Source organism: Lysobacter sp. Soil_N_23, assembly GCF_057656135.1.
Genome location: NZ_JBDGKY010000001.1, coordinates 56599 through 112457, shown reverse-complemented (window position 1 = coordinate 112457; position 55859 = coordinate 56599). Strand labels below are relative to the sequence as shown.

Genomic DNA, 55859 nt, shown 5'->3' with positions numbered 1-55859 from the left:
GCATTAGACGCGATCACGCGTTTCCCCGGTCTACCCACGCCAGAGTGCCGCCTACGGAACAGGCGCATCTCGACGAATCGACATCTTCGCTGTGAGCTCGTGCGCACAGTTCAGTTGCGTCTGTGCCTGTCGCGGCTGGACGCGTCGTGGGGCGACCCTCCCCGCACGAAGAGGAATCTCCCCATGCCCAAGATCGAGAAAGTCCTGTTCACAGGCAAAACCCACACCGCCGCCAGCGCGCGCGATGGCGCGTCGCGCGGCGGACACGGCCGCATCGACATCACGACGTCGGCGACGGGCTCGGGCACGAACCAGGAGCAGGCGTTCGAAGCTGTGCTGCCGCACCCCACGGCCGAGCAGTTGTTCGCAGGTGCCTGGTCGGCCTGTTACCACTCCGCGATCGGGGTGGCCGCACAGGAAAAGAAGCTCAAGCTCCCCGATGGCCTGGCCGTGGAGATCGAGATCGACCTGGGACAGACCGGCGACGCCTACTTCATCCAGGCCCGGTTCAACGTCATCCTGCCGGGCATGACGCACGCGGAGGCGGAGTCTCTGGCGCACAGGGGGCACGAGATATGCCCCTACTCGAAGGCCACCCACGGCAACATCGACGTGGCCGTCAACGTCACTGTCTGAGCGCGGCATCCGCTTCGCGTACGAGTGCGCTTGTGGCCCCGATTTGAAGCAGGCAGCATGGACGCTGTCCGTTCGACCCCGGGGCCACGATGTCGCATCCGCTGATCCTGCCAATGGCGGCGCACGTTTCGCTGGCCGCCTTTCTGTACGTGCTGCTCACCGTTGCGCGTGCGCCCGCGATCTGGGGTATTGGCCGTCGCCCCGATGGCAGCAATCCGTGGGCACGGATCGAACCGCGCATCGGCGCCAATCTCTCGAACCAGTTCGAATGGCCGCTGTTGTTCTACGCTGCCTGCATCGTACTACTGCAATCAGACACGGCCGGCTACGCGTTGGTGCTGGCATGGATCTTCGTCGGCGGGCGGGTGTTGCACAGCCTCGTCCAGATTCTGACCAGCAACATCCGCCTCAGAGGCGCTGTCTTCACCATCAACTTCCTTGCCGTCATCGGCCTTTGGGCGATGGTGGTGCTGGGAATCACGTAGCGTCGCTCTGCCACCTGTCGCGATGACGGCCTGACAAGTTTCAGGCCAACCAGGCTTGAGCGCGCCGACGTCAGCTGCCGAAAAAGCAAGCGCGCAAAGGGGCTTGCGGACGCAATGGCCGCGGCGTAGAACTAGTTGCGGCAGACACGCAGAAGGCGGTCACCTGGCAACCGCAACGGTTGCATCGGACAGGGTGAGCCGCACAGCTTCCAGGGTCTTGCGCCCACGTGTCGCGTACGGAGTACGCGCGCCTCGATGGACGAAATGCATCTGCGAGCAGGACGCTTGCGGAGGGCCGGTGTGTTGCCGTTTGGCCACAGCCGCATTGAAGCGGGAAATTCCGAGTCCTGAGACTTCGCGTGGAGCCTGCTCCACGTGGCGGGAAACTGCACGCCGAAGGAGGCTGCATGCAAGACACCGAAAGTTCGACTTTCCAAACGAGACGCAGATTGTGCGTTGCCACGGCGACGACGCTTGCTGCTGCGCCATTGGGTCTGATCGGTTGTTCAGAAAGGAAAGAAGCCATGAACGAAGTTGCAGAGAAGAAGGCGGCGACGAGCACCGGTTCGTCCGAGCTGCGCCCATTCACCTACAAGGCATCCGACGCCGACCTGGCCGACCTGCGCAGGCGCATCGAGGCAACCCGGTGGCCGGACAGCGAGACGGTCAAGGATTCCAGACAGGGTGTCCAGCTGGCGACGATCCAGAAACTCGCGCAGCACTGGGCGACCAAGCACGACTGGCGAAAGGTCGAAGAGCGGATCAACGCCGTTCCCAACTTCATCACCAACATCGATGGATTGGACTTCCACTTCATGCACATCCGCTCCAGGCATGAGAACGCGTTCCCGCTGCTGCTGGCGCATGGCTGGCCCGGCTCGGTGATCGAACAGATGAAGGTCATCGGCCCGCTCACCGATCCCACGGCGCACGGCGGAACCGAGGCGGACGCGTTCCATCTGGTGATCCCGTCGATGCCCGGTTACGGGTTCTCCGCCAGGCCAACCACGACCGGCTGGGATCCGCCTCGCATCGCCGGGGCGTACAACGCGCTGATGAAGCGCCTTGGCTACACGAAGTGGGGCGCCGCCGGTGGCGACTGGGGTGCGATCGTGGTTGAACAGATGGCATTGAAGACGCCGCCCGGCCTGGTCGGCATCCACACCAACATGGCGAACGTCGTTCCGCCGGACCTCGACAAGAAGCTCTTCATCGGCGAGCCGGTGCCGGCGGACCTGACCGGCGACGAGAAGCAGGCCGCCGACCAGCTCTTCGCCTTCTACCGGCACATCGGCTATGCCGTGCTCATGGGCGACCGGCCGCAGACGCTGACGGGCCTGACCGATTCGCCGGTCGGCCTGGCCGCCTTCATGATCGATCACGACCCGGTGAGCTACGACATGATTGCGCGCTCGATCAACGGCACGCCGGAAGGGCTGACACCGGACGACGTGCTCGACAACGTCACCCTGTTCTGGCTGACCAACACGGCGATCTCTGCCGGGCGCTTGTACTGGGAGAACAAGGTTCCGTTCTTCGCGGTCAAGGGCGTGACGATTCCGGTAGCCGTCAGCGCTTTCCCCGACGAGCTGTTCCAGGTGCCGAAGAGCTGGGCCGAGAAGGCGTACCCGAAGCTGGTGCACTACAACCGGCTTCCCAAGGGCGGGCACTTTGCCGCCTGGGAGCAGCCGAAGTTCTACTCCGAAGAGGTGCGCGCCGGATTCAAGACCCTGCGCTGATGCGACGCTCCCCGCGGGTTCCTGCCTGGACCCGCGGGGCCCTCGCTCGAGGAAAGGCGCCATGAACCAGATCGCGAGCACGACCTCTGCCGGGATCCGTCCGTTCCGGTTCACCGCAACGGATGCGGAGCTGGCCGAGCTTCGCAGGCGAATCGACGGCTGCAGATGGCCGGATCGCGAGACGGTCAACGACTCCAGCCAGGGCGCGAAGCTTGCCACGATGCAGAAGCTCGCGCGGCATTGGGCGAGCAGGTACGACTGGCGCAGGATCGAGGCGCGGATCAATGCCGTTCCGAACTTCCAAACCACCATCGACGCACTGGACTTCCATTTCATCCATGTCCGCTCCAGGCATGACGACGCGCTGCCATTGCTGCTGGCGCACGGGTGGCCGGGCACGATCATGGAGCGGATGAAGGTGGTCGCGCCGCTGACCGATCCAACGGCGCACGGCGCGGATGCTTCCGATGCCTTCCATCTGGTGATTCCGTCGATGCCGGGCTACGGCTTCTCGGCCAGGCCTGTTACCACAGGCTGGAATCCGCCGCGCATCGCCGACGCCTACAGCGAACTGATGGTCAGGCTCGGCTACGGCCGGTGGGTCGCTTCGGGCACCGACTGGGGCGCGATCGTCGTCGACCTGATGGCGGCGAAGACGCCGCCGGGACTGGCCGGCATCCACACCAACATGGCGGGCGCGGTGCCGGCGGACATAGATGCGGCGGCCGCGCGTGGCGAGCCGCCGCCGACCGGGCTGTCCGAAGAGGAATCGCGCGCGTTCGATCAGCTCGCCTTCGCCTACCGGCACATCGGCTACGCGCGGATGAACGGTGACCGGCCGCAGACGATGACCTGCCTCGCCGATTCGCCGATCGGACTGGCGGCCTACCTGATCGATCTGTACCCGAAGAGCTACGAGATGATCGCGCGTTCCATCGACGGCCACCCCGAAGGGCTGACGCCGGACGATGTGCTCGACAGCATCACCCTGTTCTGGCTGACCGGCACCGTCATTTCCGCGGCGCGTCTGTACTGGGAGAACAGGACCGCGTACTTCAGCGTGAAGGGCGTGCCCCTGCCGGTGGCGGTCAGTGCCTTTCCGGACGAGCTCTACCAGGCACCCGGGAGCTGGTGCGAGAAGGCCTATCCGATGCTGGTGCACTACAACAGGCCTGCCAGGGGCGGCCACTTTCCGTCATGGGAACAGCCGGAACTGTTCTGCCAGGAAGTCCGCACCGGCTTCAGGAGCTTGCGGTGAGTCGCGGCTATTCGTCGCGCTCGGTGGCGTCCAGCACGCTGTTGCGGAGCGTGACGATTTCCTTCTGCAGCCGGTTGAAATCCTTTGCGGTCAGGCCGGTCGCATGGCCGAGGTCGACGTCGGCCCGGTCGCGCAGGCGCTGGCCGGCGCGGGTCACGCGCACCCGGACCTGGCGCTCGTCGGCGGGATCGCGCGCGCGCTCGACGTAGCCCATCGCTTCGAGCTTTTTCAGGATGGGCGTGAGCGTGTTGGACTCGAGGAACAGCTTCTCGCCCAGCCCGCTGACGGTCTGGTCGTCCTGCTCCCACAGCGCCACCAGCGTGACGTACTGGGTGTAGGTGAGGCCGAGTGCGTCGAGGATGGGCCGGTAGGCCTTGCCGAAGGCGAGGTTGGCCGAGTAGATGGCAAAGCACAGGAACTCGGACAGCTTCCGGTCCGGGGCCCGTTCGTTCTGTTTGGCTTTCATGGGTGCCTCCGAATTGACGCCTGGAGCGTAGCACGTATGCGATGCAATCGCTAGCGTGGTATATTCTACGCCGGAGCCGGCTCCACGCCTGGCATCGCCTGGGCCGCCATTGAATTCGACCGGACCGGCTCCATCTTGTAGATCGCGTCCGATCAACACGCATGCGATTAACATGGATTGAACACACTGGAGAGTACCGATATGACCACTGCAACCGAGACCGCCATCCTGGCCGGCGGCTGCTTCTGGGGAATGCAGGACCTGCTGCGTCGCTACCCCGGCATCGTGTCCACGCGGGTTGGCTACAGCGGAGGCGATGTCGCCAATGCCACCTATCGCAACCACGGCACCCACGCCGAGGCCATCGAGCTGGTGTTCGACCCCGCGGTGATCAGCTATCGCAAGATCCTGGAACTGTTCTTCCAGATCCACGATCCGACCACGAAAAACCGCCAGGGCAACGATGTCGGCCTGAGCTACCGCTCGGCCATCTTCTACACGAGCGAAGAGCAGAAGAAGACGGCGGAGAACACGATCGCCGACGTCGATGCCTCCCGACTGTGGCCGGGCAAGGCCGTCACCGAAGTCGCCCCGGCCGGTCCCTTCTGGGAAGCGGAACCGGAGCACCAGGACTACCTGGAGCGTTACCCCGAAGGCTACACCTGCCATTTCATCCGGCCGGACTGGAAGCTGCCGGAACGGGCGTGACGCGTCCTGATCCATGACGCAGCCGGGGTGCCTCACCCCGGCTGGTGACACCGGATGCGCGCGCCCGCCCTCGGCGACGGCGGCGCTATTGGAAAAACTCCCTGTTGCCCGCGCGGCGCCGCAGCCCTTAGGCTTGCTCCGTCCTGCGCATGTGGAACATCGGCGGGACCGGGCGGTGGGGGCCGCCTGGCACGTACGAACCACACCAACCAGGGGACGAAGGAATCATGCGGAAGCATTTGTTTTCCGTGCTGGCGGCGATCGCGCTCACGCTGGCACTCGGGCTCATGCCTGCAATGGCGCAGGAATCGGGCGGCGAATCGGGTGGTGAATCGGATATTTCCAGCCTGCCGTGGCAGGTTGGCCCGGCCAAGGGCGTGATCGCCGACAAGGCCGTGATCGATGTGCCAGAGGGCTACGCCTTCCTCGGCGCGGCAGGCACGCGCAAGCTCAACGAAATGATGCACAACCCGTCCGGCGAAGGCGACGAGTACACGCTGGCGCCAAAGGACCTGAGCTGGTTCTCGTTCTTCAACTTCGACGACGTCGGTTACGTGAAAGATGACGAGAAGCTCGAACCCGACGACATCCTCGCTTCGATCAAGGAAGGCACCGCGGCGTCCAACGTCGAGCGTTGCCAGCGTGGCTGGGAAACTATGCATATCGAGGGCTGGAGCTTCAAGCCGCAGTACGACAAGAACCTGCAACTGCTGGAATGGGCGATCCTTGCCGAAGTGCAGCCGTCGCGGCACAAGGTGGTCAACTACAACACGCGCCTGCTCGGTCGCCACGGCGTGATGGAAGTGGTGCTGGTCGCCGATCCGGAAGGGCTCGACGCCGCCATTGCCGACTTCAAGGGCCTGGTGCCCGGCTACTCGTTCAACGCCGGCGAGAAGTACGCCGAGTTCCAGGCCGGCGATCATGTCGCCGAGTATGGGCTGGCCGCGCTGATCACCGGCGGTGCAGCGGCGGTGGCTTCCAAGAAGGGTTTCTTCGCGGCGATCGCGGTGTTCCTGGCCAAGGCGTGGAAGCTGGTGCTGCTGGGCGTGGCCGGTGGCTGGGCCGCTTTGCGCAAGTTCCTGGGCAAGAAGGACGGCGCGGCGAAATGAACCTGCCGATGGAGTTCCTGCTGGTGGTCGGCGTCCTCGCGCTCTACCTGCAGGACTCCATGCTGCTGCTGCACTACGACGAAGTGGTGCTCGAACGGTCGGGCCGGCGCTGGCGGGCTTCGACCGGTTCGGGGTTCGAACTGGCCGGTCGACGCCTGTACCTGCCCAATCCGTGGCGTCCGACCGATGCGACGTTCCGCCTGACCTGGCTCAACGATGACGCCGATGCGCGGCCGGAGCACTGGGCCGGGCTGAATCATTTCGTGGCCGGGCTGGCAGCGTTGAAGGGTGGATGCCGGTTGCTGTGGCTGTTGTTGTTGCTGGTCCTGCCGTTGCTGCTGTGGCGTTTTCCGCATCCGCTGGCGCTGCTGGCACTGACCGCGACGGTGTATGCAACGTGCGCCTGGCTGGTCGTGCAGCTGTGGCGGTATCGGCGTGTGTTCGGGCTGAGCGACGGTGAGGTCCGCTCGGTCGGTTTTGAGGCGCTGTGTTGCCCGCCGCACGCGATCAACCTGATTCGACGCCTGTCGCTGCGTCGGGGGTTGCGTGGGAATGCCATCGACGTGGCCAGCCATGTGCTGCAGGGTGAGGATGCCGTGCAGACCGGTCGCGCCATTGGCGAGCGCATGGCATTGGCTCTGGATTTCGCCGAAGACGACGCGCGGCTGCTGAAGGCGAAGCAGCGACTGGAGGTGTTGCGATGACGACGACCGAGTTGATGGTGATCGTGGGTGCAGGCGCGCTCGGCTACTGGCTGGTGGCGGTGATGTGGCCCAACCTGCGCCAGGGTGGCCGTGCGGCACCGCCACCGGTCCCGCAGGGGCAGGTGCTGATGTGGCACGAGGAACTGGGCGTGCCTGCCGATGCCAGCCGTGAACAGATCGACGCTGCCTACCGGGCGAGGAAGGCAGAGTACGATCCGGCGCGGGTGGCGCACCTGGCGGCGGATATTCGCGAGATGAGCCGGTACCGCAGCGAACAGCTCGACCTTGCCTACGATGCGGCACTGCGCGACCTGGAGTGGCTGCGGCCGCGTGGTCGCGAGTTCTAAGGGCTTGCGTCTGCGGCGCGTCGGACGACGCTTCGGCAATTCGTTGCGCGGTCTTCGGTGGCCCTCACCCCAACCCCTCTCCCGCAAGCGGGAGAGGGGCTCCCACCGTCATTGGAAGACCGTCATTCCCGCGAAGGCGGGAACCCAGCGACGTTGCTCCAATGCCGTCATTCCCGCGAAGGCGGGAACCCATGGACGTTGCTCCTACTTCCAGGCCACCGCCGCGCTAGCCGGACCGCCCAGCGCAATCACTTCGGTACGCTCGAATCCCGCTTCCCGGCACCAGCCGTCGAAATCGCGCGCAGTGAAGTCGAACGCGTCGCCGAACTCGATCAGCATGTTCAGCGACATCATCAGGCCGAAGGCGTTCTCGCGGCGGGCATCGTCGATCAGGTTCTCGATGACCACGAACGCGCCGCCCTTGCGCAGCGACTCGTAGGCGGCGCGGACCAGATGACGTTTACCCTCCAGGTTCCAGTCGTGCAGGATCATGCCCATCGTGATGATGTCGGCGCTGGGCAATGGCTGGGTGAGGAAATCCAGCGACTGCGCGCGCACCTGATCCGACAATCCGGCCCTGGCGATCTCGCGCTCGGCGATGGGCGTCACCACCGGCAGGTCGGCGCTGATGCAGCGCATGTGCGGGTGGCGTCGGGCCACCGCCATCGACAGCTGACCGGTGGCGCCGCCGACGTCGCACAGCGTGGTGCAGCGCGAGAAGTCGAAGGCCTCGGCGAAGGCGCGGAAGTTACCCGCGGAGATGCCCGCCATCGCACCCATGAACTGTTCCAGCCGCGCCGGATCGCGGTACAGCGCCTCGAACATCGAGGCGCCGGTGCGCTTGATTTCGTTCTGCGGCTGCCCGCTGCGCAGTGCTTCGCTCAGGTCGCCCCAGAACGGGTAGAGGCGGTCGTTGGCCATCGACAGGAAACCGCCGATGTAGCCCTCGCTGGCGCGGTCGAGGAACAGCGCGGTCTCGGCCGTATTCCTGTAACGCGCCTGCGGGCCGTCGCCGTCGCGCTCGAGGAAGCCCAGCGCCAGCAGGGTGTCGAAGAAGTCGGGGTTGGCGCGTGGGCTCAGCCCCAGCGCGGCCTGCAGCTCGGCGCCGGTCATCGCGGCCGAGCCCAGGCGCGTGAACAGGTCCAGGTCCACCGCCGAGAGCAACGTCTTGGCCGGCCAGAAGCCCATGCCGACTTCGATGATCCGGGCAGGAGTCAGCTCGTCATTCATGCGGCACCTCGGCAATCCGGAGTCTGCTGGACAACGCGGCCGGGCAAGGCGCACGGCCAGTCGAGTGCCAACCGGCGATGTAGGAGCGAGCTTGCTCGCGATCATCCCTTCCGGCGACGGATCCGCTGGTCGCGAGCAAGCTCGCTCCTACGAGGGTGGCGTCCGCGGTCGCCGTGCAGCGTGATCAGCGACTGCATCGGCTGCTCGTCGCTGCTGGAACACACGGGAAAGGAAAGTGCGGCGCCGGTTCTCCCCCGGCGCCGCACTGGCAGGTTCTGGTCTGCGCCTACTGCGCCTGGGCGATCGGCGCGCCCGGCGGGAACGTCGCGAACATCTTGTCTACGCTGGCGAGCATGTTGTTGGTCTGGCGCTGCGGATTGGACGGTACCGTGCCCTGCGCAATGCCGCGCCAGATCGCGCGCTTGCTCTGCGCATCGAACATGTCCAGCACCAGCGTGCCGTAGGTGTAGGCGCGGGTCGTGGTAGAGCCATAGCTGGCGCCCCAGCCCCAACCGCCGCAGCAACCCCAACCGCCGCCCCAGCCCCAGCCGCCCCACATCGGGCCGCTGTAGAAACTGTCGAGGCTGTAGCGCGTCTCGGTGGCGACGTTGGCGACGATGTCGATCTGCGCTTCGGTGGACTGCGTCCAGCCGCGCTCGCGCAGCTTGGCGTCGACGGCCGCGACCAGGCGCTGCTGCTCGAGCGGCGAATAGCCTTCCGGCTTCTGCGCCCAGCGGTAGGTCCGGTACTGGCCGAAGCTCACGCCCGGGTCGTAGTCGGTAAACACGGCAGGCGTGGTGGCGCAGCCGGAAAGCATCGCGATGCCCATCGCGACGATAAGAATGAGTGAACGTTTCATGGCCGGCTCCCAGGTGGCGGCATCATCAGCATACGCCTGCCGCCGTCAGGCGAGCGAGGGGTAGCGGGGGACTTTCTGAAGCATTCAGCCAGTCGGGCTGGCGATTCAAGGCGATGTCAACCCGGGCGCCAGTGGCCAATGGGCTTTCGGGAGGGGCGGTCGCGCGGCGGGATCCGACTGCTTTCGGAGTGGGGGCAAGTCATGCCTCCTGGCATCTCCGCAGGTCCTGCCACGTCCAAGGCAACATGGATTTCCCTACCTTTGCCTTCTAAAAAGCGGGCTGTAGTCGTAGCGGCGAAGTGTCCGGGCCGTAATGCCGAAGTCAGCGGCCAGTCCGCCGTGGACAAGGACGATACTTTCTTCGGGGACAATCACGGATGGCACTTCCAGTAGCGCGAAATTTCGTTCGATGTACCAGGCAGATCCTACCTGGAGGGAGGCGTTGGCGGAGGGAATTGCATCCCAGCCGCCTGGAAGTTCCGAAGGTGCGTATGTGCGCCGAGATCCTTGCCACACCTCGTCAGGCATCTCGATCTCAACGATGAATCGATTGAGGGGCAGCCCGTCCGTATCAATGTGAGCAGCAGTCTCAAGCACAGCCATTGCTATGGTCGATGCGGCATAAACGACGTGCTGACCCTTTGCGTTCCAGCGCCCCGGATCCTTCGCGGCCCCTGCGCCCGACAAATCCTCGGCGCGGTAGTTCCTGGTGGTGGACCCCAGTCGCCACAGCCTCATAAGTAAGCGCCGCTCGCGGCCGCGCCTAGAAGTCGCATCACTTCCTCCCGCCCGGAAGGAGTGTCAATGAGCTCGGATGGCGACCTGCCGCCCAAGGCGGCCTGGGGCCTGTATATCCACTCTCCCACCCACTGCTCGGTATTGAAGTTCCTTGTATCCGGATTTTCTGGATCCAGGATCTCCTCCACCTTGTTGATCAGGTCCAGCATTCCGACAACGGACTGTCCAGCCGTTCCGCTGAACGTCTTCTTCTCCGCAACCTTTTTCTTGTACGTTGCGGATGGAATGCCGAAAAGGTGTTGAGCATCCGTGGCTGAGGCGCCTATCGCTTTGCTCAGGTCGAGGACAACAAGGTAAGGCACTCCTTTCCTTTCGATGCACACACGCTCTTCCAGACCCGCATCACGCAGTCCTCTCCTGAAATCGCTAAGCCTGACTTTGTACTTGATCGAAGGGGTCTCCTCATAGCTGCAAAGCAAATGAATGAGACTGGATTGATCTTCGACGAATGCATCACCAGCGCTTCTGCCGACGCCGCGGCGTCGAGCGGATCTTTCACTCTTGTCGTCGCTTGATCTGACGTGTCCAGCTGGGCTCGGTTCTTTTTGGACGAGCGCACCTGGCCTCCGCGCGGCCTTGCGTGAGTGATGGCTGGACTTGTCGCTCGCACTCATTGGACACCTCGGCTACTTTTGGCCACTGATATAGCCATAAATAGCCTATCAAAAATGACGCTTGCGAAGCTGAAAGCCCCTTGTTTGAGGCGATCGTCGGCCGAGCGAGTGCCCTCGTCCGACTTATCCCAAGCCGGGCGTGGCCGCTACCGTTCGTCGGAACCTCCTCCAGAGTCGCTTGCGGAGGTTTCATGTAAGTTCTACGCTAGATTACATGAAAGGTCCTCGTCCCAAGTCGTCGACTGAGTACGTCCGCGAGTTCCGCGAGCGGATGCGCGGCGAGGGCTATGTGAAGAAGGACGTCTGGATCCTGCCCGAGCACGCCCAGGAACTGGCCGCCGTCGAGCGCCGCCTGCGCAAGACCCCGGAGGAAATGGGCGTCCGCAGCGACAGCGGCGAGACCGGCGGCTGGACCGTGCGCTCCCTGCATACCGCCCTGGCCGAGACAGCGCCGGTGCAATCGGGCAGCGTCGGGCTCGAGGTAGTCGAGGGCACCGAGCCGAGCCTGCACCTGGTGATGCACGAGCACGGCGACCTGCCGGTGTTCATCGCCGTCAGCGGCGCACAGATCATCGTCGAGTCGCTGATGTGGCCGGTCGAGGATGTCATCGACCCGCCCACCTTCAACCTGCACGTGCTGCGCACGCACAAGGTGCTGCCACTGTCGACGATGGGCATCGAAGTCATCGGCGGCGTCGCCTGCTACATCATGTTCGGCCTGCTCGACACGCATTCGAGCCTGGCCAACGTGGTGTTCGAGATCGAGACGCTGGCCGAGAACGTGCTCAGCGCGGCCGAGGCCTACCGGCCTTACCTGCGGCCGGCGGCGTTCGCCGGGCAGGTGCCTGGATGAAGGCTTTCACACGCATCTTCGGCCAGGTCCGCGAACAGCTGGCCGAGCTCGGCGAAACCATAGCCGGCCACCAGGCCCAGCGCGACCTCGACGAGGAAATCCGCGACACCGATGCCCATCTGCACGAGTGGCGCGCCAGCCTGGCCGGCTTCCAGGCCAAGCGGCTGACCGCGCAGGAGCGCATCGACAGCACCACGGCCGCGATCACCCAGCGTGAAGCGCAGGCGCTGGCCGCGCTGCAGGCCGGCAAGACCGCGCTGGCGCGTGAAGTGGCTGCGGCGGTCGTGCAGTTGGAGGAAGCGCGCGACGACGAGCACGCCTTCGTAGCACGGCTGGAAGAGTGGATGGCGCAGATGCGCCATCTGATCGACCAGGGCGAAAGCAGCCTGCGGCGCCTGCAGCACCAGCTCGATGCGTTGCGTGCGGCCGAAACATTGCAGCGCGCCCAGGAAACCGTGGCTGGACGCCAGGCCGGCGCGGCGACGCTCCCGCAGACCGCGATCGAGTCGCTGCTGCGCGCCCGTCGCCAGAACGACGTCGTGGCGGTGCAGGACGGCGAACGCAATGAACCGGTCGCTGCCAATCCCGAGCTGGACGCAAAGCTGGAAGCGGCCGGCATCAACGAGCGCGACGCACGCACGCAGCTCGTGCTCGACCGGATTGGCAAACGCCTGTCCGAGCCGGGCCTGGTCGAGCCGGGCCTGGCCGAGCAGGCACCTCCTACGCGCAGCGGCGCACGCCGTGGCCGCGGTTCCGACGACTCCACCAAGGGCAAGCGATGAATGCCTTCCTGCAGACCTGCCTGACCTTTCCGACACTGCTGTACAGCATCGTCCTCGCCGTGTGCGTGGCGTACTGGGTGCTGGCCGCGACCGGACTGGTCGATGCCGATGGTCCGGACGGCCTGTTGGGCGGCGACGGCGACAGCGACGGCGAAGCGGCCGGTGTCGCCGCGATGCTGGCCAAGCTCGGCCTGGCCGGCGTACCGGTGATGCTGGTCGCCACCGTGCTCAGCTTCATTGGCTGGCTCGGCACCTATTTCGTCCAGCTGCTGGTGCTGCAACACCTGCCCGGTGCGTTGCGCATCGTGGTCGGCATCGCCGTGGCCGTGGCCATGCTGGTGCCCGGGCTGTTCGCGACCTCGCTGCTGCTGCGCCCGCTCAGCCGGCTGCTGCTGAAGCTGCGGCCGCCGGCCGATCCCTCGATCCTCGGCCGCATCGCGACCGTCAGCACGCCTTCGGTCGATGCCGGCTACGGCCAGGCCACGGTCGACGACGGCGGTGCCGGACTGGTGCTGCAGGTCCGCCATCACGAATCCGGACGTTACAAGCGCGGTGACCGGGTCGTGCTCATCGAGTACCTCGATGCGCAACATGCCTATCGCGTGATTTCCGAACAACAGTTCAACACCCTGTAGAGATACGGATCCAACAAGGAGAAGTTGCAATGAGCGTGTCCCTGGTCCTCCCGTTCCTGGTCGGGGCTGGCATCTTGCTGGTCGTGATGCTTGGCATCTTCGGCCTGTTCAAGGCCTTCTACATCAAGGTCGACCAGGGCACCGCCCTGATCGTCAACGACATGAGCTCGATGCCGAAGGTGCGCTTCACCGGCGGCCTGATCATCCCGGTGCTGTACCGCGCCGAATACATGCGCATCAGCCTGATCACCCTGCAGATCGACCGCCGCGGCAAGGAAGGCCTGATCTGCCGCGACAACATGCGCGCCGACATCACGGTCGCCTTCTACCTGCGCGTCAACGAGACCCAGGCCGACGTGCTGCGCGTGGCCAAGGCCATCGGTGCCGATCGTGCCTCCGACAAGAATGCGGTCGACGAACTGTTCAACGCCAAGTTCTCAGAGGCGCTCAAGACGGTCGGCAAGAAGTTCCAGTTCACCGAGCTGTTCGAGCAGCGCCAGGAGTTCCGTGACGAGATCATCAAGATCATCGGCAACGACCTCAATGGCTACGTGCTCGAGGACGTCGCGATCGACTACCTGGAGCAGACGCCGAAGAACCTGCTCGACCAGAACAACATCCTCGACGCGGAGGGCATCCGCAAGATCACCGAGCTGACCGCCACCCAGAACGTGATCACCAACGAGCTCGAGCAGAACGAGAAGCTCGCCATCACCAAGAAGAACGTCGAGGCGCGTGAAGCCACCCTGGCGCTGGAGCGCCAGCAGGCAGAGGCCGAGGCCCGCCAGCAGCGCGAGGTCGAGACGATTCGTGCCCGCGAGGAAGCCGAGACGCTGCGCGTCAAGGAAGAGCAGCGCCTGATCTCCGAGCAGGCCCGCCTGCAGTCCGACGAGCAGATCCAGATCCGCGACCAGAACCGCCAGCGCGAAGTGGAAGTGGCCGAGCAGAACCGCCAGCGCGCCGTCGCCATCGAGGCCGAGCGCGTCGAGCGTGCGCGCAAGCTTGAGCAGGTCACCACCGATCGCGAGGTGCAGCTGCAGGGCGTGGAGCGCGACAAGGTCGTGGAGACCGGCAAGATGGACGTCGCCAACATCACCCGCGAGCGCATCGCCATCGACAAGACCGTGGCGCAGGAAGAGGAGCGGATCAAGGAAGTGCGCGTGGTCTCGCTGGCCGAGCGCGACCGCCAGGCCAAGGTGATCGCGGCCGAGGCCGAGGCGCAGGAGAACCTGGTGCGCACCGTCAAGGAGGCCGAGGCCTCCGAGACCGCGGCCAGGCACAAGGCCGTGGAGATCACGACCCTGGCGCAGGCCGAGTTGGAAGCGGCGTCGAAGGATTCCGAGGCCAAGAAGCTGATCGCCGAAGGCGTCAAGGCCGAAACCGCCGCACCGGGCCTGGCGGAAAACCAGGTGCGCGAGGCGACCGCAGCGGCCATCGAGAAGGTCGGCATCGCCGAGGCACGCGTGATCGAGGCGAAGGCCGAAGCCAGCTACAAGCAGGGCAGCAGCGACGCCCGCGTGCTGGCCGAGAACCTGGCCGCGCAGGCCGAGGGCGAGGAGAAGATGGGCCGCGCCAAGGCGACCGCAGTCGAGTCGGTCGGCATCGCCGAAGCCAACGTCACCGTGAAGAAGCTCACCGCCGAAGCCGAAGGCCTCACCGCCAAGTTCGAGGCGATCGATTCGCTCAGCGACACCGCGCGCAGCCACGAAGAGTTCCGCATGACCCTGGAAACCCACCTCCAGCAGGCCATGGCCGCGATCGAGGCCGGACGCGAAGTGTCGAAGGAGAACGCGGAAGTCATCGCCTCGGCGCTGCGCAACGCCAACATCGACCTGGTCGGTGGCGACGGTGGATTGTTCGAGAGCTTCTCCAAGGCGCTGTCGCTGGGCAAGTCGATCGAAGGCTTCGCCGGCAAGAGCCCGATCGTGCAGGACCTGATGGAGCGATTCCTCGGCGTGGCCAAACCCGATCCGCGCGAGCGCGTGATCGATTCGGCCGCCGCGGTCGTGCCGATCAGCGCTGCCGACAAGAGCAAGCATGAGCCGGTCGGCGCCTGACGCCGGCCGAAGCCTGATATTCCACCCTTACCGAACGAGACCCGAGACATGAGCAAAGAGAATCGCGACTTCCTCGAGATGGCCTTCCAGTCCGTGCAGTGCTTCGGCAACGACGGCCGCCTGGATGCGACCGAGCTGGCCAAGATCATCGCCATCGCCGAGCGCGACGGCGTGACCGACCCGAACGAGCTGCGCGTGCTGGGCAACATCATCGCCCGCATCCGCCCGGACGAGATCGATGCGGCAATGAAGGCGCAGCTGGCCGGTATCGCCAGCAAGTACGGCATCAAGATGCCCGAGACGGCCTGATCGCCTGCAACGGCCGGCGCCTGCGCATGCAGGTCGCCGGCCGGCGCGGTTGAACCCACGCAGTCACCCTCCAAGCGCCCCGGATCGGGCGAGGTAGAACGATGTCGCAGGCCATCACAGCCAATCAGGAAGGCACCGCCGCCGCAGCCGGCCCGGTCGATACGGCCGTCGCCGAGGGTGGCGCCTACGAAGTGCTCAGCCGCCGCCTTGCCGAACAGGGCGAACGACTGCGACAGACCGCCGATGGACTCAACCGGCGTCGCCTGCAGGAGTTCGGCGACAGCGCGCTGGAAGTGATCGGCCGCCTGCGCATCCGCACCGAGAACAACTGCATCGGCCGCGACATCGTCCCGGTCGGCGACCAACTGCTGTTCGGCTACAACGTCTTCATCGGCCTCAAGACCACGACCCGGGTCGAGGACGTGTTCGGGCTGTACCGGCTGGTCGAGAGCGCGGACGGCTTCGACGTCGTCGCGGTCGAACACGCCAGCAGCTTCCTCGGCGATGCCGCGTTCGTGCGCGACTTCAACGAGCTCTATGCCTATTACAAGAACGCCCGCCTGCTGCAGCTGGACGTGGCAGGCAGCAAGCTGCTGGCCTCGTTCCAGATCGGCGAGCGCAGCACCGACGTGCGGGTGTTCCGCTGGGCGATCTCCAACCAGGGCGAGCTGACCTACATCGATGCGCGCGGCGAGCGCGACCTGGTGCTGCCACCGCCGTTCGACTTCGAGTGGACCCGCGCCACGCGCGAGCACATGGTCAACGGCCGCTTCGTCCACCTCAACATCCTCGACACCCTCTTCGTCGAGACCACCGGCGGCGACCTCACGCTCAAGGTGGAGAACAACACCGAGACCGGGCAGGGAATCTTCTCCGAGCCGGTCGACGACAAGACCCAGTCGCTCGACGACGCCACCTTCGATTTCGCCAGGGTCGGCTCGCTGATCCTGCTCAAGGTGCTGCCGTACCGCGAGACCACCTGGCGTGGCCTGGTCTACAACACCCTGACCGGCAAGGTGATCCGCAACGACGCCATCGTCCAGGCGTGCGTCCAGTTGCCCGAGGACCACGGCATCATCTTCCCGGGCGGCTATTACCTGCGCAGCGGCGAGCACAAGTCGTTCGACGCCAGCATGGACGGCATGCAGTTCCAGCGCGCCATTCGCTCGCCCAACGGCGAGGACGTGATGTACGCGTTCTACGAGCACGAACAGGGCCGCTCGGCGCTGTTCGTCTACAACATGATCCAGCGCAAACTGCAGAACCCGCTGTTCGGCCACGGCCACGCGGTACTGCCCGACGGCCGGATGGTGCTGTTCAACGCCGAGGGCGACGGCGCCACCCGCATCCACCCGATGCAGGTCTGGCGCACGCCATTCGTCAGCGAGGAGTTCGCCGCGCAGCGCCCGCCGGGCACCAGCTTCATGGGCCGCATCGGCAATGCCGAGCTGGTCCGCGGCATCTCCAACCTCTTTCACCTTGGCCGGGAGATCGAGAGCCAGGAGGTGTCGGTGCAGCGCTACCAGCTGCTGACCGACAACGCCAGACGCCTGTTCGACGCCCACCACTGGCTCGACGACTGCAACTGCGACGGCGTGGCCAGCCTGCTGCGCGAGATCACCGCCACCGGCGAGTCGGTGCTCGGCGAGTTCGAGAAGGTCGAGAGCATCCGTCGCCAGTCCGATGCGGCGATGGCCAAGGCGCGCGCAGAGCACAAGGCGCTGCTGGCGCGGCTGTTGCCGGAGAACTGGACGCAGGTGCAGGAGTTCGTCGATGCGCTCGGCGAGATCGGCCGCCTGCGCGGTCACCTGCTGACCATCCGCGAAAACCGCTATATCGACACCGCCACCATCGACGCGATGGGCGTGGATCTGCAGGCCGCGCACGAACGTGTCGGTGCCGCCACGGGTGAATTCCTGGGCAGCGACAAGTCGCTGCAGCCCTATGCGGCGCGTGTGGCCGAGCTCGACGCGGCGGCGCAGAAGTCCTCGACCGCGCGCGAGCTGGCGACGCAGCTGCAAGCACTGCAGGCGATTTCGACCGACCTGGACATGCTGTCGGAGCTGATGGCGGGCCTGAAGGTCGACGATGCCAGCCAGCGCACGCGCGTGGTCGAATCGATCTCGACCATCTACGCCCGGCTCAACCAGGCACGTGCCCGCGCCGAGCAGCGCCGCAAGACCCTGGGCTCGGCCGAGGCCGTGGCCCAGTTCGGCGCACAGTTCACTTTGTTCGGCCAGTCGATCACCAGCGCGCTCGGACTGGCCGGCGATCCGGAGAAGGCCGACGAGCAGCTTTCGCGCCTGATGGTCCAGCTGGAGGAGCTGGAGAGCCAGTTCGGCGAGCATGAGCAGTTCCTCGGCGACATCCTCGCCAAGCGCGAGGAGCTGCTGGACACCTTCGAGGCGCACAAGCAGTCGTTGCTCGACGACCGGCAGCGCAAGGCGCAGTCGGTGCTCGATGCCGCCAACCGCATCCTCGAAGGCCTGGGCCGGCGCGCGGAAAAGTTCACCAGTGCCGACCAGCTCAATGCCTTCTTCGCCGGCGATCCGCTGATCCTCAAGATCCGCGAACTGGCGCAGCGCCTGCGCGGCTACAGGGACAGCGTCAAGGCCGACGATGTCGAAGCGCGGCTCAAGGCCGCGCGCGACCAGGCCGTGCGCGCGCTGCGCGACCGCAGCGACCTGTTTGAAGACGGCGGCAATGTCATCAAGCTTGGGCGCCACCGCTTCAGCGTCAACGGCCAGCCGCTCGACCTGACCCTGCTGCCGCGCGGCGACGAACTAGCGCTGCATCTCACCGGCACCGACTTCATGGAGCCGCTGCGCAGCGAGGAGCTGAACTCGTTCCGCGAATTCTGGAACACCGGCCTGGAGTCGGAATCGCCTTCGCTGTACCGCGGCGAGTATCTGGCCGGGCAGGTGCTGGAGGCCACCGATGCCGGGAGCGAAGGTCTGACGTTCGACCTGCTGCAGCGCCAACTGGGCGATATCGAAGCGCTGTCGCGCACGGTGCGCGACTTCGCCGCACCGCGCTACCGCGACGGCTACGAGCGCGGCATCCACGACCACGATGCCGTGCTGATCCTGCGGACGATGCTCGGCCAGCGCGCCGCAGCGGGAACGCTGATTCACGCTCCGCTGCCACGTGCGCTGGCGGCGATGTTCTGGGCCGCGCACGGCAGGGACGCAGTGGCAGGCGAGTGGTCCGAGCGCATCGCCAGTGCCCGGGCAATCGCCGCGATGTTCGGAACCCGTACCGGGCTGGACGCGTTGCAGGCGGAGATTGCGGGCGAGATCGCCGCCTACCTGCAGCAGACCGCGCTGGCATTCGACGCGGCACGCGTGCCGGAAGCCGCCGATTACCTGATGGACGAGCTGGCCGCGCCCGGGGCAGGACTGGTGCTGTCGCGCCATGCCCGCGAGTTGCTGTCCGCGCTCGAAGGCCGCATCAGCGTCGCCGGCATGCAGGACGCGTTCAAGCGTTCCATGGCCCAGCTCGAGGGTCGTCCGGCCGTGCGCTGGCTGCACGCGATGCATTGGCTCGAAGGCCTGTGCGCCGATCCCGCCTTTGCCGCGCTGGCATCCTACGCAGCCGAAGCCGCGGCGTTCCTGGCCACCGAAGGGCAGCTGCAGCGACGCGACAGCGATGCGGTGCTGCACGCGACGGTCGAGGGCTTGCTGGGGGAACACCCGCGCATCGTCGGTGGCCGCATGACACTGGCCATCGACGAGCTGATGTCGCGACTGCGTGGCCATCACCGCGAAGTACTGCCGCGTTTCCGCCGCTACCAGGCACTGCGCCACGAGATCGTCACGCGCGAGCGCGAGGCGCTGCGCCTAGGCGAGTTCCAGCCGCGCCCGCTGACCTCGTTCGTGCGCAACCGCCTGATCAACGACGTCTACCTGCCCGTCATCGGCGACAACCTCGCCAAGCAGATGGGTTCGGTCGGCGAGAACAAGCGCAGCGACCTGATGGGCCTGCTGATGATGATCTCGCCGCCGGGCTACGGTAAGACGACGCTGATGGAGTACGTCGCCCATCGTCTTGGCCTGATCTTCATGAAGATCAACGGTCCTGCGCTCGGCCACGAGGTCCGCAGCATCGATCCGGCACAGGCGCCGGACGCGACCTCGCGGCAGGAGCTGGAGAAGGTCAATCTGGCGCTGGAGATGGGCAACAACGTGATGCTGTATGTCGACGACATCCAGCACACCCATCCGGAGTTCCTGCAGAAGTTCATTTCGCTGTGCGACGGCACGCGCCGCATCGAGGGCGTGTGGAAGGGCCAGGCCCGGACCTACGACCTGCGCGGCAAGAAGTTCTGCGTGGTCATGGCCGGCAACCCGTACACCGAATCCGGCGAGGTCTTCAAGATCCCGGACATGCTCGCCAACCGCGCCGACATCTACAACCTTGGTGACGTGCTGGGTGGCATGGAGGATTCGTTCACGCTGAGCTACATCGAGAACAGCCTGACTTCCAATCCGGTGCTGGCGCCGCTGGCCACGCGCGAGATGGCGGACCTGTATCTGCTGGTCGACAAGGCCCGCGGCAAGGAGGTCTCGCTCAATGGCCTGTCCCATGCCTACAGCGGCGCCGAGGTCAACGAGATCGTCGGCACGCTGCAGCGCCTGATGCAGGTCCGCGACGTGGTCTACCGCGTCAACCAGCAATACATCGCCAGCGCCGCGCAGTCCGACAAGTACCGCACCGAGCCGCCATTCAAGCTGCAGGGCAGCTATCGCAACATGAACAAGCTGGCCGAGAAGATCTCGCCGGTGATGAACGAGGCCGAGCTGCAACAACTCATCGGCGACCACTACCTGGGCGAAGCGCAGCTGCTGACCACCGGCGCCGAGGAGAACCTGTTGCGTCTGGCGGAACTTCGCGGCGCGATGAGTGCCGACGATGCCGCACGCTGGGCGCAGATCAAGCGCGATTTCCTGCGCAACAAGGCGATGGGCTCCGACGATGCCGATGTCGGTGGCCGCGTGGTCGCGCAGCTGGCCGACATCGCCGGCGGATTGCAGGCGATGGGTCAGGCCAAAGAGGTCGCGCCACCGCCTGCGCCGGCAAGCGAGCCGGCGCCATGGCACGAAGTGCTCGCATTGCTGCAGCGCGTGGCCGAACAGCGCCGTGCGCCTGACACCGCGCCGCGGGCATCGTCATTGCCCGACGCACTGCCGGAGGCGATGCGGGAGGCGATCGCGCCGTTGCTGGAGGCGATCCGCTCCAGCCACGACCAGCAGGAGAAGATCAACGCCGCGGTACTGCATCTGGCCAACGTCTTCCGCGAGGACATCGTGACGCGGACCAAACCCGCGGCGACCGGTCGAAAGCAGCATCGGCCGACGCCGGTCGAGAAGCCGCTCGACGAGGCGCTGCAGAACCTCGGCGACAACGGCCAGGGCGTCTGGCCGCCGCGATGACATCCCGCCAGGCCGGCAGCGATTCCAGCCCGGAGCCGCGCGAGGTCGCGGACGGCGGTCCGTTTGCCGTCCAGGGCCTGGGCGCGGCGCTCGTCGCGCAGGCTGACCTGGATGCGATCACCACGCTGATCCAGGGCCTGCCGACCGCGTCGCTGCTGGAACAGCTCGATGCCGTGGTCGCTGCGCTGGACAGCACCGATCCGGCACGCACGCGTCGTCGCGCCGGCTGGCTGGGGCTGCTGATTGGTCGCGATCTCGTCGCGCAGGCGCAGGTTGACCCGGTCGAGCAGCGGGTGCGCGTCGCACTGTCGTCCGCGCAGGTGCTTGCCGTCGAGCTGGCAGCACAGCTGGCGAAACTGCAGGCCGCAGCCGACGGTCTGCAGCGTCAGCTGGGACTGCTGGATGCGACCGTCAACGATGCCCGCGCTTCCGCGCCTGTGGATGACCGGTCGCTGCGCCGACTCGTTCACCTGGACCTGATCGCCGCCTCCTGGACGGCCACGCTCGCGCACGTGGCCATGGTGCGCGATCACGCCCGTCGCCTGATCGACCGCCATGAGCAGGTGAGCGACGTGCTCGTGCCGCTCTGGCGGCAGCACGCGGCGGCCAGCGCGGCCGGCACCCAGTTACGCTCCGATGCAGGGCCCGATCGCTTCAGTCAGTTGCAGCGCGAGCTGCGCGTCGGGCTGGCGTCACTGCATCAATCCACTGAAGCGCTTCCGCCGCAACACACCGAAACCGCTGCCGCACCCAAGGAGCCTTTGCCATGAACACGTCCGCCACGGAAGTCGTGACTTCACCACCTGCGCTCGACGAGGCCGCTCTGCTGGCCCTGGGCCTGACCTCGGCCGACAACGGCCGCATCGCCGAGATCGGCAAGTCGCTGCAGGATGTCGCACCTGCCGGCCTGCAGGGTTTTGGCAGCGAGGCGGCGACGCGGACCACGCAGTTCTCCAGCCAGTTGCTCGACCAGGTCCGCAATCGCGACCTCGACGCGACCGGCAGCAAGCTCGGCGAAGTGGTGCGCATTGCCCGCACGCTGAACCTGCAGAAGCTTGGCCGGCGCTCGAAGCTGCCCTTCGTCGGCCCGCTGATCGATCGTCTGCGCTCGTCCAAGGGTGAGCTGGTGCAGAAGTTCAGCAACACCAACCAGCAGATCGAACAGCTGATGGGCGATGTCTCGCGCCAGCAGGACGACCTCGCCGCGCGGGTCCGTGACTTCGACCGCATGCACGAGATCGTCCGCGAGGAGCGCCACGAGCTGGCCCTGCACGTGGCCGCCGGCAAGCTGCGCCTGGCTGCGCTCGATCAGGAGCGTCGCGGCCTGGAGGGGGCGGAGGACCCGCAGTCGCGCACGCGTCGCGCCGAACTCGATACCGCCACCCGCCTGCTCGACAAGCGCGTCGGCGACCTCGGGTTGCTGCAGCACTCGGCCGACCAGACCCTGCCGATGATCCGCATCATCCAGGCCAACGCGATCCAGCTGATCGAGAAGTTCACCGCGGTCCGCGACATCACCATCCCCGCCTGGAAGCGCAGCTTCGCCATCCAACTGTCGCTGCAGGAGCAGAAAGGCGCAGTCGAGCTGGCCACCGCCATCGACGATGCCACCAACGAGATGCTGCGCAGCAACGCCGACCTGCTGCACCAGAACTCGGTGGCGACAGCCAAGGCCAACCAGCGCGGCGTGATCGACGTGGAGACGCTGCAGTTCGTCCACGACCGCCTGATCCAGACCGTCGAGGACGTGCGCGCGATCCACCGCGAAGGCATCGAGAAGCGCCGCCAGGCCGAAGTCGAACTGGCGAAGATGCGCGACGACGTGCAAAAGCGCCTGGCCGCACCGACCGTCGAAACGCGCTGACCGGGGCCGACATGGATTTCACCCAGCTCGACCGGACCCTGCGCGACTACGCGACCGACCTCAACCTCGACAACGAGGAGCGCTTCGAACTGCGCGAGCTGGGCGCGCGGATCGACGCCGAGCGCATCCGCTACCTGCGCAACCGCGCCTTCGACATGGCCCGGGAGATGATGCAGGCCGATCCGGCCAAGGTGCTCGATGCGCTGCGCTGGCTCGAACAGGTGGTCAAGACGCTGGACCTGTCCTTTGTCACCGCCGCCGCCGGCACCACCGCGTTCTTCACCCCGGGTGACAGCTGCCTGCGCAAGCTGCGCGAGCTGTGCCGGGGCAGCAGGCGCGCGATCGATGTGTGCGTCTACACCATCGCCGACGACCGCCTCACCGACGAACTGCTGGCTGCCCACCGTCGTGGCGTGAAGGTGCGCATCATCAGCGACAACGACAAGCGCTTCGACAGCGGCAGCGACGTGCCACAGCTCGCCGCCGCCGGCATCGAGGTGCGCATCGACGACACGCCGTTCCACATGCACCACAAGTTCGCGTTGTTCGACGGCGAGCAGCTGGCCAACGGCAGCTTCAACTGGACGCGAAGCGCGAGCTCGTCGAACCAGGAGAACCTGGTGGTCAGTCGCGACGGCTATCTGGTGCGCTGTTTCGGCGGCCAGTTCGAGGAGCTCTGGAGCCGCTTCGGGCCATTGTAGGAGCGAGCTTGCTCGCGAACGTCGCGAGTCGGGTGCTGCGGACGCGGGTCGCGAGCAAGCTCGCTCCTACGTCACGGTGCTTCGCGCTTGCGGTACGCGACGATGATCACCAGGTCGTCCTTGCCACGTTGGGCCAGGGCGTGCGTACTGCCGTTGCGCGTGAGGACCGCGTCACCGGGCCCGACCTCGCGGCGCTTGCCGTCGAGCAGCAGTTCGCCGCGGCCGGACAGGACGTAGTAGATCTCGTCCTTGTCGTTGCGATGCTCGCCGATGGTCGCGCCCGGGTGCAGGGCGCGCTGGCGGAAGATCAGGTCGAAGTCGGCCGCGTCGGCGAAGAACGGGTAGGCGGTGGTCGTGCCCTGGCCCTCGTGCGGGCCGGGCTGCTGCACCGCGATGTCGCGCGCCTGCTCGACGTAGGAGTCGCGGCGCGGTTCGCCGGCGGCAGCGGTGCCGCAGGCGAGCGCAGCGACGAGGGTGATCACGTTGAAGGTGTGTGCACGCATCGTCGCCTCCGACATCCAGTCCGCTTGATCAGCGCGCCAGCCAGCCGCCGTCGACCGGGATGATCGCACCGTTGACGTAGTCCGAAGCACGCGAGGCCAGGAACACCGCCGCGCCACCCAGGTCCGACGGTTCACCCCAGCGCCCGGCCGGGATGCGGCCGAGGATCTGCGCATTGCGATCCTCGTCCGCACGCAACTGCGAGGTGTTGTTGGTGGCCATGTACCCCGGCGCGATCGCGTTGACGTTCAGTCCCTTGCTCGCCCATTCGTTGGCCAGCAGCCGCGTGATGCCGGCGATGCCGCTCTTGCTGGCCGCATACGACGGCACGCGGATGCCGCCCTGGAACGACAGCATCGAGGCGATGTTGATGATCTTGCCGCTGCCCTGGCCGATCATGTGCCGGCCGGCCGCCTGGGCGAGGAAGAACGCCGACTTGAGGTTGACGTTCATGACGTCGTCCCAGTCCTGCTCGCTGAAATCGACCGCATCGGCGCGGCGGATCATGCCGGCGTTATTGACCAGGATGTCGAGGCCGCCGAGTCCGTCGACGGTCTCGCGCACGATCCGCTCGACCGGCTCCAGGCTCGACAGGTTGGCCTCGATCGCGATGAAGCGGCGGCCCAGGGCACGCACCTTCTCGCCGGTCTCGGTCGGCGCCGAAGTGCCGGCCGCGGCGATGTCGGCGCCGGCCTGCGCCAGCGCCAGGGCGATGCCCTGGCCCAGGCCGGTGTTGGCACCGGTGACGACGGCGACCTTGCCCTGCAGGTTGAAGATTTCCGTGCCCATGCGTCCCCTTACTTGAGCTGGCAGATGTCGAGCTGGTTCATGTCGGTGTAGTCGAGGTTCTCGCCGCCCATCGCCCAGATGAAGCAGTAGTTCTTGGTGCCCGAGCCCATGTGGATCGACCACGGCGGCGACACCACGGCCTCGTCGTTGGCGATGACGATGTGGCGCATGTCAGCCGGCTCGCCCATGAAGTGCATGACGCGTTCGCTGCCCAGGTCGAAGTAGAAATAGACCTCCGAGCGGCGGTCGTGCAGGTGCGGCGGCATGGTGTTCCAGACGCTGCCGGTCTTGAGGATGGTCAGGCCGAGCAGCAGCTGGCACGACTTGCACGTGGCCGGGACGATGTACTGGTAGATCGTGCGCTCGTTGGAGGTCTCCAGCGAACCGCGCTCGAGCGGCACAGCCTGCGAGATCGAGATGTGCTTGGTTTCAAAGCGCGTGTGTGCCGGCGTCGAGGCGAGGTAGAACTTGGCCGGATTGGCGGCATCGCTCGAAGCAAACTCCACTTTCTCGCTGCCCATCGGCACGTACAGGCCGTCCTTGGGCTCGAGCGTGTAGGCGGTGCCGTCGACGGTGACCGTACCGGTGCCGCTGCCGACGTTGACCACGCCCAGCTCGCGACGCTGCAGGAACGGCTGGCCGGCGGCCGAGGCCGGCTCGGTCTGCGCGGGCAGGGCGACCGGCGCGGTGGTCGGGGCGGCGCCGCCGATCACGAAGCGCTCGTTGTGCGAGTAGTTGAGGACGACTTGCCCGGCGACGAACAGGTCCTGGATCAGGTAGCGCTCGCGCAGCTGGTCGTTGCTGGCCCCGTCCATCATGTCGGGGTGGGTGGCGTGGTAGGTCTTGCGGAACATCGGGCCTCCGAAACGTGCTGTTTGCCGGGTGCCAGCAGGCGCGCGGCGGGATGATCTGGCGATGATAGCGGGGTTTTGGTAACCGGTGTCAAAAGCGCCGCCGAACCGTAGGAGCGAGCTTGCTCGCGATCAGGCGTCTAGCGCAGGGGTCGCCTGTGTGGAGCCTGAAACGCCCCGGTCGCGAGCAAGCTCGCTCCTACAAAGGGAGCGGATGGGGTGGTCAGGCCTTCGGCCGCTGGCTCGAATCGCGCACGACCAGCTGCGGCGTTACCGTCCGCGGTACCGCCGGTGCGGCGGCCTCGTTGGCCAGCAGCATCTGCGCCGCCTGGCGGCCGAGGTCGCGGATCGGCGAGTGGATCGTGGTCAGCGCCGGCCACAGCTGCGAGGCTAGTGGGCTGTCGTCGTAGCCGACCACCGACAGGTCGCCGGGGATCGACAGGCCGCGGCGCATCGCCGCCTTGTACACGCCGGCGGCCATTTCGTCGTTGCAGGCGAAGATCGCGGTCGGCCGCGGCGACTTGGCCAGCAGGTACTCCGCGCCGGCGACGCCGGATTCGAAGGTGTAACCGCCTTCGAACATGTAGTCCGGCGACAGCTCGATGCCGCGCTCTGCCAGGCCTGCAAGGAATCCGCCGCCGCGCTCGATGGTCGACCGGTAACGCCGCGGGCCGGTGATCAGGCCGAGCGTGCGGTGGCCGAGCGATTCCAGGTAATTGGCCGCTTCCGTGCCGGCGCGGCGGTCGTGGGTGACCACCATGTTGCTGGCCTGGTCGAGCGGGATCGAGGCGATGCGCACGTAGCGCACGCCGATCTCGCGCAAGGCGGTCGCCAGCTGCTCGTCCTCGGACACGCGCGGGATCAGGATCACGCCATGCAGCTTCTGCTGCTGGGCGAAACGCCGCACACCGTCGATGTAGTCCTCTTTCGAGCTGTCGCACGGGTGCACGACCAGCTCGTAGCCGGAGTCGCGCAACGCATCCAGCGCGCCGTACTGCATGTTGACGATGAACTGCGCGGTCGGGTTGTCGTAGACCAGGCCGATCAGGAACGAGCGCCGGAACGCCAGGCCGCGTGCCTGCGGGTCGGGCGAGTAGCCCAGCTGCTTCATCAGCGCCAGGACCTTCTCGCGCGTCTCCGGATGCACCAGCGGCGAATCGTTGATCACCCGCGACACGGTCTTCTTCGACACGCCGGTGAGGCGGGCGATGTCGTTGATCGTCGCCTTGCCCGCCAGCATCACCGGCTCCGACGGCGCCGCCGTGGCGGTGGCCGTGGTGGTGCGGACGCGGCGGCGGGGTCGGGAGGTGGTGTCGGTCATGGGCAGCCCGTGGGTTGGCCCATTCTAGCCGCCGCCGGCGCGGCAGCGGCGGTTGCCGGGGCCACGCCGCTTCACTTCATCATTGCCGGCAGCCACAGCGACAGCTGCGGCACGAAGGTCACCACCAGCAGCACTGCGAAGGCCGCCAGCCAGAACGGCCAGATCGTCTTGAGGGTGTCGCCGATGCTGATCTTGCCGATCGCGGTACCGACGAACAGCACCGACCCCAGCGGCGGCGAGATCAGGCTGATGCCGCCCTTGAGGATCAGGATCACGCCGAAATGCACAGGGTCCACGCCTATCGCCTTGGCCAGCGGCAGGAAGATCGGGGTGCAGATGATGATCATCGGCGCCAGGTCCATGAAGGTGCCCAGCACCAGCAGGATCAGGATCATCAGCAACAGCAGCAGGTTCTTGTCGGTGGTGATGCTGGTCAGCCCGTCGACCGCGGCCGACGGCACCTGGAGGTAGGCGAGCAGCCAGCCGAACGAGGCCGCCGAGGCGATCACGAACAGGATCATGCCGGTGGTGCGCGCCGCCCCGGTGACGGTCTCGAGGAAATCGCGCCAGCTCAGGTTGCGATAGATCAGCGCCGTCACCAGCAGGGCGTAGACCACCGCGATGGCCGCGCTCTCGACCGCGGTGAAGATGCCGGCGCGGATGCCGACGAAGATCAGTGCGACCAGCAGCAGCCCCGGCGCCGCCGCAACCAGGCGCCGCAGCACCACGCCGAAACCGGGGAACGCCTCGATGGCGTAGCCGCGGCGGCGGGCGATGATCCAGCAGGTGACCATCAGCGTGGCCGTCATCAGCAGCGCCGGCAGGATGCCTGCGGCGAACAGGTCGGCAATGGAGATGCTGCCGCCGGCGGAGGCCGAGTACAGGATCAGGTTGTGCGAGGGCGGCACCAGCAGCGCGACCATCGCCGCGGTCATGGTGACGTTGACGGCGAAGTCGCGGTCGAAGCCGCGGCGCACCATCTGCGGGATCATCGCGCTGCCGATCGCCGACACGTCGGCAATCGCGGAACCCGACACGCCGCCGAAGAACAGCGACGACAGCACGCTGACCTGGCCCAGGCCGCCACGCAGGTGGCCGACCAGCGAAGACGCCAGGCCGATCAGGCGCTCGGAAATGCCGCCGCGCAGCATAATCTCGCCGGCGAAGATGAAGAGCGGAATGGCGATCAGCGAGGCCGAGCCGGCACCGGCGGCGGTCTGCTGCACCATCACGATCGGCGGCAGGCCGATGTAGAGCAGCGTCGCCAGCGCGGCGGAGGCGAGAGAGAACGCGACCGGCACGCCAATGATGAGCAGCACGCCGAACACGACGAACAGGACGGTGACTTCCATCATTTACTCCGCATCGAAGCAGCGGGCGTGGTGATGACCGCGACCAGGCGCTGCAGGGCAAACAGGACCATCAACGCACCGGCGATGGACATCGGCGCGTACACCGCGCTCTGCGGCATCGGCGCGCCCGCCATGGGGATGTCGATGCCGTCGAGCAGCAGCTCGCCGCCCCATAGTGCAAGCACAAAACCAATACCGGCGATCACCAGGTTCGTTATCGACAGCATCACCTTGCGCACGGCCGGCGGCGCCCAATGCACAAGGATGAAGAAGCCGAAATGGGAGCCGCGGTGTACGCCGGCGGCCGCGCCGAAGCTCATCGCGGTGTTGAGCAGCAGCAGTGCGACCGGCTCGGTCCAGCCCGGTGAATCGTTGAGCACGTAGCGCGCGAACACCTGCAGCGCCTGCACCGCGACCATGCCGACCAGGGCGACGCCGGCGACGCCGGTGGCGACACTGGCAACGCGATCGAGCCAGGTGCGCGGGCCGTGTTCCGTCTGGCTGTCGGCGTGCTCGGCATCGACGTCCGGCGCAATTGCAATGGGAGCTTCTGCCATCGTCATGCCTCAGGCCAGTGAACGGATTTCGCGGTACAGCGCTTCGATCGCCGGTTCGCGGTGGTAGTCGGCCAGCAGTGGCGCCACGGCCTGGCGGAATGCGCCCAGGTCGCAGTCGTTCATGCGGACATTGGCGGCGATCAGTTCCTGGCGTGCCGTGGCTTCCGACTCGTCCCACAGCTTGCGCATCACCGCCACCGACGCGCGCGAGATGTCGAGCAGCAGGGCGCGGTCGCGCGGCTGCAGCGAATCCAGGCTGCGACGCGAGATCAGCAGCACGTCCGGCGAGTAGGAATGCTCGGTCTGCGACCAGTAGTGCGCGGCCTCGAACTGGCGGCTGGAGTGGAAGCTGCGCAGGTTGTTCTCGGCGCCGTCGATCAGGTGCGTCTGCAGTGCCGAGAACACTTCGCCGTAGGCCAGCGGTGTCGGGTTGCCGCCGAGCAGGCGGATCATCCGCATGAAGATGTCCGAGGCCGGCACGCGGAACTTGAGGCCGTGCATGTCGGCCGGCTCGCGGATCGGGCGGCGCACGTTGTAGAAGCAGCGCGCGCCGCAGTCGTAGATCGCCAGGCCGACCAGGTCGCGCTTCTCGAAGCCCTGCAGCACGGTCGCGCCGACCTTGCCGTCGAGTGCCGCGCGCAGGTGCGGCACCGAATCGAAGACATACGGCAGCGACAGCGCCTGGGTCAGCGGGAAGGCGTTGTTGAGCGCGCCGGAATAGACGCGGGTGATGTCGATCGCGCCGAAGCGGGCCATGTCGATGGCCTCCGACTCGCGGCCGAGCTGGCCGGAGTGGTACACGCGTAGCCGCAGGCGGCCGCCGGTTTCCTGTTCGAGCTGCTTGCCGATCCATTGCACGGCGGCAACGGTCGGGTAGTCCTTCACGTGGACGTCGGTGGCGGTGAGGATCCTGACATCGGAGCTGGGAACATCAGGGCTGGCGCCCAGCACCGGCAGCACCGAGGCGCCGCAAGCAGCAGCCATGCCGGCAAGGAAGCGGCGTCGCTGGATCATGCGCGGCCCTCGATCGTGGTGCTCTCGTCGATGGCGGTGGTCGTGCTGCACGTCAGTTCGCCCCAGCTGCCGAAGCTGATGCGCGAGTCCTGCCCGGCGAGGATGTCGTGGATGCCGGTCGCCGCGCCGGTGGTGACCAGCATGCCGGCCTTGAGCGGGTAGCCGCGGCTGGCGCAGCGCGAAAGGGCGAATGCGAGTGCGGCAAGCAGGCCGCCCGGAATCGAGTCGGCGCCGCCGCTGCCGACCGACGCACCGTCAATGAAGGTTTCGCAGCGCAGTCGCGCGCTGTCCACGGCCTGCCAGTCGGGCACTTCGGCGCCGAGGACCAGCCCGGTGTTGTTGCCGAAGTCCGAGACCACGATCGGCGGGCCCAGCACGTTGATCAGCGGCAGCGGGCTGCCGGCCAGCTCGACACCGATCAACAGCGCATCGACCAGCGTTGCGGCTTCGGCTTCGCTGAAAGTGGTCTTGTCGACAGGCGCATCGGCGCGCAGGCGGAAGACGTACTCGGCCTCGACCGCGGCAAAGCCGCCGGTGATCACCGCGAACTTGCCGACGCCGTCGGCAGGGACCTGGACCGCACCTTCGAAGATCGGGCCGACCAGGCGCTCCTCGCCCAGGCGCGCTTCCCAGTCGGCCGGAATGCGGCCGACCTTCCAGCCCACCACCGGCCGTCCCCACAGCGCGATGGCGTGATCCTGGACCGCGTAGCCCTGGTCGAGCGTCGCCGGCAGAGTGCCGGGGTAGTCCGGCAGCGCCACCGCCTGGCGCCGCGCCGCGACCAGCCGTTGCGCGATTGCGGCGCTGTCGGCGTTGTCCTCTTCCGGCGCGAGTCTGTCCATGCGGTGCGATTTCCCCTGGTGATGTCTCTTGATGGAGTTGTATAGGAAACCGGTGTCATTGACAATCGGGGCCTACACTCGGAACACGACTCGGGGAGAGGCACGGATGGGGACGATGGGTAAGGGGCGCGTTTTTCAGGGGATTGGGCGTGGATTTGCGGTCACCGCAGTGGCCCTGGCGATGGCCGGCCCGGGTCTGGCGGCGGAAACGACGCGCGCGGCTCCGGCCCCGGCCGTGTCCCAAAGGACAGACGCCATGACTTCCACGCTGGCCTTCCCCGGCGCGCAGGGCTGGGCCGCGCATACGCCGGGCGGCCGCGGCGGCCGGATCCTCCGCGTGACCACGCTGGAGGCCTCAGGCCCCGGCTCGTTCGCCGAGGCGCTGGCGGCAAGCGGCCCGCGCATCGTCGTGTTCGAGGTGGGCGGCGTGATCGACCTGGGCATGAAGGAACTGCGCATCACCGAGCCCTACCTGACCATTGCCGGCCAGACCGCACCGCAGCCCGGCATCACCTTCATCAAGGGTGGCCTGACCATCGCCACCCATGACGTGGTGATACGCCACATCCGCATGCGCCCGGGCGATGGCAACAAGCCCAAGTGGTCGGGCGACATCGACGCCATCACCACCGTGCGCGGCGCGCGCGACGTGATCGTCGACCACTGCTCGCTGACCTGGGCCACCGACGAGAACCTGTCGGCATCGAGCACGCGCTTCTTCGGCGAGAGCGAGAAGGAATGGATGGATGCCGCCTCGCGCCGCATCACCTACAGCAACAACATCATCGCCGAAGGCCTGGCCAATGCCACCCATGCCAAGGGCGAGCATTCCAAGGGCTCGCTGATCCACGACCACGTCAACGACGTGCTGATCATCGGCAACCTCTACGCGCACAACTACGAGCGCAACCCGCTGTTCAAGGGCGGCGCGCGCGGCCAGGTGGTCAACAACCTGATCTACGACCCCGGCCAGCGCGGCATGCACTACAACCTGATCGCCGAGGAATGGCTGGGTCATCCGTACTCGCGCGGGCAGGTGATCGCGCGCGGCAATGTCATGCGCGCCGGCATCTCGACCGAGGACGTGGCGTTCTTCAGCGTCGGCGGTTCCGGCGATGTCGATGTCTACCTGGACGACAACCTTGCCGTGGATCGCCTCGGCGCGCCGTTGCCGCAACAGGGCCGCTACACCACTACCACTATCAAGGTCGACGCGCTCAAGCGGCCACCGGCGTTGCCGTTCGGCGTGACCGTGCTGCCGTCGACGCAGGTGCAGGATGCGGTGATCGCCAATGCCGGTGCGCGGCCGTGGGACCGCGACGACGTCGATCGCCGGATCCTCGCCGACACGATCGAAGGGCGGGGGCGGATCATCGACAGCCAGGAGGAGGTCGGTGGGTATCCCAAGCAGGAGGCCACGACACAGGCGTTCGTGCCTGCCGATTGGGATCTGGACACGATGGAGCCGTTGAAGCCGCTGCCGCGGCGTGCGCCGTTGAAGTAAGGAGCGGGCCGGCTGCTCTCCCTGGCCGCTACCCGGCCTGATCCCCTCCGGTCCCCGGCCACCGCGCATGGCGCGGTGGCCTTCGGTGATGGCGAGCCGGGGGGGCTTCCGGGTATTTCGGCAATGTCTTGAATTCGTGACACGCGGATCTTTGGCCCGTATAGTGCGCCCATGCGCAGGACTCCCACCCGTATCGCGGGCCAAACGACCCCTCAAGGCCTGGGCCCGGCCTTGCGCGAGGCGCGCCGCGCTGCCCGATTGACGCAGGCAGAGTTGGCGGCCAAAGCCGGGATACACAGGCAAAAGCTGATTGAGCTCGAGCAGGGGAAGCCAGGTGTTGCGGTCGGGACATACCTTTCCGCTCTTGCGGCGCTGGGGCTCGAGGTAACCGTTCGGCCCAAGCGCATTTGCCTGGACGACTACCCTCAGCTCAGAAGGCTGGCCTGGAATCGAATCGGCGAGGCCTGGGTGAGCGAGACCGAGGCGTTGGCCTTGTACGAACGCAACTGGCATCTGGTTGACGAGCGGGAGATGCCAGCACACGAGCGGGCGTTGCTCCAGCATCTGGTTGCCACGCACGGCGGCGGAGTACTGCATGTTTAAGCGCCCCCATCACCAACGCGTCCTGCAGATCCTGCACGCGCTGGACAGCGACTTGCTGGCCAGGGCGAATTGCTACTTTGGCGGTGGCACCGCCATCGTGCTGGCACTGGGCGAATACCGCGAGTCTGTAGACATCGATTTCCTGTGCGCGGACCGGGACGGCTACCGACTGCTCCGTAGCGCCATCACACCGCCCACACTGGGCGCGATCCTGACCACGCCCATTCAACGTCGACGCGACGTGCGCACGGACCGCGACAAGATTTCCACCTATCTGGAGATCGACAACGCTCCGGTCAAGGTGGAGTTCGTACTCGAAGGGCGTATTGGCCTGGACGGCGCCATGGACCCGAACCTGCGCGTGCCGGTGCTCTCACGCGACGACATGTACGCGGAGAAGCTGCTCGCGAACACGGACCGGGGACTGGATCGCGCGACGATGAGTCGGGACCTCATCGATCTGGCCATGATGATCCGGGCGTGGGGGCCGATTCCCGAAGCGGCGTGGCTCAAGGGCGAGCAAGCCTACGGCAGCGCCTTGCATGACTACTTTGGCCGATGCGTCACGATGCTGGACGACCGCGAGTATCTGACACGGTGCTTGCAGACAATGGACATGAAGGCAGATCTGGCCAACGACATCATCGAAGCAGTCAACTCCGAGCGCCAGCGGTCGAAGTGACTGATGCCTTGGCGCTTCGACACTGGATCCCGGCGTTCGCCGGGATGACGAGGTCTCTGCTCCGGCTCAATGCAAACGGCGTCAGGGAGGGGGTTGCCAGCCGGACAACACGCGCTCGCGTACGTACAGGGCCAACTGGCGGGAATCGAGCTGGCGACGGTCGGCCGATGCATGCGCGCCGGGACCGCGGCTGTCGTGCTCGAACAGGCGCGCGAGCGCCGGCTCGAGCATCACGCGCTGGCCGTCGCGCGCGGTGTAGCCCATCGCGTCCCAACCCCTGGCGTCGATATGCCCGTCCATCCAGCACGACAGATACACCGCGGCACCCAGTGCATCCGGGTCGCCGTACTTGCCGTCGGCGAATGTGCGCCCTGGCCGCCATGCGCGCCCGAGCGCGACGCTGCCGTCGGGGATCTGCGGATCGCGGCTGAGGCGGCAGCGCGCGAATGTCAGTCCGTAGGCCTGCGAGGCCAGCGTGGATGGCACCGCCATGTAACCCTGGCGGTCCTTGCCGGGACGGAAGCGCGAATGCAGGCCGCAGTCCTCGAACAACGCGTTGCCGCTGCCGAAGACGAAGTCGACACTGCCGCTGATCCGGCAGTTGCGGAACAGGCTGCGCCCGGCATCGGCGAACAGCGTGTCCTGGTGGCCAATGAGATCGACATCCTCGAACAGGCAGCGGTCCGCGCCGGCATCGAGCATGAGAGCCACCGCCTGCGCCCCATTGGGTCCGATGGGCTCGAACTTCGGCGCGGCGAGGTTGCCGACATAGTCGAACGTGTTCTCGATCGCCAGGCGCTGCACGCGGAAATCCGGCGCGCGCACGGTCACGCTGGCGCAGCCCCAGGTGCCCCAGGGCTCGCCGTCCGGGCGCTTCATGCCGGCGGCCGCGTCGAAGCTGAGCACGCTGGCGCTGCGGTCCTCACCGACGAGATGGATCCAGGGCCGGTCGACCACCAGCTTCTCGTGCCAGCGCCCGCGCGTGATGAGGATGCGGAACGGCGAGCGTCCGTCCGCCGGCGCCGCGGCGATCGCCTCGCCGACGCTGGCGAACGTGCGCACGCCCGGATGGGGCGTGCGCGCGACGACGGCATCGAACGGTGGGGCGGTGGCTGCGGCGCGAAGCGGTGACACGGTCGCCACCGAGGCGGCCAGCGACGCCTGCAGCAGGCGTCGCCGTTGCATCCACACGTCATGGTTCCTGAAGTAGTTGCGCATCAAGCTCCGCTCCCCAACGGTTCGTGCCTACTTGTACGGACCTGTCCCCAGGATCACCGTCAACGGCACCGACCAGGTCGGATCGATGCGCCGGTACAGCGTCGGCGTCCATGCGACGTTCGGATCAAGCGGTGTGGTGCTGGTCGCGTTGAAGGCGGCGACCACATCGACTTCGCTGAAACGGGTCAGCCCGTTCAGCAGCGTCCCCCGGGCGTGCAGCGCGGTGCCATTGAAGCGTTCCACGAAAACGTCCGGCGTAACCGCGACGGGCATCAGGAAATGGTTGTTCTGGGCATGAATCTGCCCCTCGATGCCGGCGCCCCAGCTGTAACCGTAGGTCTGCGCACCGTCGCGGGTCAAGCTGTACTGGTTGTTGTAGACGTGGACCTGGCCGTAGCGCACGCGCGGCACGCGCTGGCCGAGGTCGTGGAACAGGTTGTGGTGCAGCGTCACGCGCAGCTTGCCACGATCGGCCACGGCACTGTCGGACGAACCGAACAGCATCGCCTTGTCGTGGTTGGCCAGCAGGTTCCAGGACACCGTGACCAGGTCCGATTCGTTGGTCACGTCGACCAATCCGTCATGCACCTGGTAGAGCCGGCCGAAATAGGTCGGCAGGGTGCTGTCGGCTGTGTCGATGTCGAGGAAGGCGTTGTGGTCGATCCAGACATGGGTCGAGTTGCGCACCGAGATCGCGTCGTACAGCGAGTTCCAGTTGCCTTCGGCGCCGTCGGTCGGCGCCCACTGCGGGAAGCAATCGTAGGTGTCGACGAAACTGAGGTTGCGCACGATCACGTTCATCGGCTGGTTGCCGCTGGTGCTGCTCGGGCGGATGTCGACCCAACCGCCGCGCAGGCCGGCGCCGCGACCGACGCCGACGAGGGTGGTGTTGGCGGGCACGCGGATGCGCACGCGCGCCTGCTGCGCCGCGGCCGAGGCCACGCGCGCGCGCTCGAGCGGCCCGCTGGGATTGACGCGCCCCCACACCGCCGGGTCGTAGGCGGCGAGGAAGGCATCGAGCGAGTAGGGCGTTGCGGTCTGCGGATCCGGTCGCGCGTAGTCGGTGCAGCTCAGTGCATGGCCGGCGTCGTCGACATTGGCGTCGATCATGCCGGTGATGCGGATGATCTTCGGTGTGGGATCGGGAAAGGCCAGCGCGGCGACCAGCGCATTGCGGTCGCTGACGTCGTGGACGCGGACGACATCCGCGGCCGAGCCACCGGTGGTGCCCTGCGGCAATGCCGCGGTGGGCAGCGATGCCCAGCCGTCATTGGCGGGCAGGGTCTGGCGTTCAAGAGGAAGCGGCGGCGCAGCGATCGCGCCCGGGGCGGACAGGGCCAACAACAGTGCGGACAGCAGGACGGACTGGCGAGTGCTCATCGGTACCGCTCCTTCGTGGTGTGGACGGAGCGGACGTCGGCAGCGGAGGCGGCACGGCGTCCGCTGGTGGGACACGACATGCGACTGCGGTGGTGATCCCTTCTCCCGCTGGCGGGAGAAGGTGCCCGAAGGGCGGATGAGGGCAGCTCTTTGCGGTGCCGAAAAAGCTGCCCTCACCCCAACCCCTCTCCCGCAAGCGGGAGAGGGGCTTCAAACTCGCATCAGAACTTGTAGCGGGCGCCCAGGAAGTACTGGCGACCGGTGTGGTGGTAGACCGAGGCGCGATCGCCGATCGAATCCACCCACTGGTCCTGGAACTCGTCGGTCAGGTTCAGGCCTTCCAGCGTCAGTTCGAAGTGATCGTTGATCTTGTACGAGGCCGACATGTCGAAGGTAAGCGTTTCGGCCGTGCCTTCCACGTCGTTGCCGTTGCGGCCCGGCACCGTGGTCAGGTAGTCGTCGCGGTAGGCCGCCGAGACGCGCGCGCTGAACTTGTCGCCTTCGTAGTAGAGCGTGGCGTTGTAGGCGTTCTTCGACAGACCGGTCAGGTCGGTGCGCAGCGACGGCGCGCCGGTCGAGGTCACGTACTGGATCTTGGAGTCGACGTAGGTGTAGTTGAGCTGCACACCGAAATCGCTCCAGAAGCCCGGCAGGAACACGAACGGCTGCTGGTAGGTGAACTCCAGGCCCTTGAGCGGACCGCCCTTGCTGTTGATCGGGACATTGAACTGGAAGTCGTCGTTGACCGTGGCGCCGGTGCCGACCAGCAGGCTCTCCGGCAGGCCGGAGGTGGAGTACGGACGGGTCTCGCGCGAGGTCAGGACGAAGGTGTCGATGTCCTTGTAGAACAGGCCCAGCGCCAGCAGCGATTCCTCGGCGAAGTACCACTCGAAGCTCAGGTCCGCGGTCGTGGCCCGGAACGGATCCAGCAACGGATTGCCACCGGTGACGACGCGGTTTCCGCCGCTGACGTTGACGGTGACGCCAGGGGTGAGGTTGCCCAGGCCCGGGCGCGCCATCACCTTCGATGCCGCCAGGCGGACCAGGAAGTCCGGCGTGACGTCGGCGACCAGGTTGAACGACGGCAGTGTGTCGTCGTAGCTGCGCGACACCGTAATCTGCTGCGCCGGCCCGCTGGCCGGAGTGGAGAAGCCGGTGGAGGTCTGCTTCGTGTCGACCTGGCGCACACCGACGTTGCCGCTCAGCGGCATGCTGCCGATCTGGGTGTTGAAGTCGGCCTGGATGAAGAAGCCCTGGTCGCGTTCGACCACGCTGCGGTTGTTGCCCAGCACGGCCGCTACGCGGTCGCTGACCGCGAAGATGCCTTCATTGCTGTAGATGTTGAAGGCACGGTTGAACGCATCGATGTCCGGGATCAGCCAGGTGCTGTCGCCGACGTTGGAGATGTCCTCCAGTCCGATCTGTCTGGTCAGGTCGGCCAGGGTGGTGCCGGCCGGAAGCCCGGGCACGATCAGTTCGGAGGCACGACGTTCCTCGCGCGTATCGAACGTGTACTCCTTGAACTGACCGCCGGCCTTGAGGCGGAAGGCGTCCGTCAGCTGCCAGGCAAAGCCGAGCTGGGCGTTGTCGATGGTGTTGTCGGCGAATTGCGGACGCAGGCGGATTTCCGAGCCCGGTACCGCGCTGGTGCCATTGACGAAGGACCACTGCGACGGGTCGTTGACGTCGAAGCCGTTGGTGATCACCGGCAGGCGGTTGTCGCCACGGTAGTCGTAGACGTAGCCCTGCGCATTGAGCTTGTCGATCGTGATGGTGGTCTGGATCGGGTTGTCGAACTCGGACTTGGCGCGACCGGCCTCGAAGTTCAGGCTGAAGTCGTCGGTCAGTTCATGGTCGGCGTAGAAATTGAACTGGGTGAACTTGGTCTCGAGTTCGTCGTAGCGCGCTTCCGAACGCACGTCGACGTTGTTGAACTGGCCGTACACCAGGTTGCCGCGACCATCGATGGCGCTGTCGACCACCACCGTCTCCGACTTGCCGGCCGCACCGCCACGGCTGAACGACAGGCCGTTGAGGAAGTTCTCCGTGCGCGTGGCATCGAGGTCGGCGTACATCACGTCCAGGCCCAGCGAGGTCTTGTCGCTGGGGTCGAACTGCAGCGACGCAGTCACGCCAAGTCGCTCCTGCTCGTGCTCGAGCACGCCGTAGCGCGGGATGCGCGGATGGAACACGGTCGCGCTTTCGGCGGCCGGCGTGCCCGAGAAGCCGCCGTTGGCGTTGCCCGGATCCCAGCGCACCGTGCTGTGGCCTTCCTCGACCAGGCGGCGCTTGGTGTAGGCGACCGACATCAGCGCGCCGAACTTGTTGTCGAACCAGGTGTTGCTCATCAGCATAGTGGCGCGCGGATCGAGATCCCCGGCCAGGTCGTTGTAACCCAGCTGCGCACCGGTGACGAAGGTGAAGCCGTCGTAGTCGAACGGACGCGCGGTCTGCAGGTCGACGGTGGCGCCGAGCGCGCCTTCCTCGATTTCGGCCGAGGCGGTCTTGCGCACGGTGATGCTGTTGAACAGCTCGGAGGCGAACACGTTGAAGTCGAAGCCGCGGCCGCGGTTGGCGCCGCCGGAACTGTCGGTGCCGCCGGTGGTGGTCAGCGCCTCCATGCCGTTGATGCGCACGCGGGTGAACTGGCTGTCGAGGCCGCGCACCGAGATCTGACGGCCTTCGCCGGCATCACGCGCGATCGACACGCCCGGAATGCGCTGCAGCGATTCGGCGAGGTTGAGGTCCGGGAAGTCGGCGATGTCCTCGGCGACGATGGCATCGACCACGCCAATCTCGCTGCGCTTCTTGTCCAGGGCCTTTTCCAGGCTGCCGCGGAAGCCGGTGACGACGACCGTGTCGAGATCGGTCGCCTCCTGGCGTTGCGCTGCGGCAGTATTGGCGACGGCTTCGGCCGGCGCGGCGGTGCTATTGGACGGTGACGCATCCTGGGCAAGCGCGCTCAGCGCCGCCATCTGGAGTGCCAGGCCTATCGAGGCCGCCAATAAGGTAACCGGTGTCTTTTTAGTGGCACGCTGAAATTGCATAGGTTCCCCTCCCATATGACGAATACAGCTTGTAAGGTGCTTGTTGACTGGCTTGCAGCGCTTGCTATGGTGATCCCGCGGTGCAAATGACACCGATGGTCAAAACCCTAGCAAAAGGGACAGCGCTTGGCATGCTGCGGTGCGCCATAAGGGGGTTGCCGGCCTCACGGAAGGCACGGCAACGGGGTTCAATAGGGGCAATTCCATCCTTCGGGAGCAGGGCGTGAGTCAACGGATCGTGTGTTTTGGGGAACTGCTGCTGCGCCTGTCGGCGCCGGTGCGCGAGCGTCTGCTGCAGTCGCCGGGCCTGGAGGTCCACATCGGTGGGGCCGAGGCCAATGTCGCCGTATCGCTGGCGCGGCTGGGCCATGACGCGGCGGTGGTCAGCACCGTGGCCGACAACGCATTGGGCGAGGCGGCGATCGGCGAACTGCGCCGGCACGGGGTCGACACGCGCCATGTGCGCACGGCGCCCGGACGGATGGGGCTGTACTTCCTGTCCCACGGCGCGATGCAGCGACCGAGCGAAGTGCTTTACGACCGCGCCGATTCGGCATTCGTGCGATCCACCGACTACGACTGGGACACGCTGCTCGACGGCGCCAGCTGGTTGCACCTGTCCGGCGTGAGTCCGGCGCTGGGCGCCGCCACCGCCGAGGCGACCATCGCCGCCGCGCAGGCCGCGCGCCGGCGCGGGCTCAAGGTGTCGTTCGACGGCAACTTCCGCGGCAAGCTCTGGCAGGCCTGGAACGGCGACGCCGCCGCGATCCTGCGCCGCATCTTCGCCGAGGCAGACCTGGTGTTCGCCGACCATCGCGATATAGAAGTAGTGCTCGGCAAGCGCAGCGCCGCCGAAGGCGAGGATGCGGTAGCCGAGGCGGCTGCGCATGCCTTCGGCGCATTCGAGCATCTGCAATGGCTCGCCTGCACCTTGCGCAGCCAGCACAGCGTCGACCACCACACGCTGTCGGCGGTGATGGTCGGTCGCGACGGCGCGCGCCATCGCGCGCCGGCCTACGAGCTGGAGGCGATCGTCGACCGCATCGGCACCGGCGACGCCTTTGCCGCCGGCGTCCTGCACGGCCTGATCACCGGCATGGCAGCGCCCGAGTTGCTCCATTTCGGTCTGGGTGCGGCCTGCCTGAAGCACTCGCTGCCGGGTGACTTCAACCTGGTCTCGCGCGAAGACGTCGAGGCGTTCACCGCACAGGCCGGCTTCCATGTCCGTCGTTGACGCCCTGGCGCTGCTGCGCGGCAGTCGCATCATCCCGGTCTACACCCCCGGCAGCGTCGATGAAGCCGTGGCGGTGGCGCAGGCGCTGCTGCGCGGTGGCATCGATGCGATCGAAGTGACGCTGCGCACGCCGGTGGCGCTCGACGCGATCGCCGCGGTCGCCGCGCACGTGCCGGGAATGAAGGTCGGCGCCGGCACCGTGCTCGATGCCACCCAGATGCGCCAGGTGCAGCGCGCCGGCGCATCGTTCGCGGTGTCACCCGGATCCTCGCCGCAACTGCTGGCCGCCGCCCGCGAGGAATCGATGGCCTACCTGCCGGGCGTTGCCACCGGCAGCGAGGTGATGGCGGCCGCCGGCTTCGACCTGCTCAAGCTGTTCCCCGCGCAGGCGATCAATGCACTGGGTTTGCTGGCGGCCTGGCGCGGGCCATTTGCCCAGGTCCGCTTCTGTCCGACCGGCGGCATCGACGCCGCACGCGCGCCCGAATACCTGCGCCAGCCCAATGTCGCGTGCCTGGGCGGCTCATGGCTGACACCGGCCGATGCACTGGCGCAAGGCGACTGGGAACGCATCGAAACCCTGGCGCGCGAGGCCGCTGCACTGTCGATTGTCTGACCGACAAACGGCCAAAGTGGCCCACTGTGGCGCTCGTTGGCGAAGAAAGTAGCAATTTCCCGCATTTTTTCGCCTCATACCACTTGGCGGCGCACTTGCCTTGCCCTACATTCCGCTTGCCTAGCGGGGAAATCCGGGCACCCATCAACTAATCGAGTATTACGAGACACATATGGCGAAGACGAAGAAAGTGGCAAAGAAGGCCGCGCCGAAGAAGGCCGCCGCCGCCAAGCCGGCTGCACCGAAGCCGATCAAGGAAGCGCTGACCAAGTCGGGCCTGGTTGCGCACATCGCCGAGGCCGCGGGCGTCGCTGCCAAGGACGTGCGTGCTGTCCTGGCTGCTCTGGAAGGTGCCGTGCACGGCTCGGTCAGCAAGAAGGGCGCGGGTGCGTTCACCCTGCCGGGCCTGCTGAAGATCACCGCCGTCAGCGTTGCGGCCAAGCCGAAGCGCAAGGGCATCAACCCGTTCACCAAGGAAGAAGTCTGGTTTGCCGCCAAGCCGGCTTCGGTCAAGGTCAAGGTCCGTCCGCTGAAGAAGCTCAAGGACGCCGCGGCCTAAGCTGCGTGATTCCTGGATGCGGTGTGCGCAGGCACACCGCATCCGCTCCGGCCGATGCGCATGCGGCCGTGGATCTGCTGTCTGCGGGCACAACGCCCGTTTGCGAAGCGACCTGCCCTCAGCGGTCGAGCAGCCCCAGCGCCACCGCCGCAACCACATCGTCTTCGCGATCGATGTCCAGCCGCAGTTCCGGCGCGTCCAGCCGCCACACCGACCCGGCCATCGCCGTCAGTTGCGCACCCAGTCCGCGGTCGCCCTGAAGCCGCGCCGACGCCTCCATCAGCAGCGCCATCGTGACCAGCGCCGGGATACCGGCAGCATCGTCATGGGCGGTCGCCGCGCAGCCCGAAGCGGATTGGCTGGCGCCGTCCAGCAGCGCCTGCAGATGATGGATCCCGAGCGCGGGCTGGTCGCAGCCAAGCACCAGCACCTTGCCTTCGAACCCCGCCAGCGCCGATGTGGCGCATTGCAGGCTGCTCGACAGCCCCTGCGACCAGTCGTTGTTGACGATGCGTTCGGCGTCGAAGCCGGCGCCGGCCTCGGCGATCCGCATCGCATCGGCGCCCGTCACCAATAGCAGGCGTTGCGGATGCGTTGCAGCGGCCAGGCGCAGGACGCGATGGACCAGGGTCTCGCCATCGCGGCACAGCAACTGCTTGGGACGTCCGAGTCGGCGGCTGCCGCCTGCGGCGAGCACCACCGCGGCATGCGTCGAAGCCGCCTTGCTCACGCACGGCCCCCATGCAAATGGTTCTGCAACTGCGCGGCGATGCTCAGCGCGATCGCTTCCGGTCCGCTGCCGCCGAGCGCGAGCCCGACCGGCGAGTGCAGGCGCGGCAGCAACGCCTCGCGAACGGCGGCGGGCAGGACGCGGAACAGGTCTTCGCGACGCCGCACCGGACCGAGCAGGCCGACGAAACGGATCGTGCTGTCTGCCAGCGCCGCCAATGCTTCGCGATCGAGCTCGAAATGGTGGTGCATCACCAGCGCCGCGTCGAACTGACCGTCGGCGGCCGGCAGCACCTGCGCCGGCGACCGGGCGATGGCGACGTCGGCATCGTCGCCGATGGGCAGCCAGCGCGGACGGCGCTCCACCAGCGTGGTGGTGATGCCGAGCAGGCGCAACATGGGCAGCAGCAGCGGTGTTTCCGGACCGGCGCCCAGCAGCAGCACCGCCGGCGGGCGCGCGATGCTGAGCGTCCATGCCGGCGGCGGATCCGGCCACGGCACGCTGGCGGCCTGGAAACGGTAAACGCCCTGTTGCGTGCCGATACCCGCGTTGACAGTGCCGCCAGGCTCCAGGGTGACATCGAGTGGGCCCTGCCGCGCGCGCCATGCGGTGATCAGTGCCGGCCATGGCGCCAGCGGCGCCAGCGGAAGCAGGGCGATGCGCAAGCGGCCACGGCAGCCCACGGCGGAGCCGGAGAGCAGGTCTTCATCGTTGCGCGTGTCGATTTCCAGCCACTGGATCGCCTGCGTGCGCACTGCCTCCTCGGCGCGCAGCGCGATCTCCGGCTCCAGGCATCCGCCGCTGAGCCAGCCGACCTGGCGGCCTTCGCTGCCGAACAGCGCCAGTGCCCCGGCATGGACGTAGGTCGACCCGGACGTTTCCAGCACCAGCGCAAGCGCGGCCGGCTCGGCGTGTGCGATCGCGTGGGCAGCGGCTTCGAGCACGCCACGGGTGGCGCCGGGCAGGAAGAGGTCCATGGCGCGAGTCTAGGGCCTCCACTGGGCGTCGTGCCGTGATCGCCCGGCGTGCACGCAGCCCAAGCACGCGCGGTGCTAGGCTCGCCGAGTCCCCAGCCGCCGCAAGGGAATCGCCATGAAGTTGCTAGTCAACGGCAGCGAGCACGAGATCACCGCACCGGCCGACATGCCGCTGCTGTGGGTGCTGCGCGATCTGCTTCACCTCACCGGCACCAAGTTCGGCTGCGGCATCGCCCAGTGCGGCGCCTGCACGGTGCACGTCGACGGCGCGCCGCGACGGGCCTGCGTGACCCCGGTCGCGAGCGTCGCGGGCAAGCAGATCACCACCATCGAAGGCCTGTCGAAGGACGGCTCGCATCCGGTGCAGCAGGCCTGGGCCGAGCTCGACGTGGTCCAGTGCGGTTACTGCCAGTCCGGCCAGATCATGTCGGCCGCGGCGCTGCTGGCGAAGGTGCCGGCGCCTACCGATACCGACATCGACCAGGCCCTTTCCGGGAACATCTGCCGCTGCGGCACCTACCAGCGCATCCGCGCCGCGGTGCATCGCGCCGCCGAACTGGACAAGGCCTGACCGAGCAAGCGCAAGCAACGCTTCACGGAGATCCCATGAACGCCGCGATGCAAGCATCCCGTCGCCGATTCCTGAAGGCCGGTGCCGCCGCAGGTGCGGGCCTGGTGGTGGCCTTTGTCATTCCCGGCGCAAGCCGCTTCGCCATGGCCCAGGCCGAGGCGGGCGCGGTATCCGCCTTCGCGCCCAATGCCTTCCTGCGCGTGGGCAGCGACGACAGCGTGACCGTGCTGGTCGCGCATTCGGAAATGGGCCAGGGCATCTGGACGGGCCTGGCGATGCTGATCGCCGAGGATCTCGACGCCGACTGGTCCAAGGTCAAGGTCGAGCACGCACCGGCGGCACCGGTCTATGCCCACACCGCCTTCGGCATGCAGATGACCGGCGGATCGACGTCGACGTGGTCCGAGTTCGACCGCTACCGCCAGGCCGGCGCCACCGCCCGCGCGCTGCTGGTCGCCGCGGCCGCGCAGCGCTTCGGCGTGCCGGTCGATCAGGTCCGCACCGAGAACGGCGTGGCCATCGCCGGTGACCAGCGCGCCCGTTACGGTGAACTGGCGCAGGCGGCTTCGCAGTTGCCGGTACCGGCGCAGGTGGCACTCAAGGACGCCAAGGACTGGAAACTGATCGGCCATCCGACCAAGCGCCTGGACACGCCGGAGAAGATCACCGGCCGTGCGCAGTTCGGCATGGACGTGCAGTTCGATGGCCTGCTGACGGCGCTGGTTGCGCGCGCGCCGGTGTTTGGCGGGACGGTGAAATCATTCGACGCCACCGCCGCCAAGGCGGTTCCCGGCGTGCGCAACGTGGTGCAGGTTCCGTCCGGCGTGGCGGTGGTGGCCGATCATTTCTGGGCGGCAAAGCTCGGCCGCGACGCACTGCGCATCGACTGGGACCTCGGCCCGAATGCCGCGCTCGACAGCGCTGCCATGCGCGAACAGTTCCGTGCACTGGCCGCCAGCGCCGGCATCGTAGCCAGCAGCGCCGGCGACGCCAAGGGTGGGTTCGCCAAGGCGGCAAAAACGCTGGAAGCCGAGTACAACGTGCCCTACCTGGCGCACGCGCCGATGGAACCGCTCAATTGCACCGTCAAGATCGACGACGACGGCTGCGAGATCTGGACCGGCACCCAGTTCCAGACCATCGACCAGCAGGTCGCGGCGAAGATCACTGGCCTCAAGCCCGAGCAGGTGCAGATCCACACCACCTTCCTCGGCGGCGGCTTCGGCCGGCGCGCGACACCCACCTCCGACTTCGTCAGCGAGGCGGTGCAGGTGGCCAAGGCCGCCGGCGCGCCGGTGAAGACCGTCTGGACGCGCGAGGATGACGTACGCGGCGGCTATTACCGCCCGATGTACCTGCAGCACGCGCGCATCGGCCTGGACGCGCAGGGCATGCCGATCGCCTGGCACCACGTGCTGGTCGGCCAGTCGATCCTCGCCGGCACGCCATTCGAGTCGGTGATGGTCAAGAACGGCATCGACGCGACCTCGGTCGAGGGCGTCGCCGATTCGCCGTACCTCAAGGACATCGCCGACCACCGCGTCGAACTGCATTCGCCACGCACCGGTATTCCGGTGCTGTGGTGGCGCTCGGTCGGGCACAGCTACAACGCCTTCGTGATGGAAAGCCTGGTCGACGAACTCGCCCACGCCGCCGGCAAGGACCCGGTCGAGTACCGCCGCGCCCTGCTCAAGAACCACCCGCGCCACCTGGCCGCGCTGAACCTGGCCGCGGAGAAGGCCGGCTGGGGAACGCCGCTGCCCAAGGGGCGCGGGCGCGGTGTCGCCGTGCACGAATCGTTCGGCAGCTATCTGGCGCAGGTCGCCGAAGTGTCGGTGGAGAACGGCGCGATCCGCGTGCATCGGGTCGTGTGCGCGATCGACTGCGGCCTGGCGGTGAATCCGGAGGGCGTGCGCGCGCAGATGGAATCGGGCATTGCCTTTGGACTGGGCGCGGCGTTGCACAGCGCGCTGACCTTCAAGGACGGCCACGTGCAGGAGTCGAACTACCACGACTACCAGGTGCTGCGGCTGAGCGAGATGCCGAAGATCGAAGCCCACATCGTCGCCAGCAGCGAAAAGATGGGCGGCGCCGGCGAACCCGGAACCGCGCCGATCGCACCGGCGGTGGCCAATGCCGTTTTCGCCCTGACCGGACAGCGCCTGCGCGAGCTGCCGCTGCGCCTGGCAGCCACCCCCGCAGCGACAGCCTGAGGAGCCGACCATGCGTGTCGCCATCGCATCGCTGTACGCGTCGACGCTGATCCTCGCGGCGACGGCCTGTACGCAGAAGGTGAGCCCGGAGCAACAGGCTCGCGGCGTGGAAGCCTTTGCCACGATCGAAAAGGTGTTCCAGCACCCGCGCTGCAGCAACTGCCACATTCCCGGCGACCAGCCGCTGCAGTTCGATGCGCAGGCGCCGCACATGATGAACGTCGTGCGCGGCCCCGATGGCAAGGGCGCAGCGGGCCTGCCGTGCGCGAGTTGCCACGGCGAAGCCAACCTGCCGGCCAGCTACGGACCGAACGCACCGCCGGGTGCACCGCACTGGTCGCTGCCGCCGCCGGATCACAAGATGGCGTGGATCGGACTGCCCGCGTCGCAACTGTGCGAGATGATCAAGGACCGCAAGCGCAACGGCGATCGCGACTTCGCCGCGCTGTTCAAGCACGTCTCCGAGGACAAGCTGGTGCTGTGGGGCTGGGCACCCGGCGGCAACCGCGCGCCGGTGCCGGTGCCGCACGATCAGTTCGTGCTGGCGTTCAAGGCCTGGATCGACGCGGGCGGACCCTGCCCCTGACGCGCCGGCGCCTCCGCCCTTTGTAGGAGCGAGCTTGCTCGCGACCGGCCTTTCCGACGCCGCTCGCGAGCAAGCTCGCTCCTACCAGGAGGACCGGAGTCAGCTCCTGCGGTGCAGCCAGCGATACAGCACCGGCAGCACCAGCAACGTCAGCAGCGTCGACGACACGATCCCGCCGATCACCACCGTCGCCAGCGGGCGCTGCACCTCGGCACCCGCGCCCTGGTTGAACGCCATCGGCACGAAGCCCAGCGACGCCACCAGCGCGGTCATCAGCACCGGCCGCAACCGGCCGAGCGCACCCTCGACGATGGCCACGTCCAGCGCCGCACCTTGTTCGCGCAGCTTGCGGATGAAAGCGATCATCACCAGGCCGTTGAGCACCGCCACGCCCGACAACGCGATGAAGCCGACACCGGCAGAAATCGACAGTGGAATCCCGCGCAGGGCCAGCGCCACCACGCCACCGGTCAGCGCCAGCGGCACGCCGCTGAAGACGATGGCGGCATCGCGCACCGAGCCAAGCGACCAGAACAGCAGGGCGAAGATGATCGCCAGCGTTACCGGAACCACCACCGACAGGCGCTGGCTGGCGGAGATCAGCTGCTCGAACGTGCCGCCGTAGTCGATCCAGTAGCCGCTGGGCATCCGCACCTGCGCGGCGACGCGCTCGCGCAGTTCGCCGACGAAGCCGCCCAGGTCGCGGCCGCGCACGTTCGCCGTCACCACCACGCGGCGCTTGCCGTTCTCGCGGTTGATCTGGTTGGGACCCAGCACAGTTTCGATCTTCGCCACCTCGCGCAGCGGAACCGTGCGTGGCGTGCCGGCGCTCCAACTGCCGACCAGGCTGGACTCGTCGTGACCGCCGGCATCGCCCGGCAACGGAATCGGCAGGTCTGCCAGCGCGGCCGGGTCCTGTCGCAACCGCTCCGGCAGGCGCACGACGATGTCGAAGCGACGGTCGCCTTCGAACAGCTGGCCCGCCACCTCGCCACCGACCGCCGTGGCCAGCGTGGCCTGCACGTCGCCCGGGTTGAGGCCGTAACGCACCAGCGCCTGCCGGTCGGGAACCACCGTCAGCAGCGGCAGGCCGGTGGCCTGTTCGATCTTGACGTCGGCTGCTCCCGGCACAGCATTGGCCACTTCCTCGATGCGCCGGCCGAGCTCGACCAGCGTATCGAGGTCGTCGCCGTAGACCTTGACCGCGACATCGGCGCGCACGCCCGAGATCAGCTCGTTCATGCGCATCTGGATCGGCTGGGTGAACTCGTAGTTGTTGCCGGGCAGGCTGCGCGCCGCCGCCTCGAACTCGGCCAGCAGCGTCGCCTTGGGCTTGCCCGGGTCGGGCCATTCCTTGCGCGGCTTGAGCATCACGAAGGTGTCGGTCACCGATGGCGGCATCGGGTCGTTGGCGATTTCGGCCGTGCCGATCTTGCTGAAGACGCGCTCGACCTCGGGCAGCGCCCCCAGCGTGCGCTCCAGCGTCGCCTGCATCGCCACCGCCTGGGTCAGGCTGGTGCCGGGAATGCGCAGCGCGTGGATGGTCAGGTCGCCTTCGTCGAGGTTGGGAATGAACTCGCTGCCAAGCCGCGTTGCCAGCAGGCCACAGCCCACCACCAGCGTGACCGCGGCGCCGAACACCCAGACGCGACGGCGCAGCGTCCATGCCAGCAGCGGCGCGTAGCGACGGCTGCACCACTGCATCACCCGGTTCTCCTTCTCCTCGACGCGACCGCCGAGAAACAACGCGATCGCCGCCGGCACGAACGTCAGCGACAGCAGCATCGCCCCGCTCAGCGCCAGCACCACGGTGATCGCCATCGGATGGAACATCTTTCCCTCGATACCGGTGAGGGCGAAGATCGGCAGGTAGACAGCCGTGATGATGCCGACGCCGAACAGGCTCGGCCGGATCACCTCGGCGGTGGCCTTGGCGGTCAGCTCGAAGCGTTCCTCCTTCTCCAGCGTGCGGCCCAGTGCCTGCTGCATTTCACCGAAGCGGCGCAGGCAGTTCTCGATGATGATCACCGCGCCGTCGACGATCAGGCCGAAGTCGAGTGCGCCCAGGCTCATCAGATTGCCCGACACGCCACCGCGGACCATGCCCCACACGGTGAACAGCATCGCCAGCGGAATCACCGCCGCGGTGATCAGCGCCGCGCGGAAGTTGCCGAGCAGCACGAACAGCACCACCACCACCAGCAGCGCGCCCTCGGCGAGATTCTTGGCCACCGTGGCGATGGTGCGGTCGACCAGCGCGGTGCGGTCGTAGACGGCGGTGGCGACCACGCCCGGTGGCAGGCTGGCGTTGACCTGTTCGAGCCTCGCCGCGCTGGCCTGGGCGACATCGCGACTGTTGGCGCCGACCAGCATGAACACCGTGCCCAGCACGACCTCGCGGCTGTCCTGGGTGGCAGCACCGTTACGCAACTCCGGCCCTTCGCCGACGCTGGCGACATCGCGCACGCGGATCGGCACGCCATCGCGGCGGTCCAGCACGATCTCGCCGATCGCCGCAGGGTCGGCCACCTGGCCCGGCACCCGCACCAGGAACTGCTGGCCGTTGCGTTCGATGTAACCGGCGCCGATGTTCTGGTTATTGGCGGCCACCGCGGTGACGAGGCCGCGCAGGGTGAAGCCGAGCGCGACCATCCGCGCCGGCTCCGGGGTGATGTGGATCTGCCGGGCAAAACCGCCGATCGTGTTGACCTCGGTCACCCCCGGCGTGTTGCGCAGCTGCGGTCGCACCACCCAGTCCTGCAAGGTGCGCAGGTCGGTGGAAGTCCAGGGCGTGCCGTCGGGCTTGCGCGCCTCCGGGTTGGCCTCGACGGTGTACATGAAGATCTCGCCCAGGCCGGTGGCGATCGGCCCCATCTCCGGCTCGATCCCCGGTGGCAGCTGCGAGCGCGTCTGCTGCAATCGCTCCGCGACCTGCTGGCGGGCGAAGTACAGGTCGGTGCCGTCCTTGAACACCACCGTGACCTGCGACAGGCCGTAGCGCGACAGCGAACGGGTGTAGTCGAGCCCTGGCAGGCCGGCCATCGCCGTCTCGATCGGGAAGGTGATGCGCTGTTCCGACTCCAGCGGCGAATAGCCGGTGGCTTCGGAGTTGATCTGCACCTGGACGTTGGTGATGTCCGGCGTGGCGTCGATCGGCAGCTGGCGAAAGCTCCATGCGCCCAGCAGCACCAGCGCCAGGGTGAGCACGAGCATCAGCCAGCGATGGCCGATGGCGAAGCGGATGATTTTCTCGAGCATGTCGGCGTCCTCAATGGTCGTGCGAGGCGCCGGACTTTTCGATGTCCGCCTTGATGAGGTAGCTCTGTTCGACCACGACCTGGTCGCCCGGCTTCAACCCCGAGAGAACTTCCACCCGTTGCCCATCGCGCTGACCCAGCTCGAGCGGACGCACCTCGAAGGTGTCGCCGACGCGGATGAACACCACGTCCCAGTCGCGGAAGGTCTGCAGCGCCGTCAGCGGCACGACCAGCGCGGCCGGCTGCTGGGCGACGGTGATGCGCGCCTGCACCGCCGAACCCGGACGCCACAGGCCGTCGGCGTTGTCGAGGGTGGCGCGGGCGACCGTGCTCTGGCTGGCGGTGGCGGTATTGGGCAGCACGCGTTCGAGCTGCGTGTCCACGCTCACGCCATCGCTCAGGCGGGTGACCCGCACCGGAACGCCCGGCCGAATGTGCTGGGCGTCGGCGCCGAAGATGTGCAGGTCCACCCACAGCTTCGACAGGTCGGCGATCTCGAACAGCGGCGCACCTTCCGCGGCCACGTCGCCGACCGCGGCATTGCGCGCGAGTACGACGCCGTCGATAGGCGAGGTGACGGCGTAAGTGGTCAGGCTGAGGTTGCTTTCGATCGTCGCCAGCGCCTGGCCGGCGCGGACGCGATCGCCGAGGTTGGCGCGCAGTGCGCGCACCGGGCCGGGGAAACGCGCTGCTACCTTGGCCTGGCGCCCTTCGACCGGAGTCAGCAGGCCCTGTACCTCGTGCTCGTCGGTGATCATGCCGGCCGCGGCGGGTGCGACCCGGATGCCCGACGTCCGCGCGGTCGCTTCGGCGATGCGGGTGCGCCCCTCGTAGCTCGGGTAACTCCAGCGCAGCGCCTTGCCTTCGATGGTCGCGAGCACTTCGACGTCGAACGAATGCGGCTCTTCGACGACGCTTGTGGCGACCAGGCTGCCGTCCGGCCGTGGCGTGAGGGCATGGCGCTCGCTGGCACCGTCCAGGCGTCGCAGCCGGACTTCGACAGTACCGGTGGTAGCCGGTAGCGGCGAGTCGCCGCGGTATAGCCAGGCCTGGTAGCGCGGTGGCATGCCGGCTTCGGCGATTGCCAGTTCTACGCGGTAGCCCGATTGCTCCAGCACACGGCCGCCATGGGCACCCTTGCGTGCTTCTTCGGCCTCGCCGTGTTCGTCGCCGGCGTCGTGCGCATGCCCGGCCTCGGAGGAACGCTCGCCGCCACAGGCGGCCAGCAACAGCGTCAGCGCGAGTGCGGTGGTGTTGGTGAACTTGTTCATGGGGTCTGGCCTTGTGCGGTGGCGGCAACGACGAGGGGTTCGCCGGTGAGTCGCTGGATTTCGATCAGCGCGCGCTGTGCCGACAGCGCGGCATCGAGTTGCTCGCGCCGTGCGCTGGTGGTTTCCGATTGCAGCTGCGCGATTTCCAGATAGCTGATCGCACCGGCGCCGAATGCTCGCTCGGCCGCGGCCTGGGCACGCGCCAGCTTGGGCAGCACGTCGTCGCGCAGGCGCAGCACTTCCAGCTGGGCGACGCGGTAGCGGCCGTGCGCTTCGACCAGGGTCGAGTACAGGGCCAGTCCCTGCGCCTCGTGTTCGACTTCGGTGACGGCCAGTTCGGCCTGCGCGGCGCGGATCTGCGGCTGCGCACGGCGTCCGCTGGCCAGCGGCAGCGACAGGCCGCCGATCAGTGCGACGTCGTTGTCTTCCTTGAAGCCGCGCACGCCCAGTTGCCATTCGAGGTCGGGCGTGGCCTGCGCGCGTGCCAGCTGCAGGCGCGCTTCGCCGATGCGACGCTGGTCGGCGAAGCGGGCCAGTTCCGGCGTGCGTTGCAGCAACAGTGCGAGCGCGTCGAAGTCGGCGATGTCGGGCAGGGCCAGCACGTTGGCATCGGCAGGCTCGAAGTCGGGCTCGCGCTCGCCCCACAGGGCCGCCAGGTGCTGGCGCGCGGCCGTTTGTTGCTGCGCCGTGCGGCGCCGTTCGAGTTCGGCGCGCGCGAGTGCGGCCTGCGCGGTCAGCACGACCGACTCCGGCGAGGCGCCGGCAGCCAGTCGCCGTTGCGCGGCACTGACCGTCCTGCGCCGCTGTGCGATGTCATCGTCGGCGATTGCCAGCTGCGGGCCGGCGGCGACGACGGCGAGGTAGCGCCGAGCGGTTTCCGCCAGCAGGTCCAGGCGACTGGCCTCGCGCTCGATGCCGAGCGCATCGATGCGGCTTTGCGCCAGGGCGCGTCGCGCGTCGCGCTTGCCGCCGCGTTCCAGCACCGAGGCCAGCGTCAGCGTCAGCTCGGCGCGATCGACGCCGCCGTAGTTGTTGCTGCCCAGTACGTTCTCGAGTTCGGCACCGGCCACCAGGGCCGGCCGTTGCGCGGCGACCTCGAGTTCGGCGGCGAGGACGTCGCCACGCGCGGTACCCAGGCGAAGCTCGGGATGTGGAGGCAGTGATGCAGTGCCGACGACGCGTGCGAACGCATCGTCCAGGGTCAGGCGATCGCCGGCCTGTGCGGGCAGGGCCGCAGCAAGCACGACGACCAACGCGGCGCGGGCCGCGAGTCGCGAATACATGGGAGAAGCTCCGAAAGAAGAGGGGACGGACAGCCGGCACCAGGGCCGGGCAGGTCACACCGCGATCGGAGGACGGAACGGAGCCGTCAGGCGCGTAGGCGCGAAGGCGACCGACAGCCTCGCCACCGGTGAGGCGGACACGGCGGTCGGAAGGTCGAACTGCATGCGCGGCAGCATGGCTGCCTGCTGGCCGCAGCAATGGGTCAGGTGCCAGTGGTCGTCGTCGTGGTCGGGCTTGCCGTCGTCGGGCGTGGCCGCGCGGTCATCGACAGCGGGGCCGTCGATGGCATGCTCGCCGAACGCGTGTCCATGCCCGTGGCTGCCGGCCGCCGCATGCGCGACCAGCTCATGCACTTCCTCGGCGAATGCCAACGCCGGCTTCAGCGTGAAACTGGCCAGCAGCAGGCCAAGCATCAGCAGGCGCACGGCAGCATGGATGGCGGATGACGCGGACATGCCGGCAAGGGTACGCGCCGACCCCGGCGATACACAATTTCGCTGGCGTGGCGGCCCGGGAGGCGGGCATGGCAGGGCAGCGCCGCAGCGGCGACAATGCCGGCATGGATTCCAACGCCCCCCTGCTCGAGACGGTCGAGCACGAAACCGCCCCTTCGCCGACCTGGACCGTGCTGTGGCTGCACGGGCTGGGTGCCGACGGCCATGACTTCGCCCCGATCGTGCCCGAGCTGGTGCGCCGCGACTGGCCGGCGCTGCGCTTCGTGTTCCCGCACGCGCCGGTGCGGGCGGTCACGATCAACAACGGCATGCGCATGCGCGCCTGGTACGACATCGTCAGCTTCGACTTCGACGCACTGGCCGCCGGCAAGCGCGCCGATGAAGCCGGCGTGGCCGAGTCGGTGGCGCAGGTCGAGGCCCTGATCGCGCGCGAAGTCGCGCGCGGAATCGCGCCCGAGCGCATCGTCCTGATCGGCTTTTCCCAGGGCGGCGCGATCGCCCTGGCCTCCGCCCTGGGGCGCGAGCAGCCCCTGGCCGGCATTGCCGGACTGTCGACCTATCTGCCGCTCGGGCCGCACCAGGCGGCAACGAAACTCAAGCCTGCAGCCTTGTCGCAGCCAGTGTTCATGGCCCACGGCCAGTTCGATCCGGTGGTGCCGGCGGTGGTCGGCCAGATGGGCGCGGCGACCATGAAGGACCTGGGTTTCGCCCTGGAATGGCACGACTACCCGATGGCCCACCAGGTGTGTGCCGAGGAGATCCAGGCCCTCGGTGACTGGCTGGCTGAGCGATTTGCGGGCTGAGTCCCAACCTTGTTGATCAAATGCCGCTGACCGATTGGTAGCGGGCGCTCGCGGGGGCTACCATCAGTCCAGAGGCAATGCCCACCGGGTAGAGGCGCCAATGAGGATAGTGATCGCCGACGACGAACCGCTGGCGCGCGAGCGCCTGCGGGGACTATTGGCCGAGCAGCGTGGCGTCGAGGTCGTCGCCGAGGCGGCCGACGGCCAGCACGCGCTGCACGCCTGCGCCGAACACCATCCCGACCTGGTACTGCTGGATATCGCGATGCCGGGCATCGACGGACTCGAAGCCGCCCGCCACCTGGCCGCGTTCGAACCGCGCCCGGCCGTGGTGTTCTGCACCGCCTACGACGCGCATGCACTGTCCGCCTTCGAGGCCGAGGCGATCGACTACCTGGTCAAGCCGGTGCGCGCCGAGCGCCTGGCTGCCGCACTCGAACGCGTGCGCACCTTTGCCGCCGGGCGCGAGCGCGCCACCACCTCCGCCGGTCCCGGCGCCGGGCAGCGCCGCAGCCACCTGTGCGCGCGACTGCGCGGCAGCCTGCGCCTGATCCCGATCGAGGACGTGCACTACCTACAGGCCGAGGAGAAGTACGTGGTGGTCCACCACGCCCGCGGCGAGGACCTGATCGAGGAATCGCTGAAGTCGCTCGAAGACGAGTTCGGCGAACGTTTCGTCCGCATCCACCGCAACTGCCTGGTTGCCCGCCACGAGATCGTCGAACTGCGCCGGGCCGCCGACGGCCACGTGCAGGCGGTGCTGCGCCATGGCAAGCAGCCGCTGGAAGTCAGCCGCCGCTGCGTGGCGGGGCTGAAGGAAACGCTCAAGCATCTGTAGTGCCTGGCGTAAGGTTCCGCCAGCTGACCCGTAAAAGACCACGGCCCCTCGCGGGGCCGTGGTCGCACTGCGTGAATCGCCTTTGTGGACGATCAGAAACGCTGCTGATACTTGAGGTACGTGAAGCGACCGATATCGAAACCGCCGTAGTACGAGAAGCTCGAGTTCGGCTGACTGTAAGCCGGAGCGGCGTAATGGTCGAAGACATTGTTCACGCCGATCGACACCGTTGCATTCCACGGCGCCGTCCAGCGCGCTTGCACATCATGGAACGTATTGGCGCCCATCTCGTTCATCGGAACGATCTCGCCGTTGTACTCGGGAGCCGAGTATTCCGGCACGGTGCAGCGGTCGTCGAAAGAGCACTTCTCCTTTGTGCCGGAGTAGTAACGCATCGACCAGCTGGCACCCCAATCGCCCTTGTCCCACGACAACTGCATGTTGGAACGCAGTCGGAAGTTGCCTTCAAAGCCGTTCTGCTGGTTCGGCGCATTGTCGGTGTTATCGGTCTTCAGCTCGTTCTTGCTGACGTACGTGTTCTGCAGGTCAAGCCCGAACTTGCCGTAGGCATTGGTTTGCAGGGAGTAGCGGAGGTCGAAATCATAGCCTTCCGTCTCCTGATAGCCAGCATTGCGGCCGCCGTACGCCAACCTCGTGATGGCACCGGTAACCGGGTCGCGCGCAAAGGTGTTCGGTCCTTCGCAACGCGAGGCGATACCGCGCAGGTAGCAGTCTTCCAGCATCGTGGTCGGCGTATCATCCGTGATGCGGTCGTCGATCCGGATGTTCCACCAGTCCAGCGACATGTTCAGGCCGGTGGCGAAGCCCGGGCTCCAAACCAGTCCGAAGGTCTTGGATACCGACGTTTCCGGAAGCAAGCCCGGATTGGAACCAGACTTGAACGGAAGATTGGATGCGTAGCCAGGATTCGGAGCGAGGCCGTCTGCAGTGTTTGCGAGCTGACGGAAGCCAACGGGCACATCGGCCCGACATGCCGCACTGCCTGCCCCCGGTCCGAACTTGGTATCGCAAGGATCCGTATAGTTTTCGAAACTGTCGCTTGTCCCACCATACAAGTCGGCGATCGTGGGGGCGCGGAATCCCTGTGACCAGGTGCCACGAACCAGCAACTGGTCGATCGGCTTCCACGTAAAGCCGAACTTGCTGTTGGTGGTGTCTCCGAACGTGCTGTAGTCGGAGTAGCGACTGGCGAGAGTA

At 67.1% G+C, this 55859-nt stretch carries 51 protein-coding genes (1 of these 51 running past the window's edge); 28 read left to right on the top strand and 23 right to left on the bottom strand.

The genetic code is table 11. The features are described 5' to 3' along the window. Window positions 1-183 precede the first annotated feature (183 nt). From AC3A3X_RS00515 to AC3A3X_RS00500, 4 genes are all read left to right on the top strand, one after another. Window positions 184-636, top strand: a complete 453-nt coding sequence (locus tag AC3A3X_RS00515) for an Ohr family peroxiredoxin (protein ID WP_487581109.1) — start codon at window positions 184-186, stop codon at window positions 634-636. A gap of 89 nt (window positions 637-725) precedes the next feature. Next, the gene (locus tag AC3A3X_RS00510) at window positions 726-1121 is read left to right on the top strand and encodes an MAPEG family protein (RefSeq protein WP_487581108.1); all 396 of its coding nucleotides are present in this window, start codon (window positions 726-728) and stop codon (window positions 1119-1121) included. A 524-nt stretch (window positions 1122-1645) separates the two neighbouring features. Continuing rightward, window positions 1646-2860 (top strand): epoxide hydrolase family protein, encoded by a 1215-nt coding sequence (locus AC3A3X_RS00505; protein ID WP_487581107.1) that lies wholly within the window; start codon window positions 1646-1648, stop codon window positions 2858-2860. Window positions 2861-2921: 61 nt separating this feature from the next. Next, complete coding sequence (locus AC3A3X_RS00500) at window positions 2922-4118, top strand: epoxide hydrolase family protein (RefSeq protein ID WP_487581106.1); 1197 nt, start codon at window positions 2922-2924, stop codon at window positions 4116-4118. 7 nt (window positions 4119-4125) lie between these two features. Here the strand turns inward: AC3A3X_RS00500 and AC3A3X_RS00495 are convergent, their stop codons facing one another. Further along, on the bottom strand, window positions 4126-4584 hold the full coding sequence (locus AC3A3X_RS00495; protein ID WP_487581105.1) for a MarR family winged helix-turn-helix transcriptional regulator: 459 nt from the start codon (window positions 4582-4584) through the stop codon (window positions 4126-4128). A gap of 201 nt (window positions 4585-4785) precedes the next feature. On the opposite strand from AC3A3X_RS00495, the gene msrA reads away from it, so the two are divergent. From msrA to AC3A3X_RS00475, 4 genes are all read left to right on the top strand, one after another. Then, window positions 4786-5292, top strand: coding sequence for a peptide-methionine (S)-S-oxide reductase MsrA (msrA, locus tag AC3A3X_RS00490; protein WP_487581104.1), 507 nt, complete (start codon window positions 4786-4788; stop codon window positions 5290-5292). 227 nt (window positions 5293-5519) lie between these two features. Further along, window positions 5520-6401 (top strand): DUF2167 domain-containing protein, encoded by an 882-nt coding sequence (locus AC3A3X_RS00485; protein WP_487581103.1) that lies wholly within the window; start codon window positions 5520-5522, stop codon window positions 6399-6401. Next, entirely contained in the window at window positions 6398-7105 is a 708-nt protein-coding gene (locus tag AC3A3X_RS00480; RefSeq protein ID WP_487581102.1) for a hypothetical protein, read from the top strand. The genes AC3A3X_RS00485 and AC3A3X_RS00480 overlap by 4 nt, the downstream gene beginning before the upstream one ends. Next, window positions 7102-7452: a hypothetical protein gene (locus AC3A3X_RS00475; protein WP_487581101.1), complete on the top strand. Its 351-nt coding sequence runs from the start codon at window positions 7102-7104 to the stop codon at window positions 7450-7452. The genes AC3A3X_RS00480 and AC3A3X_RS00475 overlap by 4 nt, the downstream gene beginning before the upstream one ends. Before the next feature lie 204 nt (window positions 7453-7656). On the opposite strand, the gene AC3A3X_RS00470 is transcribed toward AC3A3X_RS00475, so the two are convergent. From AC3A3X_RS00470 to AC3A3X_RS00455, 4 genes are all read right to left on the bottom strand, one after another. Next, window positions 7657-8682 (bottom strand): methyltransferase, encoded by a 1026-nt coding sequence (locus AC3A3X_RS00470; protein ID WP_487581100.1) that lies wholly within the window; start codon window positions 8680-8682, stop codon window positions 7657-7659. A gap of 286 nt (window positions 8683-8968) precedes the next feature. Continuing rightward, on the bottom strand, window positions 8969-9541 hold the full coding sequence (locus tag AC3A3X_RS00465; RefSeq protein ID WP_487581099.1) for a DUF4136 domain-containing protein: 573 nt from the start codon (window positions 9539-9541) through the stop codon (window positions 8969-8971). A 255-nt stretch (window positions 9542-9796) separates the two neighbouring features. Further along, complete coding sequence (locus tag AC3A3X_RS00460; protein WP_487581098.1) at window positions 9797-10279, bottom strand: RES family NAD+ phosphorylase; 483 nt, start codon at window positions 10277-10279, stop codon at window positions 9797-9799. Continuing rightward, complete coding sequence (locus tag AC3A3X_RS00455) at window positions 10276-10953, bottom strand: antitoxin Xre/MbcA/ParS toxin-binding domain-containing protein (RefSeq protein WP_487581097.1); 678 nt, start codon at window positions 10951-10953, stop codon at window positions 10276-10278. The genes AC3A3X_RS00460 and AC3A3X_RS00455 overlap by 4 nt, the downstream gene beginning before the upstream one ends. 214 nt (window positions 10954-11167) lie before the next feature. Between AC3A3X_RS00455 and AC3A3X_RS00450 the strand changes: the two genes are divergently transcribed. From AC3A3X_RS00450 to AC3A3X_RS00410, 9 genes are all read left to right on the top strand, one after another. Continuing rightward, window positions 11168-11806: a YjfI family protein gene (locus AC3A3X_RS00450; protein ID WP_487581096.1), complete on the top strand. Its 639-nt coding sequence runs from the start codon at window positions 11168-11170 to the stop codon at window positions 11804-11806. Next, window positions 11803-12588, top strand: a complete 786-nt coding sequence (locus AC3A3X_RS00445; protein ID WP_487581095.1) for a PspA/IM30 family protein — start codon at window positions 11803-11805, stop codon at window positions 12586-12588. The genes AC3A3X_RS00450 and AC3A3X_RS00445 overlap by 4 nt, the downstream gene beginning before the upstream one ends. Beyond that, window positions 12585-13223 (top strand): hypothetical protein, encoded by a 639-nt coding sequence (locus AC3A3X_RS00440; RefSeq protein ID WP_487581094.1) that lies wholly within the window; start codon window positions 12585-12587, stop codon window positions 13221-13223. The genes AC3A3X_RS00445 and AC3A3X_RS00440 overlap by 4 nt, the downstream gene beginning before the upstream one ends. Window positions 13224-13252: 29 nt before the next feature. Then, window positions 13253-15280: a flotillin family protein gene (locus tag AC3A3X_RS00435; protein WP_487581093.1), complete on the top strand. Its 2028-nt coding sequence runs from the start codon at window positions 13253-13255 to the stop codon at window positions 15278-15280. 48 nt (window positions 15281-15328) lie between these two features. After that, the gene (locus AC3A3X_RS00430) at window positions 15329-15589 is read left to right on the top strand and encodes a hypothetical protein (RefSeq protein ID WP_386702933.1); all 261 of its coding nucleotides are present in this window, start codon (window positions 15329-15331) and stop codon (window positions 15587-15589) included. 101 nt (window positions 15590-15690) lie between these two features. Next, window positions 15691-21021, top strand: a complete 5331-nt coding sequence (locus tag AC3A3X_RS00425; protein ID WP_487581092.1) for a DNA repair ATPase — start codon at window positions 15691-15693, stop codon at window positions 21019-21021. Continuing rightward, a complete protein-coding gene (locus tag AC3A3X_RS00420; RefSeq protein WP_487581091.1) occupies window positions 21018-21791 on the top strand; it encodes a hypothetical protein in 774 nt (257 codons plus the stop codon). Before AC3A3X_RS00425 ends, AC3A3X_RS00420 begins: the two co-directional genes overlap by 4 nt. Then, window positions 21788-22885 (top strand): toxic anion resistance protein, encoded by a 1098-nt coding sequence (locus tag AC3A3X_RS00415; protein WP_487581090.1) that lies wholly within the window; start codon window positions 21788-21790, stop codon window positions 22883-22885. The genes AC3A3X_RS00420 and AC3A3X_RS00415 overlap by 4 nt, the downstream gene beginning before the upstream one ends. Window positions 22886-22896: 11 nt before the next feature. Beyond that, window positions 22897-23586 carry a phospholipase D-like domain-containing protein gene (locus tag AC3A3X_RS00410; protein WP_487581089.1) on the top strand — a complete coding sequence of 230 codons (690 nt, stop codon included), beginning with the start codon at window positions 22897-22899 and terminating at the stop codon, window positions 23584-23586. A gap of 71 nt (window positions 23587-23657) precedes the next feature. On the opposite strand, the gene AC3A3X_RS00405 is transcribed toward AC3A3X_RS00410, so the two are convergent. From AC3A3X_RS00405 to AC3A3X_RS00370, 8 genes are all read right to left on the bottom strand, one after another. Beyond that, entirely contained in the window at window positions 23658-24089 is a 432-nt protein-coding gene (locus AC3A3X_RS00405; RefSeq protein WP_487581088.1) for a cupin domain-containing protein, read from the bottom strand. Window positions 24090-24117: 28 nt separating this feature from the next. After that, window positions 24118-24876, bottom strand: coding sequence for a 2-dehydro-3-deoxy-D-gluconate 5-dehydrogenase KduD (kduD, locus tag AC3A3X_RS00400; RefSeq protein WP_487581087.1), 759 nt, complete (start codon window positions 24874-24876; stop codon window positions 24118-24120). 8 nt (window positions 24877-24884) lie between these two features. Continuing rightward, complete coding sequence (kduI, locus tag AC3A3X_RS00395; protein ID WP_487581086.1) at window positions 24885-25730, bottom strand: 5-dehydro-4-deoxy-D-glucuronate isomerase; 846 nt, start codon at window positions 25728-25730, stop codon at window positions 24885-24887. A 220-nt stretch (window positions 25731-25950) separates the two neighbouring features. Then, window positions 25951-26967, bottom strand: coding sequence for a LacI family DNA-binding transcriptional regulator (locus AC3A3X_RS00390; RefSeq protein WP_487581340.1), 1017 nt, complete (start codon window positions 26965-26967; stop codon window positions 25951-25953). Between the two features lie 152 nt (window positions 26968-27119). After that, complete coding sequence (locus tag AC3A3X_RS00385) at window positions 27120-28400, bottom strand: TRAP transporter large permease (protein WP_487581085.1); 1281 nt, start codon at window positions 28398-28400, stop codon at window positions 27120-27122. Then, window positions 28400-28957, bottom strand: a complete 558-nt coding sequence (locus AC3A3X_RS00380; RefSeq protein ID WP_487581084.1) for a TRAP transporter small permease — start codon at window positions 28955-28957, stop codon at window positions 28400-28402. The genes AC3A3X_RS00385 and AC3A3X_RS00380 overlap by 1 nt, the downstream gene beginning before the upstream one ends. A 9-nt stretch (window positions 28958-28966) precedes the next feature. Continuing rightward, complete coding sequence (locus tag AC3A3X_RS00375) at window positions 28967-29971, bottom strand: TRAP transporter substrate-binding protein (protein ID WP_487581083.1); 1005 nt, start codon at window positions 29969-29971, stop codon at window positions 28967-28969. Continuing rightward, entirely contained in the window at window positions 29968-30813 is an 846-nt protein-coding gene (locus tag AC3A3X_RS00370) for a 2-keto-4-pentenoate hydratase (RefSeq protein WP_487581082.1), read from the bottom strand. The genes AC3A3X_RS00375 and AC3A3X_RS00370 overlap by 4 nt, the downstream gene beginning before the upstream one ends. Before the next feature lie 256 nt (window positions 30814-31069). Between AC3A3X_RS00370 and AC3A3X_RS00365 the strand changes: the two genes are divergently transcribed. The 3 genes from AC3A3X_RS00365 (at window position 31070) to AC3A3X_RS00355 (ending at window position 33602) form a co-directional block, all read left to right on the top strand. Next, complete coding sequence (locus AC3A3X_RS00365) at window positions 31070-32317, top strand: pectate lyase family protein (protein ID WP_487581081.1); 1248 nt, start codon at window positions 31070-31072, stop codon at window positions 32315-32317. A 171-nt stretch (window positions 32318-32488) separates the two neighbouring features. After that, window positions 32489-32920: a helix-turn-helix domain-containing protein gene (locus AC3A3X_RS00360; protein ID WP_487581080.1), complete on the top strand. Its 432-nt coding sequence runs from the start codon at window positions 32489-32491 to the stop codon at window positions 32918-32920. Beyond that, entirely contained in the window at window positions 32913-33602 is a 690-nt protein-coding gene (locus tag AC3A3X_RS00355) for a nucleotidyl transferase AbiEii/AbiGii toxin family protein (protein ID WP_487581079.1), read from the top strand. The genes AC3A3X_RS00360 and AC3A3X_RS00355 overlap by 8 nt, the downstream gene beginning before the upstream one ends. An 81-nt stretch (window positions 33603-33683) precedes the next feature. Here AC3A3X_RS00355 and AC3A3X_RS00350 read toward each other — a convergent pair whose 3' ends face one another. The 3 genes from AC3A3X_RS00350 to AC3A3X_RS00340 form a co-directional block, all read right to left on the bottom strand. Continuing rightward, window positions 33684-34820 carry a pectinesterase family protein gene (locus AC3A3X_RS00350; protein ID WP_487581078.1) on the bottom strand — a complete coding sequence of 379 codons (1137 nt, stop codon included), beginning with the start codon at window positions 34818-34820 and terminating at the stop codon, window positions 33684-33686. 27 nt (window positions 34821-34847) lie between these two features. Continuing rightward, window positions 34848-36200, bottom strand: coding sequence for a pectate lyase family protein (locus tag AC3A3X_RS00345; protein ID WP_487581077.1), 1353 nt, complete (start codon window positions 36198-36200; stop codon window positions 34848-34850). A gap of 221 nt (window positions 36201-36421) precedes the next feature. Continuing rightward, window positions 36422-39247 carry a TonB-dependent receptor gene (locus AC3A3X_RS00340; protein ID WP_487581076.1) on the bottom strand — a complete coding sequence of 942 codons (2826 nt, stop codon included), beginning with the start codon at window positions 39245-39247 and terminating at the stop codon, window positions 36422-36424. A gap of 223 nt (window positions 39248-39470) precedes the next feature. Between AC3A3X_RS00340 and AC3A3X_RS00335 the strand changes: the two genes are divergently transcribed. From AC3A3X_RS00335 to AC3A3X_RS00325, 3 genes are all read left to right on the top strand, one after another. Then, window positions 39471-40481 (top strand): sugar kinase, encoded by a 1011-nt coding sequence (locus tag AC3A3X_RS00335; RefSeq protein ID WP_487581075.1) that lies wholly within the window; start codon window positions 39471-39473, stop codon window positions 40479-40481. Then, entirely contained in the window at window positions 40468-41097 is a 630-nt protein-coding gene (locus tag AC3A3X_RS00330) for a bifunctional 4-hydroxy-2-oxoglutarate aldolase/2-dehydro-3-deoxy-phosphogluconate aldolase (protein WP_487581074.1), read from the top strand. Before AC3A3X_RS00335 ends, AC3A3X_RS00330 begins: the two co-directional genes overlap by 14 nt. A gap of 172 nt (window positions 41098-41269) precedes the next feature. After that, the gene (locus AC3A3X_RS00325) at window positions 41270-41656 is read left to right on the top strand and encodes an HU family DNA-binding protein (protein ID WP_158732745.1); all 387 of its coding nucleotides are present in this window, start codon (window positions 41270-41272) and stop codon (window positions 41654-41656) included. Window positions 41657-41774: 118 nt separating this feature from the next. Here AC3A3X_RS00325 and AC3A3X_RS00320 read toward each other — a convergent pair whose 3' ends face one another. Both AC3A3X_RS00320 and AC3A3X_RS00315 read right to left on the bottom strand, forming a co-directional pair. Then, entirely contained in the window at window positions 41775-42386 is a 612-nt protein-coding gene (locus AC3A3X_RS00320) for a nucleotidyltransferase family protein (protein ID WP_487581073.1), read from the bottom strand. Next, window positions 42383-43363, bottom strand: a complete 981-nt coding sequence (locus tag AC3A3X_RS00315) for an XdhC family protein (protein ID WP_487581072.1) — start codon at window positions 43361-43363, stop codon at window positions 42383-42385. Before AC3A3X_RS00315 ends, AC3A3X_RS00320 begins: the two co-directional genes overlap by 4 nt. Before the next feature lie 115 nt (window positions 43364-43478). On the opposite strand from AC3A3X_RS00315, the gene AC3A3X_RS00310 reads away from it, so the two are divergent. Genes AC3A3X_RS00310 through AC3A3X_RS00300 form a run of 3 tightly spaced genes read left to right on the top strand, consistent with a single transcriptional unit; the run spans window position 43479 to window position 46733 of the window. Continuing rightward, window positions 43479-43934, top strand: coding sequence for a (2Fe-2S)-binding protein (locus AC3A3X_RS00310; RefSeq protein ID WP_487581071.1), 456 nt, complete (start codon window positions 43479-43481; stop codon window positions 43932-43934). A gap of 47 nt (window positions 43935-43981) precedes the next feature. Further along, window positions 43982-46147: a xanthine dehydrogenase family protein molybdopterin-binding subunit gene (locus AC3A3X_RS00305; RefSeq protein WP_487581070.1), complete on the top strand. Its 2166-nt coding sequence runs from the start codon at window positions 43982-43984 to the stop codon at window positions 46145-46147. Between the two features lie 10 nt (window positions 46148-46157). Next, window positions 46158-46733 (top strand): hypothetical protein, encoded by a 576-nt coding sequence (locus AC3A3X_RS00300; protein WP_487581069.1) that lies wholly within the window; start codon window positions 46158-46160, stop codon window positions 46731-46733. A gap of 99 nt (window positions 46734-46832) precedes the next feature. Here AC3A3X_RS00300 and AC3A3X_RS00295 read toward each other — a convergent pair whose 3' ends face one another. The 4 genes from AC3A3X_RS00295 to AC3A3X_RS00280 are packed head-to-tail and all read right to left on the bottom strand — an operon-like array spanning window position 46833 to window position 53000. Continuing rightward, window positions 46833-49991: an efflux RND transporter permease subunit gene (locus AC3A3X_RS00295; protein WP_487581068.1), complete on the bottom strand. Its 3159-nt coding sequence runs from the start codon at window positions 49989-49991 to the stop codon at window positions 46833-46835. Between the two features lie 10 nt (window positions 49992-50001). Next, window positions 50002-51261: an efflux RND transporter periplasmic adaptor subunit gene (locus AC3A3X_RS00290; RefSeq protein ID WP_487581067.1), complete on the bottom strand. Its 1260-nt coding sequence runs from the start codon at window positions 51259-51261 to the stop codon at window positions 50002-50004. Then, window positions 51258-52544, bottom strand: a complete 1287-nt coding sequence (locus tag AC3A3X_RS00285) for a TolC family protein (RefSeq protein ID WP_487581066.1) — start codon at window positions 52542-52544, stop codon at window positions 51258-51260. The genes AC3A3X_RS00290 and AC3A3X_RS00285 overlap by 4 nt, the downstream gene beginning before the upstream one ends. A 54-nt stretch (window positions 52545-52598) precedes the next feature. Further along, complete coding sequence (locus tag AC3A3X_RS00280; protein WP_487581065.1) at window positions 52599-53000, bottom strand: hypothetical protein; 402 nt, start codon at window positions 52998-53000, stop codon at window positions 52599-52601. A 104-nt stretch (window positions 53001-53104) separates the two neighbouring features. Between AC3A3X_RS00280 and AC3A3X_RS00275 the strand changes: the two genes are divergently transcribed. Together AC3A3X_RS00275 and AC3A3X_RS00270 are read left to right on the top strand one after the other, a co-directional pair. Next, the gene (locus tag AC3A3X_RS00275; protein ID WP_487581339.1) at window positions 53105-53803 is read left to right on the top strand and encodes an alpha/beta hydrolase; all 699 of its coding nucleotides are present in this window, start codon (window positions 53105-53107) and stop codon (window positions 53801-53803) included. A 100-nt stretch (window positions 53804-53903) separates the two neighbouring features. Continuing rightward, window positions 53904-54641 carry a LytR/AlgR family response regulator transcription factor gene (locus AC3A3X_RS00270; RefSeq protein WP_487581064.1) on the top strand — a complete coding sequence of 246 codons (738 nt, stop codon included), beginning with the start codon at window positions 53904-53906 and terminating at the stop codon, window positions 54639-54641. Window positions 54642-54733: 92 nt separating this feature from the next. Here the strand turns inward: AC3A3X_RS00270 and AC3A3X_RS00265 are convergent, their stop codons facing one another. After that, window positions 54734-55859 carry the 3' portion of a TonB-dependent receptor plug domain-containing protein gene (locus AC3A3X_RS00265; protein ID WP_487581063.1) on the bottom strand. 1781 nt of this gene lie beyond the right edge of the window, so only the last 1126 of its 2907 coding nucleotides appear in the window; its start codon lies beyond the right edge, outside the window — the gene reads right to left on this strand; it ends in the stop codon at window positions 54734-54736.

Excerpts from the sequence above, each read along its gene's own strand:
- AC3A3X_RS00455 (WP_487581097.1), bottom strand. The coding sequence starts at position 10,953 with ATGAGTGCGAGCGACAAGTCCAGCCATCACTCACGCAAGGCCGCGCGG.
- AC3A3X_RS00270 (WP_487581064.1), top strand. The coding sequence starts at position 53,904 with ATGAGGATAGTGATCGCCGACGACGAACCGCTGGCGCGCGAGCGCCTG.
- AC3A3X_RS00425 (WP_487581092.1), top strand. The coding sequence starts at position 15,691 with ATGTCGCAGGCCATCACAGCCAATCAGGAAGGCACCGCCGCCGCAGCC.
- AC3A3X_RS00295 (WP_487581068.1), bottom strand. The coding sequence starts at position 49,991 with ATGCTCGAGAAAATCATCCGCTTCGCCATCGGCCATCGCTGGCTGATG.
- AC3A3X_RS00440 (WP_487581094.1), top strand. The coding sequence starts at position 12,585 with ATGAATGCCTTCCTGCAGACCTGCCTGACCTTTCCGACACTGCTGTAC.
- AC3A3X_RS00345 (WP_487581077.1), bottom strand. The coding sequence starts at position 36,200 with ATGAGCACTCGCCAGTCCGTCCTGCTGTCCGCACTGTTGTTGGCCCTG.
- AC3A3X_RS00285 (WP_487581066.1), bottom strand. The coding sequence starts at position 52,544 with ATGTATTCGCGACTCGCGGCCCGCGCCGCGTTGGTCGTCGTGCTTGCT.
- AC3A3X_RS00355 (WP_487581079.1), top strand. The coding sequence starts at position 32,913 with ATGTTTAAGCGCCCCCATCACCAACGCGTCCTGCAGATCCTGCACGCG.
- AC3A3X_RS00370 (WP_487581082.1), bottom strand. The coding sequence starts at position 30,813 with ATGGACAGACTCGCGCCGGAAGAGGACAACGCCGACAGCGCCGCAATC.
- AC3A3X_RS00410 (WP_487581089.1), top strand. The coding sequence starts at position 22,897 with ATGGATTTCACCCAGCTCGACCGGACCCTGCGCGACTACGCGACCGAC.
- AC3A3X_RS00325 (WP_158732745.1), top strand. The coding sequence starts at position 41,270 with ATGGCGAAGACGAAGAAAGTGGCAAAGAAGGCCGCGCCGAAGAAGGCC.
- AC3A3X_RS00280 (WP_487581065.1), bottom strand. The coding sequence starts at position 53,000 with ATGTCCGCGTCATCCGCCATCCATGCTGCCGTGCGCCTGCTGATGCTT.
- AC3A3X_RS00495 (WP_487581105.1), bottom strand. The coding sequence starts at position 4,584 with ATGAAAGCCAAACAGAACGAACGGGCCCCGGACCGGAAGCTGTCCGAG.
- AC3A3X_RS00415 (WP_487581090.1), top strand. The coding sequence starts at position 21,788 with ATGAACACGTCCGCCACGGAAGTCGTGACTTCACCACCTGCGCTCGAC.
- AC3A3X_RS00305 (WP_487581070.1), top strand. The coding sequence starts at position 43,982 with ATGCAAGCATCCCGTCGCCGATTCCTGAAGGCCGGTGCCGCCGCAGGT.
- AC3A3X_RS00330 (WP_487581074.1), top strand. The coding sequence starts at position 40,468 with ATGTCCGTCGTTGACGCCCTGGCGCTGCTGCGCGGCAGTCGCATCATC.
- kduD (WP_487581087.1), bottom strand. The coding sequence starts at position 24,876 with ATGGGCACGGAAATCTTCAACCTGCAGGGCAAGGTCGCCGTCGTCACC.
- AC3A3X_RS00515 (WP_487581109.1), top strand. The coding sequence starts at position 184 with ATGCCCAAGATCGAGAAAGTCCTGTTCACAGGCAAAACCCACACCGCC.
- AC3A3X_RS00500 (WP_487581106.1), top strand. The coding sequence starts at position 2,922 with ATGAACCAGATCGCGAGCACGACCTCTGCCGGGATCCGTCCGTTCCGG.
- AC3A3X_RS00310 (WP_487581071.1), top strand. The coding sequence starts at position 43,479 with ATGAAGTTGCTAGTCAACGGCAGCGAGCACGAGATCACCGCACCGGCC.
- AC3A3X_RS00430 (WP_386702933.1), top strand. The coding sequence starts at position 15,329 with ATGAGCAAAGAGAATCGCGACTTCCTCGAGATGGCCTTCCAGTCCGTG.
- AC3A3X_RS00375 (WP_487581083.1), bottom strand. The coding sequence starts at position 29,971 with ATGATCCAGCGACGCCGCTTCCTTGCCGGCATGGCTGCTGCTTGCGGC.
- AC3A3X_RS00300 (WP_487581069.1), top strand. The coding sequence starts at position 46,158 with ATGCGTGTCGCCATCGCATCGCTGTACGCGTCGACGCTGATCCTCGCG.
- AC3A3X_RS00450 (WP_487581096.1), top strand. The coding sequence starts at position 11,168 with ATGAAAGGTCCTCGTCCCAAGTCGTCGACTGAGTACGTCCGCGAGTTC.
- AC3A3X_RS00315 (WP_487581072.1), bottom strand. The coding sequence starts at position 43,363 with ATGGACCTCTTCCTGCCCGGCGCCACCCGTGGCGTGCTCGAAGCCGCT.
- AC3A3X_RS00365 (WP_487581081.1), top strand. The coding sequence starts at position 31,070 with ATGACTTCCACGCTGGCCTTCCCCGGCGCGCAGGGCTGGGCCGCGCAT.
- AC3A3X_RS00435 (WP_487581093.1), top strand. The coding sequence starts at position 13,253 with ATGAGCGTGTCCCTGGTCCTCCCGTTCCTGGTCGGGGCTGGCATCTTG.
- AC3A3X_RS00405 (WP_487581088.1), bottom strand. The coding sequence starts at position 24,089 with ATGCGTGCACACACCTTCAACGTGATCACCCTCGTCGCTGCGCTCGCC.
- AC3A3X_RS00350 (WP_487581078.1), bottom strand. The coding sequence starts at position 34,820 with ATGCGCAACTACTTCAGGAACCATGACGTGTGGATGCAACGGCGACGC.
- AC3A3X_RS00505 (WP_487581107.1), top strand. The coding sequence starts at position 1,646 with ATGAACGAAGTTGCAGAGAAGAAGGCGGCGACGAGCACCGGTTCGTCC.
- AC3A3X_RS00460 (WP_487581098.1), bottom strand. The coding sequence starts at position 10,279 with ATGAGGCTGTGGCGACTGGGGTCCACCACCAGGAACTACCGCGCCGAG.
- AC3A3X_RS00360 (WP_487581080.1), top strand. The coding sequence starts at position 32,489 with ATGCGCAGGACTCCCACCCGTATCGCGGGCCAAACGACCCCTCAAGGC.
- AC3A3X_RS00380 (WP_487581084.1), bottom strand. The coding sequence starts at position 28,957 with ATGGCAGAAGCTCCCATTGCAATTGCGCCGGACGTCGATGCCGAGCAC.
- kduI (WP_487581086.1), bottom strand. The coding sequence starts at position 25,730 with ATGTTCCGCAAGACCTACCACGCCACCCACCCCGACATGATGGACGGG.
- AC3A3X_RS00290 (WP_487581067.1), bottom strand. The coding sequence starts at position 51,261 with ATGAACAAGTTCACCAACACCACCGCACTCGCGCTGACGCTGTTGCTG.
- AC3A3X_RS00340 (WP_487581076.1), bottom strand. The coding sequence starts at position 39,247 with ATGCAATTTCAGCGTGCCACTAAAAAGACACCGGTTACCTTATTGGCG.
- AC3A3X_RS00485 (WP_487581103.1), top strand. The coding sequence starts at position 5,520 with ATGCGGAAGCATTTGTTTTCCGTGCTGGCGGCGATCGCGCTCACGCTG.
- AC3A3X_RS00420 (WP_487581091.1), top strand. The coding sequence starts at position 21,018 with ATGACATCCCGCCAGGCCGGCAGCGATTCCAGCCCGGAGCCGCGCGAG.
- msrA (WP_487581104.1), top strand. The coding sequence starts at position 4,786 with ATGACCACTGCAACCGAGACCGCCATCCTGGCCGGCGGCTGCTTCTGG.
- AC3A3X_RS00510 (WP_487581108.1), top strand. The coding sequence starts at position 726 with ATGTCGCATCCGCTGATCCTGCCAATGGCGGCGCACGTTTCGCTGGCC.
- AC3A3X_RS00475 (WP_487581101.1), top strand. The coding sequence starts at position 7,102 with ATGACGACGACCGAGTTGATGGTGATCGTGGGTGCAGGCGCGCTCGGC.
- AC3A3X_RS00385 (WP_487581085.1), bottom strand. The coding sequence starts at position 28,400 with ATGGAAGTCACCGTCCTGTTCGTCGTGTTCGGCGTGCTGCTCATCATT.
- AC3A3X_RS00445 (WP_487581095.1), top strand. The coding sequence starts at position 11,803 with ATGAAGGCTTTCACACGCATCTTCGGCCAGGTCCGCGAACAGCTGGCC.
- AC3A3X_RS00470 (WP_487581100.1), bottom strand. The coding sequence starts at position 8,682 with ATGAATGACGAGCTGACTCCTGCCCGGATCATCGAAGTCGGCATGGGC.
- AC3A3X_RS00275 (WP_487581339.1), top strand. The coding sequence starts at position 53,105 with ATGGATTCCAACGCCCCCCTGCTCGAGACGGTCGAGCACGAAACCGCC.
- AC3A3X_RS00390 (WP_487581340.1), bottom strand. The coding sequence starts at position 26,967 with ATGCTGGCGGGCAAGGCGACGATCAACGACATCGCCCGCCTCACCGGC.
- AC3A3X_RS00465 (WP_487581099.1), bottom strand. The coding sequence starts at position 9,541 with ATGAAACGTTCACTCATTCTTATCGTCGCGATGGGCATCGCGATGCTT.
- AC3A3X_RS00480 (WP_487581102.1), top strand. The coding sequence starts at position 6,398 with ATGAACCTGCCGATGGAGTTCCTGCTGGTGGTCGGCGTCCTCGCGCTC.